At 36.2% G+C, this 57,671-nt stretch carries 49 protein-coding genes (2 of these 49 cut by a window edge); 12 read left to right on the forward strand and 37 right to left on the reverse strand.

Annotated elements, in window-relative coordinates:
• A protein-coding gene (locus tag ANA_RS16990) for a hypothetical protein (protein WP_015081249.1) crosses the window boundary here: on the reverse strand, window positions 1-373 show its beginning. 572 nt of this gene lie to the left of the window's left edge; only the first 373 of its 945 coding nucleotides appear in the window; its start codon is at window positions 371-373; its stop codon lies off the left edge, out of view.
• A 314-nt stretch (window positions 374-687) separates the two neighbouring features.
• Here ANA_RS16990 and ANA_RS16995 point away from each other — a divergent pair, with 314 nt between their 5' ends.
• Genes ANA_RS16995 through ANA_RS23700 form a run of 6 tightly spaced genes read left to right on the forward strand, consistent with a single transcriptional unit; the run spans window position 688 to window position 9,892 of the window.
• Window positions 688-1,926, forward strand: coding sequence for a WD40 repeat domain-containing protein (locus ANA_RS16995; protein WP_015081250.1), 1,239 nt, complete (start codon window positions 688-690; stop codon window positions 1,924-1,926).
• Window positions 1,927-1,979: 53 nt separating this feature from the next.
• Window positions 1,980-2,645 carry a hypothetical protein gene (locus ANA_RS17000; protein WP_015081251.1) on the forward strand — a complete coding sequence of 222 codons (666 nt, stop codon included), beginning with the start codon at window positions 1,980-1,982 and terminating at the stop codon, window positions 2,643-2,645.
• 43 nt (window positions 2,646-2,688) lie between these two features.
• Window positions 2,689-4,212: a VMAP-C domain-containing protein gene (locus ANA_RS17005; protein WP_015081252.1), complete on the forward strand. Its 1,524-nt coding sequence runs from the start codon at window positions 2,689-2,691 to the stop codon at window positions 4,210-4,212.
• A 21-nt stretch (window positions 4,213-4,233) separates the two neighbouring features.
• On the forward strand, window positions 4,234-5,280 hold the full coding sequence (locus ANA_RS17010) for an AAA family ATPase (RefSeq protein WP_015081253.1): 1,047 nt from the start codon (window positions 4,234-4,236) through the stop codon (window positions 5,278-5,280).
• The gene (locus ANA_RS17015) at window positions 5,277-7,454 is read left to right on the forward strand and encodes a DUF1822 family protein (RefSeq protein WP_015081254.1); all 2,178 of its coding nucleotides are present in this window, start codon (window positions 5,277-5,279) and stop codon (window positions 7,452-7,454) included. The genes ANA_RS17010 and ANA_RS17015 overlap by 4 nt, the downstream gene beginning before the upstream one ends.
• Before the next feature lie 59 nt (window positions 7,455-7,513).
• On the forward strand, window positions 7,514-9,892 hold the full coding sequence (locus ANA_RS23700) for a protein kinase domain-containing protein (protein ID WP_015081255.1): 2,379 nt from the start codon (window positions 7,514-7,516) through the stop codon (window positions 9,890-9,892).
• Window positions 9,893-9,964: 72 nt separating this feature from the next.
• Here ANA_RS23700 and ANA_RS17025 read toward each other — a convergent pair whose 3' ends face one another.
• The 25 genes from ANA_RS17025 to ANA_RS17135 form a co-directional block, all read right to left on the reverse strand.
• Window positions 9,965-10,201, reverse strand: coding sequence for a hypothetical protein (locus ANA_RS17025; protein ID WP_235081880.1), 237 nt, complete (start codon window positions 10,199-10,201; stop codon window positions 9,965-9,967).
• A 246-nt stretch (window positions 10,202-10,447) separates the two neighbouring features.
• Entirely contained in the window at window positions 10,448-13,432 is a 2,985-nt protein-coding gene (locus ANA_RS23705; RefSeq protein WP_015081257.1) for a CHAT domain-containing protein, read from the reverse strand.
• Window positions 13,433-13,455: 23 nt separating this feature from the next.
• Complete coding sequence (locus tag ANA_RS17035; RefSeq protein WP_015081258.1) at window positions 13,456-14,397, reverse strand: DUF1822 family protein; 942 nt, start codon at window positions 14,395-14,397, stop codon at window positions 13,456-13,458.
• Between the two features lie 22 nt (window positions 14,398-14,419).
• Window positions 14,420-15,244, reverse strand: a complete 825-nt coding sequence (locus tag ANA_RS17040; protein WP_051155212.1) for a hypothetical protein — start codon at window positions 15,242-15,244, stop codon at window positions 14,420-14,422.
• Window positions 15,181-15,450 (reverse strand): hypothetical protein, encoded by a 270-nt coding sequence (locus tag ANA_RS26120; protein WP_148279075.1) that lies wholly within the window; start codon window positions 15,448-15,450, stop codon window positions 15,181-15,183. The genes ANA_RS17040 and ANA_RS26120 overlap by 64 nt, the downstream gene beginning before the upstream one ends.
• Window positions 15,451-15,805: 355 nt before the next feature.
• Window positions 15,806-17,911: a protein kinase domain-containing protein gene (locus tag ANA_RS17045; RefSeq protein ID WP_015081259.1), complete on the reverse strand. Its 2,106-nt coding sequence runs from the start codon at window positions 17,909-17,911 to the stop codon at window positions 15,806-15,808.
• Between the two features lie 18 nt (window positions 17,912-17,929).
• Window positions 17,930-18,886 carry a hypothetical protein gene (locus ANA_RS17050; protein WP_015081260.1) on the reverse strand — a complete coding sequence of 319 codons (957 nt, stop codon included), beginning with the start codon at window positions 18,884-18,886 and terminating at the stop codon, window positions 17,930-17,932.
• A gap of 108 nt (window positions 18,887-18,994) precedes the next feature.
• Window positions 18,995-20,836, reverse strand: coding sequence for a PP2C family protein-serine/threonine phosphatase (locus ANA_RS17055; protein WP_015081261.1), 1,842 nt, complete (start codon window positions 20,834-20,836; stop codon window positions 18,995-18,997).
• Between the two features lie 127 nt (window positions 20,837-20,963).
• Window positions 20,964-21,533: an FHA domain-containing protein gene (locus tag ANA_RS17060; RefSeq protein ID WP_015081262.1), complete on the reverse strand. Its 570-nt coding sequence runs from the start codon at window positions 21,531-21,533 to the stop codon at window positions 20,964-20,966.
• A 78-nt stretch (window positions 21,534-21,611) separates the two neighbouring features.
• Entirely contained in the window at window positions 21,612-23,006 is a 1,395-nt protein-coding gene (locus tag ANA_RS17065; protein WP_015081263.1) for a vWA domain-containing protein, read from the reverse strand.
• A gap of 83 nt (window positions 23,007-23,089) precedes the next feature.
• On the reverse strand, window positions 23,090-23,473 hold the full coding sequence (locus tag ANA_RS17070) for a hypothetical protein (protein ID WP_015081264.1): 384 nt from the start codon (window positions 23,471-23,473) through the stop codon (window positions 23,090-23,092).
• Between the two features lie 98 nt (window positions 23,474-23,571).
• Complete coding sequence (locus ANA_RS17075; protein ID WP_015081265.1) at window positions 23,572-25,359, reverse strand: VWA domain-containing protein; 1,788 nt, start codon at window positions 25,357-25,359, stop codon at window positions 23,572-23,574.
• Between the two features lie 41 nt (window positions 25,360-25,400).
• A complete protein-coding gene (locus ANA_RS23710) occupies window positions 25,401-26,243 on the reverse strand; it encodes a hypothetical protein (RefSeq protein WP_015081266.1) in 843 nt (280 codons plus the stop codon).
• A complete protein-coding gene (locus ANA_RS17085; RefSeq protein ID WP_015081267.1) occupies window positions 26,244-27,035 on the reverse strand; it encodes an ARC6/PARC6 family protein in 792 nt (263 codons plus the stop codon).
• A gap of 45 nt (window positions 27,036-27,080) precedes the next feature.
• A complete protein-coding gene (locus tag ANA_RS26125; protein ID WP_051155213.1) occupies window positions 27,081-27,491 on the reverse strand; it encodes a hypothetical protein in 411 nt (136 codons plus the stop codon).
• A 257-nt stretch (window positions 27,492-27,748) separates the two neighbouring features.
• Complete coding sequence (locus ANA_RS26130) at window positions 27,749-28,069, reverse strand: hypothetical protein (RefSeq protein WP_051155214.1); 321 nt, start codon at window positions 28,067-28,069, stop codon at window positions 27,749-27,751.
• Window positions 28,070-28,077: 8 nt separating this feature from the next.
• Entirely contained in the window at window positions 28,078-29,322 is a 1,245-nt protein-coding gene (locus tag ANA_RS17095) for a vWA domain-containing protein (RefSeq protein ID WP_235081882.1), read from the reverse strand.
• A complete protein-coding gene (locus ANA_RS17100) occupies window positions 29,306-30,394 on the reverse strand; it encodes a hypothetical protein (RefSeq protein ID WP_015081269.1) in 1,089 nt (362 codons plus the stop codon). Before ANA_RS17100 ends, ANA_RS17095 begins: the two co-directional genes overlap by 17 nt.
• 80 nt (window positions 30,395-30,474) lie before the next feature.
• The gene (locus ANA_RS17105; RefSeq protein WP_015081270.1) at window positions 30,475-32,568 is read right to left on the reverse strand and encodes a hypothetical protein; all 2,094 of its coding nucleotides are present in this window, start codon (window positions 32,566-32,568) and stop codon (window positions 30,475-30,477) included.
• A gap of 11 nt (window positions 32,569-32,579) precedes the next feature.
• On the reverse strand, window positions 32,580-33,485 hold the full coding sequence (locus ANA_RS17110; protein WP_015081271.1) for a hypothetical protein: 906 nt from the start codon (window positions 33,483-33,485) through the stop codon (window positions 32,580-32,582).
• On the reverse strand, window positions 33,475-34,296 hold the full coding sequence (locus ANA_RS17115; protein ID WP_015081272.1) for a TRAFAC clade GTPase domain-containing protein: 822 nt from the start codon (window positions 34,294-34,296) through the stop codon (window positions 33,475-33,477). The genes ANA_RS17110 and ANA_RS17115 overlap by 11 nt, the downstream gene beginning before the upstream one ends.
• A 16-nt stretch (window positions 34,297-34,312) precedes the next feature.
• Complete coding sequence (locus ANA_RS17120) at window positions 34,313-35,059, reverse strand: hypothetical protein (protein ID WP_015081273.1); 747 nt, start codon at window positions 35,057-35,059, stop codon at window positions 34,313-34,315.
• Window positions 35,060-35,227: 168 nt separating this feature from the next.
• Window positions 35,228-36,622, reverse strand: coding sequence for a type IV secretory system conjugative DNA transfer family protein (locus ANA_RS17125; RefSeq protein WP_235081884.1), 1,395 nt, complete (start codon window positions 36,620-36,622; stop codon window positions 35,228-35,230).
• Window positions 36,623-36,840: 218 nt separating this feature from the next.
• Entirely contained in the window at window positions 36,841-37,101 is a 261-nt protein-coding gene (locus ANA_RS17130) for a hypothetical protein (RefSeq protein ID WP_015081275.1), read from the reverse strand.
• Between the two features lie 300 nt (window positions 37,102-37,401).
• On the reverse strand, window positions 37,402-37,704 hold the full coding sequence (locus tag ANA_RS17135) for a hypothetical protein (protein ID WP_015081276.1): 303 nt from the start codon (window positions 37,702-37,704) through the stop codon (window positions 37,402-37,404).
• A 544-nt stretch (window positions 37,705-38,248) separates the two neighbouring features.
• Here ANA_RS17135 and ANA_RS23725 point away from each other — a divergent pair.
• Window positions 38,249-40,891: an NB-ARC domain-containing protein gene (locus tag ANA_RS23725; protein ID WP_015081277.1), complete on the forward strand. Its 2,643-nt coding sequence runs from the start codon at window positions 38,249-38,251 to the stop codon at window positions 40,889-40,891.
• 107 nt (window positions 40,892-40,998) lie between these two features.
• Here the strand turns inward: ANA_RS23725 and ANA_RS17145 are convergent, their stop codons facing one another.
• Window positions 40,999-41,523, reverse strand: a complete 525-nt coding sequence (locus tag ANA_RS17145; protein ID WP_015081278.1) for a glycine-rich domain-containing protein — start codon at window positions 41,521-41,523, stop codon at window positions 40,999-41,001.
• A gap of 452 nt (window positions 41,524-41,975) precedes the next feature.
• Between ANA_RS17145 and ANA_RS17150 the strand changes: the two genes are divergently transcribed.
• Genes ANA_RS17150 through ANA_RS24860 form a run of 3 tightly spaced genes read left to right on the forward strand, consistent with a single transcriptional unit; the run spans window position 41,976 to window position 46,757 of the window.
• Complete coding sequence (locus ANA_RS17150; RefSeq protein ID WP_015081279.1) at window positions 41,976-43,601, forward strand: hypothetical protein; 1,626 nt, start codon at window positions 41,976-41,978, stop codon at window positions 43,599-43,601.
• 45 nt (window positions 43,602-43,646) lie between these two features.
• Window positions 43,647-46,259, forward strand: a complete 2,613-nt coding sequence (locus ANA_RS17155) for a hypothetical protein (RefSeq protein WP_015081280.1) — start codon at window positions 43,647-43,649, stop codon at window positions 46,257-46,259.
• Between the two features lie 48 nt (window positions 46,260-46,307).
• A complete protein-coding gene (locus ANA_RS24860; protein ID WP_015081281.1) occupies window positions 46,308-46,757 on the forward strand; it encodes an HU family DNA-binding protein in 450 nt (149 codons plus the stop codon).
• 306 nt (window positions 46,758-47,063) lie between these two features.
• On the opposite strand, the gene ANA_RS17165 is transcribed toward ANA_RS24860, so the two are convergent.
• From ANA_RS17165 to ANA_RS17210, 10 genes are all read right to left on the reverse strand, one after another.
• On the reverse strand, window positions 47,064-48,329 hold the full coding sequence (locus ANA_RS17165; protein ID WP_015081282.1) for a Calx-beta domain-containing protein: 1,266 nt from the start codon (window positions 48,327-48,329) through the stop codon (window positions 47,064-47,066).
• A gap of 71 nt (window positions 48,330-48,400) precedes the next feature.
• Window positions 48,401-48,988 (reverse strand): hypothetical protein, encoded by a 588-nt coding sequence (locus ANA_RS17170; protein ID WP_015081283.1) that lies wholly within the window; start codon window positions 48,986-48,988, stop codon window positions 48,401-48,403.
• 171 nt (window positions 48,989-49,159) lie between these two features.
• Window positions 49,160-49,669 carry a DUF1257 domain-containing protein gene (locus ANA_RS17175; RefSeq protein WP_041458123.1) on the reverse strand — a complete coding sequence of 170 codons (510 nt, stop codon included), beginning with the start codon at window positions 49,667-49,669 and terminating at the stop codon, window positions 49,160-49,162.
• Complete coding sequence (locus ANA_RS17180) at window positions 49,636-49,854, reverse strand: hypothetical protein (protein ID WP_051155215.1); 219 nt, start codon at window positions 49,852-49,854, stop codon at window positions 49,636-49,638. Before ANA_RS17180 ends, ANA_RS17175 begins: the two co-directional genes overlap by 34 nt.
• Window positions 49,855-49,904: 50 nt before the next feature.
• A complete protein-coding gene (locus ANA_RS17185) occupies window positions 49,905-50,132 on the reverse strand; it encodes a DUF2997 domain-containing protein (protein ID WP_015081286.1) in 228 nt (75 codons plus the stop codon).
• Between the two features lie 126 nt (window positions 50,133-50,258).
• A complete protein-coding gene (locus ANA_RS17190; RefSeq protein ID WP_015081287.1) occupies window positions 50,259-50,546 on the reverse strand; it encodes a hypothetical protein in 288 nt (95 codons plus the stop codon).
• 159 nt (window positions 50,547-50,705) lie between these two features.
• Window positions 50,706-51,134 carry a DUF6876 family protein gene (locus tag ANA_RS17195; RefSeq protein ID WP_015081288.1) on the reverse strand — a complete coding sequence of 143 codons (429 nt, stop codon included), beginning with the start codon at window positions 51,132-51,134 and terminating at the stop codon, window positions 50,706-50,708.
• A 3-nt stretch (window positions 51,135-51,137) separates the two neighbouring features.
• Window positions 51,138-52,736 (reverse strand): AAA family ATPase, encoded by a 1,599-nt coding sequence (locus ANA_RS17200; RefSeq protein WP_015081289.1) that lies wholly within the window; start codon window positions 52,734-52,736, stop codon window positions 51,138-51,140.
• A gap of 280 nt (window positions 52,737-53,016) precedes the next feature.
• The gene (locus ANA_RS27155; protein ID WP_015081290.1) at window positions 53,017-54,066 is read right to left on the reverse strand and encodes a hypothetical protein; all 1,050 of its coding nucleotides are present in this window, start codon (window positions 54,064-54,066) and stop codon (window positions 53,017-53,019) included.
• A 148-nt stretch (window positions 54,067-54,214) separates the two neighbouring features.
• A complete protein-coding gene (locus tag ANA_RS17210) occupies window positions 54,215-54,538 on the reverse strand; it encodes a transcriptional regulator (RefSeq protein WP_015081291.1) in 324 nt (107 codons plus the stop codon).
• Between the two features lie 121 nt (window positions 54,539-54,659).
• On the opposite strand from ANA_RS17210, the gene ANA_RS17215 reads away from it, so the two are divergent.
• Together ANA_RS17215 and ANA_RS23730 are read left to right on the forward strand one after the other, a co-directional pair.
• Window positions 54,660-55,001: a hypothetical protein gene (locus ANA_RS17215; protein WP_148279076.1), complete on the forward strand. Its 342-nt coding sequence runs from the start codon at window positions 54,660-54,662 to the stop codon at window positions 54,999-55,001.
• A gap of 46 nt (window positions 55,002-55,047) precedes the next feature.
• Window positions 55,048-57,671: the 5' portion of a DNA primase family protein gene (locus ANA_RS23730; RefSeq protein WP_015081293.1), read on the forward strand. Its footprint extends 550 nt past the window's final position; only the first 2,624 of its 3,174 coding nucleotides appear in the window; its start codon is at window positions 55,048-55,050; its stop codon lies beyond the right edge, outside the window.

Raw genomic sequence — 57,671 nt, forward strand, 5'->3', positions numbered from 1 at the left:
CGGGATATTTTTCAATGTGCAGGCGATCTAAACGAATGTTTACACGGTTATTTTTCAGAGTATTGTCAGCTTGAATTGCACTGGGATGTTGGATAGGTTGAGTCTGTATTGAACCTGATTTATGAGGTGCAATGTAACCAAACTGGTGAGTTGCATATATCCAAGGTTGGTCTTGAACTAAGTTTAAAAACTCTAAAATCCCTTTATCAAAACCTTTTGACTGAGAATCCGCCACAACATTGCTTTCAAAATCGGGGTCTTTCATCTGTTGCAGCTTTGCAGCTATCCATTCAGGATCTTCGGATTCGCCAATAACCTGAATGTCCTCGAATACACTACTCAACACCATGTTCTCCTCTTGAGAAATATACATTCTAACCAGCACAAAGCCTTGTACTGGTGTATTTACACAATAAACTAAACTTGATTAGATTAAGCTTAATAATTAATACTGATTTTGGCTGTATTTTTCCAGATTTTGGGTGCTTGGCTGTCAGGAATTGGGACTTGTTAAATTGTTTTCGGTATTTATCCCTATTTTCTGCCAATATGCCATAATAATAAGTAATTTGTGTGTTTAATGCGATCGCCGGTGGATAATCTCGTCATCTACTGAGGATATCGCCCAATAGAGGAAAATTTAAAACTCCTTTTGATTAGTTGTAGTACAAATATATTTAGAAAATTATGAGTACAGATGATCTACAAGCTATTATTGACAGAATTGCTAATAATCAACACACGGAAGAAGATATAGCATTATTACAACAACTGCTTACTGATAAACCTCAAATCGTATTGCAAATAGGTAAGAATATTGTCAATATTGGGGAAGGTAAAGAAATCCATATAGGCGATCGCATTTATCAACAGTGGGATAAAGAATCAATAAAGGCTTTAGTAAAAGCCATTCAAAAAGTAAGTTGGCGATGTGTAGCTAATTTAACTGAAAATGATTATACTCAAGTGGAAATTCAGTCTACTGGCATCGGATTCATAGACAAATTAGCTAAAAGTTTAACTGATTTTTCCCAACAATCTGTCATGCGTTATGGATTAAAGTTGGCATTTAGTCCTCATCAAGAATATTTTATTAGTGGTGGCAATCAAGTTATTAAACTTTGGCACACAAATACTACATGGGAAATACTCCAAGAAATTTCTGTTCCACATATTTTTGATTTATGGTTTACCTGTGTAACAATTAGTCCAGATGGTCAACTAATGGCTGCCTGTAAAGCCTATGAGATTAAAATTTGGCGGTTAGGTACATCAAATGCACTTCATACATTTGGTAAAACTTTTTTGAGTAACTTTTTAGATGTTTTTGGTTTTGATTCAGTTAACTTTAGTCCAGATGGCAGAATTTTAGCCGCCAATAACAACCAAGATATTAAATTATGGAATGTAGAAAGCGGAGAAGAAATTGCTAAATTATCTGGTCATTCTGACAAAGTGACTTGTGTTGCTTTTCATCCAAAAAACGGAAAAATTCTCGCCAGTTGTAGTTACGATAAAGCCATTAAACTATGGGATATAGAAAGTAAAAGATGTTTGGATACGCATTCGGCACATAGAGATGCTGTTTACACTCTGGCATTTAGCCCAGATGGAGAAATACTTGCTAGTGGCAGCAATGACAATAAGATTAAACTTTGGTACTGGAATACTGAAAGAATCCCTCAGACTCTCCAACAACATTCAGATGCTGTTACCTGTCTTGTATTTAGTCCAGATGGTAAAACTTTAGTTAGTGGAAGTAATGATGGGACAATTGTAGAGTGGAAAATTACTGAAAACGAAGCAAAAACTTTTCCTGAACGACATCCCAGAGGTGTGACATCTATCGCATTCAATCCAGATGGAGAAACATTAATTAGTGGAGGAAGAGATCAGACGATTAAAGTTTGGAGACGCTGGAATTAGGAAATAGGGAAAATCCTATTGATTAGTTATAGTATAAATTTTTTTAAAAAAATATGAACACAGATGATCTAAAGGCTATTATTAACAGAATTGCTAATAAGCAATACACGGAAGAAGATATAACATTATTACAACAACTGGTTACTAATAATCCACAAACTGCATCGCAAATAGGCAAGAATATCGTCAATATTGGAGAAGGGAAAGAAATACATATAGGCGATCACATTTATCAAGTTACAGATGCTGAAGCAATTAGAGAAATAGTTGCCACTCTTATTCAAGAAATACAAAAATCTCAAGAACCTATATGTCTAGCCTCAGAATTGGTTGCCACTTTAAATAATGCTAAGTTTCAAGGTGAAGAAGGTGAGCAACGCGGTACGGGAAGCTTTTATCAATATGAAATTTACCTAGAGAATCTGATTATTGAGGATGAGCAAAACCAAGATATTTATCAAAATTATAAACTGAGTGGTAATTGGTTTTCCCATGTTTATAAATATATTTATGCTTTCGACATATTGTTGGATAGACCTTGGGGATATAACAAAAAACCTTATGGTCGGTTTCAGGTTGTAGTTAAAACTATAAATGGCGTTTTGGATCAAATTCGAGTTCAAGCTGACCGATATAACGATGAAGCAAACAACTATGCAGCTAACAAAGTTGAACAGCTAATTGAGTCGAAAATAAAGGAAATAAAGCACAAAAATTAAATATGAAATTAAAGCATCTGATTCGCATATTTAAAGGAAAAGTATGGCTAAAACCGATAAGCTGAGTAACATTATTGATCGTATTCTTAACGGCAGTCAAACTGAGGAGGATATTGAACAACTGCGGCAATTGCTTAACGTGGCTGATAATCGCCAAATATCCACCCAACTGGGTAAGTATAACGTCAATATTGGGGAAGGTAAAGAAATCCATATAGGCGATCGCATTTATCAACAGTGGGATAAGGACGCGATGGAAGCTTTAGTGAAAGCCATTCAAGCAACAAGCGGTATTCATCAAAATACTCAGGATGGGGATGTAGCCGCAAGAGATATTGATAAACGTATTATTTACGAAAACTGTACAATTATTCAATTGTTGTCTAGCGATAGTAATTCTAGCAATCTTTCTCAAGAGTCTTTAAAAGATTTAGATTTTTCTCGTATCCCTCAAGAAAGTATTCAACAAGCCTATCAAAAAGCCTTACCACCTGATGCTGATGTGTGGGGTTTAGAGGGAAATAATATTACACAAATATTACAGCAACTTGAGCAATTTAGAAGATTGGTTGAATTTTTCAATAAATTAAGCCAAGATAAAAATGTTCCTCAAGAGATTCGTAATCAATTGAGTGGAGTTGCTGAAGAACTAGCATTAAAAAAGTATCCAGATGAGAATAAAAACAAAACTCCCGCAGATTTTGTTTCTAGCCAAGAGGGACAACTTCAATTCTATTTAATCGCTACCCTTGAGCGGTGTGATAATAACGAAGATTTTTTACTAAATGCTTGGTTAATTATTGATGATTCATTACCAGGAAACAACCTATCTAAGTTTATATCATTACTCGATCAAGATGAACAGCAACAAGGAACATTATGTAAATTTAAGGACATACCAATACAACTAAATAAATTCATAAAAACCAGCCTTAAATATCTTAGAGGTAAACAATATCAGTTAATTATTGAGGTATTTTTACCAAGTGATTTAATTGGTACAGAAGTAGATCGCTGGAAAATTTCAGACCCCATAGTAGAAGAAATAACTTTAGGGATTAAATACCCAATTCGACTGCGATCGCTAGAACGATTGAATCTTGATTATTTAGATTCTTATTTATCTGATTGGTATAAGTATTGGGACAAGGTAAAAACAGTTTTACATAATGAACCGATTCAAGAACTATTTGTACATCTTCAGGAGATGGAAACTTTTAATTGGAAGTCGTTGAAAAATAATTTACAGGGAAAAATCGGACTTAAAGTAACTTGCGCTCCCCCAAAAGCCAAAACAAAGGAGTTATTTAAAGCTATCTTAACCGCAACAACACCAATTGCTATTTGGACAAGATATGATATTCCTGATTTTGATCATGTGTCGGCAATAGATGAAATATTAACTTTTAAGCCATTATGTCATTTATGCGAATCCGTTAGACAGACTAGAGAACAAGCTGACGCTCAAACTGAAGAACATTTAGGGTTTCATTTAGCCATTTTGTGGGAAGATCCTTATCGTCTAACCCCTAATGTCATGCTTGAATTAACAACACCAGGACAATAACAAGGAGTTTAAATTAATAACATGACTGATTGGAAAATTTTTCAAGGTAATAGTGAACCACACGATAATATTAATCAACTTCCTCCTCCCCCAAGTTGGCGTAAATTTATCGGGACAGATGATAAAATAGTCGAACAAATTGAGCAAAGTTGGCAGAAATTCTGTGACGAGTCGGAACAGAATATTAGAGATGAGGAACGGGGTAAAAGTTTCCGTATCCACACCGATAAAAATAATGACAGAAATACTGTTATTAATATGGTCAATGCAGCCTTGTATTTAAGACGACCTTTGTTAGTTACAGGAAAACCGGGAACAGGTAAAACTTCTTTGGCTTATGCTGTGGCTTATGAACTAAAACTGGGTGCTGTATTACCTTGGTATATTACTGCTCGTTCGACCTTACAGGAAGGATTATATCGTTATGATGCGATCGCTCGTTTGCAAGATGTGCAGATGGGTGATAAAAGTAAAGATATTGGTCGCTATATTCAACTCGGTCCACTAGGTACAGCCCTTCTTCCTTCCCGTCGTCCTCGTGTTTTGCTAATTGATGAAATAGACAAAAGCGATATTAATTTACCCAATGATTTACTCAATTTGTTTGAAGAAGGTGAATTTGAAATCCCAGAATTAGCGCGAATTTCCAAAGAAGTGAATCAGGTAGAAGTTCGTACCTATGATGGCATAGATGTTCCTATCAAAGCAGGTCGAGTCCGCTGTCAAAATTTCCCTTTTATTCTCTTAACCAATAACGGTGAGCGAGATTTTCCCCCAGCATTTTTGAGGCGTTGTTTAAGGTTAAATATGCCCTATGAACCTGATGCAACTGCCTTGAAAGAAATTGTAAAAGCACATTTAGGCAGCGATATAATCACAAAAGATGAGGAAAAAATTAATCAATTAATTGCCAAATTTAGAACATTGCGAGAAGGTGGAGATATAGCAACAGACCAATTACTGAATGCCATTTATATAGTCACTCGTGAGTTTAAACCAGAAGCAGCAGAAGAGAAAGACTTAATTGATATTTTGCTGAAATACTTAACCAGTGCGGAGGACAGATGATTGACCAGTTAATTACTGCATTGAGTAAAGAAGTAGAAATGTCAGCCGCAGAAATTGCTGATACGATTTGGCTGGCACTGCAAATACAGGAATTTCCATCTGAGTCAGTCTCCTCTGGTTTTTCCATAAAAACGGAAGACGAGAGAGAAAATAGAAATCAGCTAAATCAGCAAATATTGCCAAAAAATTCCGAGCTAGGAAAAATACTAAATCAATCACCAAAAGAGCCAAAAGCAGGCATTTATCCCCGAAATGAGCAACAAACCTCAAAATTATCAAATTTATCCTTTAAAGTCCCTGATGCTCCTTCCTTACGTGAACCTTTAACCTTAGCGCGGGCGTTAAAACCCTTAATGCGTCGTGTTCCCTCTGGGAGAGAATTGGTTTTAGATGAAGCCGCTACCATCCAAAGAATTGCCGATGAAGGGCTTTGGATACCTGTACTCAAATCCACAGTAGAACCTTGGTTAGATTTGGAATTGGTGGTTGATGAAGCAATCTCCATGCAAATTTGGAGACATACCATTAGGGAATGGGAACGACTGCTGAAAAACTATGGAATTTTCCGAGATGTGCGGGTATGGGGACTAATTACCGATGAAAACGAACAAGTGCAAATTCGGCGGGGTATCGGTGCAACGGCTAAAAATCAAACTCCCCGTAGTCCCAAGGAATTAATTGACCCTAGTGGTCGGCGGTTGGTGTTGGTAGTCAGTGATTGTGTATCATCTCTGTGGCGCAATGGAGCGGTTACGCCTGTATTAGAACTCTGGGCAAAACAAGGGTCAATGGCAATTGTGCAGATGCTTCCTAAGTGGTTGTGGAAAAGAACTGCTTTAGGTAGAGCCTCAGAAGTGCGATTGCGGGGGTTGACTCCGGGGGTGTTTAACCAGAAATTAATCGCCAAGGAAGTATCTTTGTGGGATGAACTGGAAGAGGAAACGGGGGTTAAAGTTCCTGTATTTACCTTAGAACCGGATAAAGTTGCAACTTGGGCGCAAATGTTGTCTGGAAAAGGCAGTATTTGGACATTAGGATATGTATTTAAGTTAGATGCTCCGGTTAAAAAGGAAAGAGAGTTATTTAATCTTAATCATAGTGAATTGAGTGCAGAACAGCGTGTCCAGGCATTTCGTGTAACAGCTTCACCAATGGCACGAAAACTAGCAGGATTATTAGCTTCTGCACCTGTAATTAGTTTGCCAATTGTGCGATTGATTCGAGAATCACTGTTAAAAGATTCTCAACAAGTTCATGTGGCTGAGGTGTTTTTAGGGGGATTATTAAAGCCATTATCTAAGATTAATGCAGATACCAATCCTGATTATGTTCAATATGAGTTTATGGATGGGGTACGGGAGTTATTAGTTGATTCTGTTCCTTCTGAGTATGTGTTGAATGTGGTAGATGAGGTATCGAAATATGTAGCGAAAAAAGTAGGATTATCGCTGGAAGATTTTGCTGCTGTATTGAGAAATCCACAAGAAGTTGAAGATAGTGAGATTGTTGAAGAAATTAGATATTTCACAACGTTTACGGCTCATATTTTGGGACTTTTGGGTGGGGAATATGAAAAGATGAGCAAGCAGTTAAATTTGGATGATAAACCTAACCAGCAGCAAAAACTCGAAGCAAATTTGTTAAAAGATACAACACAACAGAAAAAACTACTAGCTAACCAAGAACATGAACAACCTAAAAATTATGATTATCAATATCCAAATTTTCCATCAAATATAAATCAATATGAAACTAATTTAAACCAATGGCTGAATAATATTATTGATTCAACTTGGCAGATGGTAGATCAGATTCTAGGAATACCAAAAACATCATTATTATTTGCTGTTAGAAGTAACAATAATCAACGAATTATAAGAGCCAAGAAAATTAATTTAGAAAAGAATAATATTGCTTTACTTATTGGTGTAATGCCTATTTCAGATCATGAGAGCAGCATTGTTTTACAAGTTCATTCTATGGAAGATAAAATATATTTACCTTTAGGTCTTGAAATAAGTATTTTGGATTCATCTGGAGAAAATTTACAAAAAATTATAGCTAATCATCAAGATGTGTGGATAAAACAAGAGATTACTGGCAAATGGGGAGAACAGTTTAGTATTAAGTTTCAATTAGATAATTCCATCATAGTGGATAAATTTGTGATATAAGTAACATAAGTTCCCAACTAGCAACTTGGGTTAAGTAATTAAATTAACAGGAGGTAACAATGGCAAAACTTGTTTTCTTTAAAATACTAGGAGGGAATTTTGATAGTGGTTTTTTCGTGAATATGCAAATTTTTAATGAAGATGATCGTCTTTTAATTGCAGATATTGAAGGAAATTTACCTCCGTCCAAAGATTTACCAGATCGTTATACTAAATGGCAATCTTATTATGGTCAAATAGTATCCCGTCGTAATCCTCGCTTAAGTCTGAAAAATAACGCTACAACAAGCAGTGAAGTTATTGCTGAAATTAAAAAAGCTAAGGAAGATTTACATTTCTATATTAATGATTGGCTAAAACCTGAAGGAAGTTTCATTCCAATTTGGACAGCAATCTTAACTCATTTAAAAGATGCGGATGAGGAAATTAGGGTCATATTTAAAACAGATAATTTTCAGCTAAGACGTTTACCTTTGTGTGTATGGGAGCAGTTTTTCGAAGCCCGTTATCATCGTTCTGAAATAGCTATATATTTACCACCAGTTCCATCTATTAGATTGAAAAATAACATCGAAAAAATTAAAGTTTTAGCTGTTTTAGGTAGTACAGAGATTAGCAGTGATACTACCCACTTAAGAATTGATAAGGACTGGGAAATGTTAAAACAGTTTTTATCTTCTGAATCTAATGCCGAGATTATTTCTTTAAACAGTCCTGACCTTGAACAATTAGCTGATGCACTTGATGAACAAAGACCACAGATACTTTTTTTTGCAGGGCATAGCTATACTGAAGATGAAGAAAATATTGGACAAATTGCTCTAAGTGAAAAAGAAAGCGTAACTATTGAAGACTTAAAATATGAACTTATCAAAGCAGCAAAAACTGGTTTAAAACTAGCAATTTTTAATTCCTGTGATGGTATAGGTATTGCAGAACAGTTATATAAATTACAAATTCCTAATATTATTGTTATGCGCGAACCTTTACCTGATAAAGTAGCACATCGGTTTTTACAACGTTTTTTAGAGGCATTTGCCGCAGGAAAACCTTTACATCATGCAGTACGCAGAGCGCGAGAAAAATTAAATCGTTTGGAAAGAGAATTTCCGGGAGTGATGTGGTTACCTATGATTTGGCAAAATCCAGCAGAACCTCCTCTTACCTGGGAAAGTCTTGGAGGTACTATAACAGGAAAAGCAGTAAAACAATCTAGAGAACAGAATCAACCAAATTCAGTCAATAATCAAGGTACAATGTTATGGTTGCCCACTCAAATATCTCAACCTCATCAGGAATCTTCATCATCAGTTAATCAGTCAAATTCATACATTATTTGTCCTAACTGTAATTATTCAAATCCTCATGGAACAATTCAATGTGAAGCTTGTTATACACCTTTATCTAGTAAATTAAGTTGTCCTAATTGTGGTGCAGGTATTCAAAGTAATAGTATTTACTGTGATCAATGTGGATTTAATTTAAATTCATCAACATTATCGAATAAAGAAAATAATCATCAACCTGTAAAAAGTGGATTTAATTTAAATTCATCAACATTATCGAACAAAGAAAATAATCATCAATTTTTAGAAAATATATCTTCATTTTTTTATCGCCTCGGTAATAGTTCACTCCTGGCAGGACGCTATCAAATAATTAAAATTTTAGGTGAAGGTGGATTTAGTCAAACTTATATGGCTCAGGATATACAACTTCCTGGACATCCTCTATGTGTAGTTAAAAAAATGAAAGTATCATCTTCCTTTCCAAAATCATTACAAGTTGTAAAACGGTTATTCAATACTGAAGCAGAAATTATTTATAAGCTAAATAAATATGATAAAATACCACAGCTTTTAGCTCATTTTGAAGAAAATAATAAATTTTATTTGGTACAAGAATTTATTGATGGCCATGAACTAACTGAGGAAATTTCACCAGGAAAAACTTTTAGTGAATCTGAAGTTATTCAACTTTTAGAAGAAGTCTTAGAAATCTTGGATGTTGTTCATAATCATAATATTATTCATCGTGATATTAAGCCTTCTAATCTGATTCGAAGAAAGAAAGATGGGAAATTAGTTCTAATTGATTTTGGTGCAGGTAAGGAAATTCAAATATTCAATAATCAACAGGTAAATAATTCCACGGTTATAATAGGTACAATTGGATATCTAGCACCAGAACAAATGAGAGGAAACCCCAAATTAAACAGTGATATATATTCTTTAGGTATAACAGCAATTCATGCAGTTACAGGAATTCTACCGCATGAATTCAATCAATTTTCTGAAGAAGAAATTGATTGGCATGATAAAGCAAACATTAGCTTTAAACTAACAAAAATTATAGATAAAATGGTATGTTATAATTTTAGAGAAAGATATCAATCAGCTACAGAGGTTTTAAAGGATTTGGATGTTTTAAACCGATAATCAAAAAACACTTCTTTAGTATAGAGCCTGTTTCGGATCTTTGGTCAAAACATTGATGCAACAAGACTTTCATTACTTCTGCAAAAGCCTTGTTTCTAAAATAGATGTAACCTCTTCATCCGTAGGGGCAGGCGCATCAGTTTTCGCAATGCCTACTAAACTTGATGCAATGCCCTTATGTTTAACTGTCAATGCAGGTTTTGATCGCAGCGATTTCATTAAAATATTGATTAATTCCCAACGATCATCTTCAGGAAGCATTAGAACTTGTTCGTGAAGTTTCTGAAAAGTCATAGCGATTTGAGCCATAGAATAAATTTACATAGAATTGTACCAAATTTTCTCATGTCACTTCAATCAATAGCGATCGCTTATCTCATCTTATCTCATCGGACGAACCACACTAACCAATTTACCTAGCAATCATTGATGAAATGATGTCACTACCAAAAGAATTGCAACTTGTCAATGTATTCAGTGTACAAGCTCCAAGAAAAGTTTTTCTAGAATAAATTGCACTTACTTTTATCTGTGATTAATACCTACCATATTTTACTAATTTGAGTTTAGATTTGCAAAATGATCCCGAAGTAAACGATGAATAAATATATATCCACCACCCACTTTTTGCAGAAATATTCTTTCAGTAGCATAATCTAAAAAAGCAGTATAATTCCAAGGACTACATCTAGTGATATAAGCAACAATTCGTAAATTAATATGTTGTAAACAAGCTACTCCTGCTTGCGTAAGACCGAAGAATAAACCAGCAATCATACCAGCGATAATGAGATTGACATTGCTGATTTGATTTTGTAGAGAGCTTGAATTAGTAATTATTGATAATAATCCTTTGGTTTGAAATGCCGCAGGTATACCTAATCCCACAGCACCAATAATTGAAAACAAGATTGTATTTTTAATTGATTGCCATATACCCTGATTAGGAAATGTAGTTTTTTCTAGATTTGGTCCTTGAATGCCAAAAATTATGCTAATTAATAATCCAACTATTAAAAAAACATTCATCCCTGTTAATTTCCAAGTTACTAATCCAGCAATCATTCCCCCAATTAATGATTTACTGAGATTCTTAATTGACCAATTCAATGTTTCCACTGGTTCTATTTCACGAGAGACTTTACCTATTGTTAAAGCTGCCCAAATTGCACTTATTGTGGCAAACAAAAGAGCCAGTATAGCTGCTAAAACCAATCCCCAATATCCTTCAAACAATACGCCAAGGGTTAACCAAACAATCATGCCAATTAATAAGCCGCCAATGCTACTAAAACTTAAACTAAAAACTAAGGAATATAATAATCTTGTCTTTTTACTGTTTAACCAATTGGGTTGCATTCTTTCAATGAGAAATATAGTTTGAGAACGCTGGTGCATTTTTTTAGCTAACCAACTTAACCATTTTTGAATGAGTATATCTGGGTAGTATTGTTTGTATTTGTGGCGATTTGTATAGCCTATATTTGGGTTACGTTGAGAGAGCATTAGCTGAATATATCGCTTGAATAAATCTCTGTATCGATCTGTTTCTGACATTCTCGAAATTTCCTGTTCAGAAAATGTCGCGTATACCAGGATCATCATATTCAATGTAAGTGGAGATTTTGCCAATTCCTGTAAAACTACATCATTTTTAAATGCTGATCTCAATCCTGCAAGAAAAGTAAAACCTGCCTCAGCTTTTGTAAAGAAATAATCAATTTGTTCAGCAGTTAAAGGTTGAACGTAGATAGCTCGTTGAAATTGGAGATGGCTTTTGAGTGCTTTGTAATATTCCACAGAACTAGATACAACTACCTCTGTTATTTGGTGTTGTTGAATGAATTGGTTAATGGTTTGAATGCAGGAATCCGCGTAATTACTTCTTACTTCATCTAGCCCATCTAAAATTAACATCAGCTTTTGAGAATTAATCCATTGCTGACCGAGAGTTTTAGATACATGATATTTTTCATTCAGTTCTTGTAGTAACCATTCATTTAAAGTTTGTTTTTCGCCTTTCCAAGTAGATAGGTTAAATATAATTGGTATAGATAATTTATTATCTTGTTCGGCATTAGTAATTAATTCTGCTGCTAATTCTATCAATGTTGTAGTTTTGCCAGATGCAGAGTTTCCTAAAATCAGCAATCTTTTAGCTGTCTCCATTTCATTCCAGACATCAATTACCCTTGTACCCGGAGGGAGTTGTTCTGGAATTTCCTGTACTATATTCTGGTGATCAGCGATCGCATCCCAGCGTTCTTCTAAACCCAATTCCACCCATAAACTACTATGTAATGATTTTTCTAACACTCCTTCTACCCAATAGGTTTTAACTTTATTTAATAAAATGGATTCATTTTCTGGTCTGCGGCGTTTTTGCTCAGATAAATCTGGCTGTAGTTCATACCATGAAATAGGTAAGTGGGCAGGATTTTGATTAATTAATGGCAACCAAGCGATTCCTGGGTATTTTTCTTGCCACTTCTTTTGTAATTCTTTTCTGGCTATACTTACAGACTTATAAAAAGATTTATGATTAGTATAGGCTTTGAGAAAGTGATCTAAAAAATCTGGTGCTACTTCATCGGGCAATGTTTCCCGCATGACAATTACTTGCGGCATTTGCAAAGTTGCCATTTCTCGTGCTAGTCCCAAACCATCGCAGGAATTAAAGATTGCTAATTTTAAACCGTGAGCGATCGCCTCTTTTAAATCATCTCTGAGATCATCCAAGGGAACATTGAGGTTTTCCGTTAATTGCAAATAGCCAACCCCAGTTTTTTCATCTGTATAACTGTGACCACTAAAAACTAAAATATCCCAAGGGTGCGATCTTAATTTTTGTTGAAGACTTTCTAAAATCAATTCTTCTTTTTTGGCATCAAAAATTTCTGGGTTTACACCAGTTATTCTCTTAATTGCTTCATAATCAGGATTAACATCTAAACCTGCACTATTGCCTCTAACTATTAAAATATTTACCGCATTTTTGGCAACCCATGATAACATCTGGCTGGCTTTAAATTCTTGTAAACCAATTGCCAATTCTGGGTTAGACACATTTTTAGTAGCAGAAATTGCCACTTCTGTTTTCGGAGCATATCTAGCAAACCAGTCCCATAAATGCCAAGGTAAACGCTGCGCTTCTAAATTATCGGTTTGAATAATCACCTGAATTTCATCACTCCAGCGCAACTGGCAATGTAACCCATCTATAATTTTCTGCCATTCTTTATCCTGTGAATTTAACCAAATATTAAAGTTCTGAATAAAGTCTAATTCAAAATTACGATCATTAGCATTTTTCTTTCTAGTTTTATATTTTGTTTTACCACCTCCTCTGGATTTCATTCTCTTTGTATTAAAACTTTCTTGCCAAATTTTGTATTGTTGATAGATGGAAGGATTTGCTGGTAATTTGCCCTTAAACTCCGCAAAGGTTACATCCTTATCTATTTGCATCTGAACCGTAACATTAAACCCTAGATGCAAATATCCTTCTAATTCAAATTTCACTACAATTACTTTGTCCATTACTTAATTCTGTCAATTTTGATTTAAACCTCAAAATATTCTGTGTAATTAACATCTCTTAAAGATATTTGCACACTCATACAATATCCTGGTTCAGCTTCTAAAAGTTCTATTTGAATATAATTACTAGATTGTCCTGCTTCTTCCTCTTCCAATAATTCTCCATCTTCATCATCAAAAATACTCAGTTTCAAACCGGAAGGTAAAGCCAATGCGTTTCCAGCCGGATAAAGTCGAAATAGGATGTTAAATTCATTATCAGTTTCGGAAGTCACAGATACCAATAAAGCAACAATATTTTCGGCAAGATTGATTAACTTAACACGACTAATTTCTCCTGCAAGACGTTCATTAATACCGCGACGGACAGCAATCAATTCTTGCTCTGTGCGCCAAGATTCACTAAATTTATTTCGCAACCAATCTTTGCTGATTCTAACTTTTGCAAACTCTTGTGATAATTCAGAAGTTGATTCAATTTCTTCTAGATGATCTATTAAACTTTCGATTGCTCTCAAATCTTTAATTTGGATTACTTCTGGTAAATTATTTGCATCTAAAGATGGTACAAAACCCAAGATTTCCACTTCATTAAGTTGTGTATCTCTAAATAAAACTACTACACAGCCAATTCTCTCGTCCCTAGCTTCTAGAGGTATGTTTATTACTCCTTGTAACTCATCAATAAAAATGGGGCGGCACTCCAATTTACCCACATTAGGAATTACCAAATCTGCCACATCATAAGCAGATTGTAATATCGGGTTCCAGCTTTCACTTTCTTCCAAATTAGTAGGAATTTGCAACCAATTTAAATAACAATGAACTGCGTAAACTGCCAAAGTATTCAAATAAACTCGTCTACCTTTCTGCACAGTCAATTGTTCAGCCGCAAAATCATCAGCTAAATCTTTAGCTTTTGCATCAATGGGGATGGTAATTATTTCAGTTTCAAGAGTAAACATGATATTTAAGGATTAGATTTATTTAATGTTTAAGTTGTTTTTGTAGCTGAAAATTAATTTTGCTGAGTAATGGCAAAGATTTCTGTTCCCAAAAATCTTTAATTTTTTCAGTTGTAATTTTTTTAATTCCTTGATTTTGCATATTTTGGGCAATTTCATCGAAAGATTTTGGGGGATTTTGAAACTCAGGTAGCAGTTGCATTGCTAAAAACTGAGCATTACAAGCATCATCATATTTACAACATTTTTTTAATAAATCATCTTGATCTTCCTCAATATAATGTTTTAATATTCCGGGAATGTATCCAATTTCTAGACTAATAGTTACTAATAAAAGTTTACATTCTCTGTTCCATCGAGAATAAACTGTCTGATAATTAATACCTACTTGTTCAGTAAGTAATTTAAAATCATCAGGAGGTTCTTTCAATAATAATCGTTCTGCCAGAAATTTACAATTGCACTTTTGGCACTCTCTAGGGTGACAGTTGCGTAATTTACCTTGCGGGTCTTGAATAATATAATCTTCTATTTTTGACCAAAATCTTTGAATTTCTTGGTCTTGAAGTTTCCGAATATAAATATCTAATCCATCTGGATCTCCTGCATCTCGACGACGTTTCAATGCAGGAGTATTAGAGTCAGTATTAGAAACTAGATCAGCGAAGGTTATTTCATCATTACCTATTTCACCATGAGAAAGTTTTTTATCTAATGGAATGTAGTTTTCATCTGGGGAATATAAATCTTTAATTCTCCAGTAGAGATAGCCATTAATCCAATTTAATAAACTTTTTTGAATTGACGGCGTTCCTGGCTCAAATTTTTGATGTTTTTTGCCAGCCATTCCCAAGTTAGGTTGAGAGCCGATGGATAATTGCTATGAGATGATTTTAGTAATCCTGGAATTTTTTGAGCTTTACTAATTAGTCTAGAAACTGCCCTTCTATATGCAGAACTTGTCTCTGATTCATTAGCGATTATTGTTAGGAGTTCACAGAGAGATTTATCTTCTGGTGTACCATCTAAAAACTGTTCTAGTAACTCTATCATAGAATGATTTGATTGAGCTTGTGGCTCATATATGTCAGCATGGTACAAAAGTTATCATATTGCTGTATACCAAAAGTTAGCCATGTTTGTAAATAGATATTTGAGAATTGTTACTTTTTGTAATCCAAAGTCAATTGGTTATAAATAAATTTCACCCGAATTTATCCTCATTCTGCAAAACTGATTATCTGAAAGTAAGGATTTTGTTTGTATAGCCATATTTTTGAAATAGAGTCTATATTTGCAAAACTTAAAATTTTACAGTCCAACCAAACTTATGATATGCTCACTTACTTCTATCTTTGATTCTATAAAAATTTTATTTTTGATTGAAAGATGTAAATTTATTCTATCGCTAAAGATTCATACCAATCAATTGAAAAGCCTGTTGAATACCTGCTGCTAAAGAATTTTTCTGCTGCATTGTGTAAAGTTCACTGGCTTTGCGATAAGCTGATAACATTTCCCGAAAATTCTCCACTTGACCATTTTGATTTTTAAGATTTAGTAAAACCCAACCTAAATTATGATATGCTTGGGCATAATTTCGGTTTAAGTGAATTGCTTTTTCTAGATGTATGCGCCCTTGCGCCCATTGCCCTAATTTACCGTACAAAGTACCCAGACGAAAGCAAACAAGGGCATAGGGTGGGAATTTTTGACTATGAATTTCATAAACTTGGATAGCACCTTGAACATTTTGCAAATGTTCTTGAGTAATGCCATGATTTATTAATATCCAACTAGGAACTTGTGTTTTATGGCTGGCTTGTTCAAAATTGTAAAGGGCATCATTCCATAAACCATACTTTGCCTTTTTCCAACCCATTAAACCCCAGGCTACAGAACTATCAGGTACTTGAGCAATAAATTCTTGAATGCGTCTTTCTACATCGTTAGCTTGTTGAGTAATTACTGCTTTTTCTAATGCTATAATTAGGTATGGATAAATCCATAATTGTGATTCTTTATAATTACTTAATGGTGTTTGCTTTAACCTAAAAACTGCTTGGGTAGCAGCGCGAACGGCAGGTCTCCATTGCTGTTGTTTGACAGATATCCATGCTTGTATACCTAAAGCAAAAGTACAATTACTATCCACTGATAGTGCCTGATTTACAACTATTTCCGCCTGTTGCCAATTACCAGATTTACCTAACGCCCAAGCCAGATTAGCTTGTATCCAAGTTTCTTGAGGAGATAAATTAGCCGCTTGTTGCAAATATTTTGCAGCTTCTGTCCAATTTGATTTACGACAATTAACCAGTCCTAATACTCCATATCCTCTACCATCTTTTTGTTGTAATTGAATTGCTTTTTGAGCAGCTAACTCTGCTTTTCTATCATCAATATACATTTGTATTAAGGCTAGTTCAACTGTGGCTTCTCCATTACTTGGTTCATTGGTAAGTATTTTTTCATAAATCTGAACAGCTTCGACTAATTTTCCTTGTTTGACTAATTCATGCGCTCTTTTCTGAATAGGTGAAATAAATTTACCATTTAAAGCATCTATTAATTCATCAGCAGTTTGAAAACGATCTTCAGCCCTAAACTGCATTCCTGTAATAATAATTTTTTCAATTAAAGGACTCAGGTTAGAATTGAATTTTCGAGGTGACTCAAATGGATCTGGATTTTTACTAGATAAAGCACCGGCTCTTTCTGCCGAGTTAACTGGTAATTGTCCAGTTAATAATTCATAAAAAGATGCACATAAAGCATAAAAATCAGTTGCAGGAAAGCGTTGAGCTTTTGATAGATACTGTTCATAAGGAGCATATTCTGCTGTTAATATACCAGTCATACGTGCGGTTTGCCCAGCAATAAATTCTCTGGCTGCACCAAAATCAATTAATACGGCTCTATCTGGATGTACAATAATAATATTGTCTGGTTTTATGTCTCTATGAAGTAAGTTATTACCATGAATAACTTTTAAAGCATCAGCAATTTGTAAAAAATAATACTTTGCCCGATTTTCTTCTAGAATCCCTTCTTCTTTTAAGATTTTGTCTAATGGTTTACCAGAAAGTAACTCCATTACTATATATGCAGTGTCATTTTCTTGAAACCAATCATAAACTTTGACAATATGAGAATGAACGCATTTCTGGACGTTACTAGCTTCCGTCTGAAATTCTGTAATTTGTTTTTGTCGGTCAACGGGGGCAATTGAACTAGGCCAAAATACTGTACTCCCTTGTCTAGCAGCACCTTCAGGCCAAAGTTCTTTAATAGCAACAGGTGCGGAATTTTGTACATAAATGCCTTTATATGTAATTCCAAATCCACCTTGTCCTAAGATTTTTTCTATTTTATATTTTCCCTGTCCTAGTAATGTACCGGATTGAAGAGCAGATGGACTTGGAGCATTGGTACTAAGAGGAGTACCACAAGAAATACAGCTAACTGCATTGTCAGCATTATCGGTAAGGCAACTTGGGCATTGAATAGACATTTTATGAAAACCAGTCTTCTAATTTTGGTTTTGATTTGAAAAAGAACGGATTATATCTATGTCATGAAGACTGCTGGTAGGATCTTTTGTTATTCTAATTAGTAATGCACCAGCCTCTTTCCATAAATACTCAAAATGGTTGTCAGTATCATCCATTAATTCTTGTCCGCCTATATGAAATGCTGGGTATTCACCACCATTAGAGTGTGAAAAATACATCCATGCAATTCTACAATCTTTTGAATCTGAGTAGTAACCAATTGGTGAAAACAAGTTTTTATGAAATTTTACCTCTATTGACCCCTTAATCGGTATCCCTTTATTGTGGTATTGCTTTTCCAAATCCTGAAAAAGATTATCTAATTTACCCAAAAACGCGTTTGAAATAAGCGGAAAATTATTTTTTCTAGCCAATCCAGATTGGTATAGACAATCTAAAAGAGATGACTCTGGGTGTAAAATTAAAATTTTCAACTTACATCCATCCACAATTTTTTCTCGGATATTTTTTAAATCCTGTGAACCTGCAAAAATTGAAATTTCGTTTTCAAATAAACATAATATTCTAATTTCTTGACCCTCTATAGCTGCATTAAAACTATTTTTAATTAAATCATCATAGTCTTTTTTGTGCCTAAAAAATTCTTTTAGGTATCTTGTGGGTTTCGCATTATTAATAATGTCCTGAATTTGTTCCAAAGTTTCTCTTTTTAAACCAATATCAAGTACAAAAATTGTGATTGCTGCTTGTAAAAAATTTGAACCTAAACCTCCAAGCAAAGGAGAACCTATAGAACATTTCCAAGATTGTTGATTTGGATTTGATTGTTGACGACATTGTGGTTGCAAATAATAACTATCAGTAACTTGTAATACAACCCCAAAAAAACCTAGCAAAAACAATAACTTAAAAACTTTGCTTCCAGTAGAGGTTATTAATTGTAAAAACCGATTTTTGTTGGTTTTAGATAGCATGATGTCTGATCCTTTTGTATGATGATGAATTTGCTCGTAATCAATTTGTTAACAATGCTGGTCAATTCATAATTTAGTCATTAGGCTAAATTTTATGTATTTATTGAGTTAAATTTTCTCCATGTGATACTGCAATGCTAAAAGCGTAGCATTATCAGATGCACCACGCTCAAGTACCTTATCAATAGTGTGGTCAACACCAGACTGTAAATCTTGATGTGTATTTTGATGTGTACCAAAAATTTCAGCTAATTCATTTGTAGGAACTAAATCCCAAACTCCATCAGAACAAAGTAGCAAGATATCTCCATTTTCTAAATTGATTGATAATTCCTCGGTTGTATTTTTTAAATTCTGCACATAGCCATCACTTAATCTCCGTTTTGAACCAATAGATTTAGTTAGTATATTTCTATCTGGATGTTCTAAACTTTCTTCTTGTGTAATTTCTCCACTAGCAACTAATAAAGCAACAAGAGAATGGTCTTCACTGATTTGGCGAATTTCTTCTTTTCGTAGTAAATAAATACGGCTATCTCCTACATGAGCTATCATTAATTGTTTGGCAATAGCTAAAATTACACTGAGTGTAGTTCCCCCATCTTTAACTGTATTTGCTACAGATTCGTTAGCTTTTTGAAATGATGTAATTAACCATTCATTCCGTTGTTCTGCGGTTTTAAAATTGGTAGGTATAGGTTCTTCTAAAATTGTTTGTACAGCTATTTTACTGGCTAATTCACCCTGCGCCATACCACCCATACCATCAGCAACTACTCCCAATATCATTGTTTCTGTATTGCTTAGTTGCTGTTGTCTCACTCCATAATTGTCTTCATTTTGTAGTCGTTTAGTTGACAATCCTACAGTCGAAGCACTAGCAACTTGCCACTGAATTTTCGGTGTACTAAGTGCTTGACGAGTTTCAACTAAGTTTGCTAACAGTTGGGAGAGAGGAAATCTTTCTTCAGGAATGGGAGATAGACTAATTTTGAGAATTTGATAAATCCGAGGAATCGGGTTAATTTTGATATCTATTGACTGTTCTAATTGTATAGGTTGTTTATGAATAGCATGATATAGCAATGCAGCAACTGTATAACTACTCATCAATTCATTGACGGGATTTTTGTTATAGGCTAATTCGGGAGCGCAATAATCTCCTAATAAGCCATTAAGAAGAGTTTCACCTATGGGGTAAGCGCTGGTGAGATCAAAAAACTGGATGGGAGTTGTCATTTCAATGAGTTGAGGCAGAACGGAAACAAGACACCAGTTTTGTTGATGCACATAGCGCAAAAATTGACATACTTGGCTTGCTAAAAATATAGATTCTTCTAAGGAATGTTCTGGTTTTAGCCAAGTTTCTAAAGTCTTTGTTTCATCAGGCAAGTAATTAAGTAAAAGCAGTTTTTGTGTAGATGAGTTAGCAGTAATTTCCTGCTCTTCATAATATTCTTCTTCTAAATAGTCTGATTCATTATCTATATCACTAGATGTAGTTAATAATTCTGGTGCAGATGAATCAGTATTTTCTTCTGGAATATTTGCCTCTATCTCATGTTCATGATTTTCTTGATCAGACTCTATTTCATGTTCTTGTTTTTCAAGATTGGGTAAATTTTCGCTGTCAGGTGAATGAAGATTAATAATTGCAGAATCAACTGTAGTTTGAGCGAGAAGGGGGGCAACTAATTTATAATCAGCGAGCGCTTCTCTTAGTTTTAGTTCTCGGCTAAGTCCACCTTCAACTGAGCCTATTCGTAGTAAGCCTAATTTACTAGATGTGATGTTAGTATCTGTTGGTAAAATGTTGACTTGAAAATAGTAGACATCCGCCGTGAATTGTCCTAGATATGCTAATATCTCTACTTGAAAATTCTCTATTGATAAACTGCTATTTTTTTGGATTACTAAACTGTTAATTGTGTCATTAGAAGGTAAGTTCATATCGGTTGGGAATTAAAAATTAACTAACAGGATTTATACGTTTTTGCTTGTAGATTTGGATAGAGTGGGGTTTTGCAGATGCGTAAACCTACTCCATCCAGTAATGTTTTCCTAAGTTTTATGAAGCTTAGGGACTTTGGAAAAGAAACCGGACTTTACCAAAGGCAATTTCATCTCCTGAATTTAATGTTTGAGGTACAGTAATTCTGGCTGCAAAGCGGGTTTGACCAGAAGGTTTGATGAAAATACCGTTTGTAGAACCAAGATCCTTAATTTTCCAAACTCCCCCTTCTTGGTAGACTTCTGCATGATTACGTGAAACTGTGTCACCACCGGAGAATGGCTCTAAATCAATATCAACAGGTCCCATATCTGGGTCAAATATGCCAACAATACTATTGCTCTCTAGAGAAAATTCTGGCACGGGAGGATTTGGTTGTTTAGCAATAAGTCTGGCTGTTGTGGCTGTACTTGGAAAGGGAGGTGGAGTGGGGATTGGAGCAGGGGGTGGAGTAGGTGTTGGAGTAGGATAGTTGGGTTGGGGTATTTGTGGTGGTGGAGTTTGTGGTTGGATAATTGTGGGATCTTGTGGAGAGGCAATCACAGTTGCTGCTAATTCCTGTAATTCTGAACCACACGCTTCACAGAATTCTGCACTATCTTGATTTTCATAGCCACAAGCTGAACAAATAATCATTGATATAGCTCCTTAGTTTGTAAGTAGGATTGTAGAAAAATTCGGGTTATCAGTTCTCAATTCAAAGGGATATAATTTTCAAGTTCCTGTTAGTTTACGCATTTCTTCCTCTGAAAACTGATCGTTAACATCGCTACCCATTTTGACGGTTTTACCTTTAGCTCCCATCTTGACAGTTTTACGAGTTCCGTCGGAAATTTTACGGGTTTTACGTAATTCGTCTTGTGCGCCATTTAAAGATGCCGTCATTTCATCATTACCAAGTCTGACTGTCATCCGGCGTGCTGTTTCTAGCAGTTCTTCGGCTTTTTGAGGGTTACGTTCAGCAATTTTTGTTGCTTGGCCAACGAGGTTGGAAATATTGCATTGTTGCAGATAATCCATTACTTCTTGATTGACTTGTGCTGCACCTCCCTGTCCTGCTATAAATTGGACGACTAAATTTTGTGGGGGAAATTCACCCCGGATTTTTTGTCCTGGGACATCATAGGTTAAGCCGAGTTGAGCTAGACGAACACGGGATGCAGGACGACTGTCCATGCTAAATTCAAGGATGAAGATGGTTTCATCATTGGCGGCTGCATTACCGATGGGATAAGGTGGTTGAGTGAAGGGGAATTCTGCTTGAGTAGGATAAGCTCGAACGATGCGGGTGAGTTCTACACCTTGAACGGCTTTAACTCTTAAAGCTAAGTTGGTGATAACTTCTTGTTGTGCTTGACTGTATTCTTCTATGATTTTTTCGGGCAGATCTAGAATGGAAACTTGAGGACCTTGAGCCTGTCCAGGAACGACATATAAAAGGCTTCCTCCCGTTGAATCACTGAGATGGGTTAGTAAGTCTTCGTTAAATTCTTCTCCAACTCCTAAAGCAGTGATGGGAATATTTTTAGCTGCGAATTCTGAGGCGATCGCTCGACATTGATCTTCGTCAATTGTTGCTCCATCCGTAAATAGTAGGGTACGCCGCACAGTCATATCTTGGTTGCCCAGCGCATTTAAAGCACAGTCCAAACCTAAACCCATACAAGTACCACCTCCAAAGCCTCGGAGTTTGGTGATCGCATTTTCTAATTGGCTGACTTGAGTTGCACTGGTCAAACCGATAATCTGAGAAGCTGTCTCACTAAACTGGATAATGGCAATGCGATCGCTTGCTCCTAGTCGGCCAGAACGTACTAGAGCTAACAAAGATTCAATCACAATGTCAATTTTTGATTTACCCCCTGTTACCTCATTATATACATTGCCATCTTGAACAAAAGTATTACCAGTAGGAGTCACATTCCCAGCAACTACTTCATACATTGAACCACTGGTATCAATGACAAAAGCGAAGGTAGTGGGAGGACGAGTAGCTGCTACCTCTTTTGTCGGTCTTAGTTTCAACATCAGAAATAGTTTCTGAGCGTTTGTATCTGCTGGCATAAATTCCCGGTGGGGAGTAATACTAACATTTAATTCCTTAGCCATTGTAATAGTCCTTAATTAAGATAGTTGACGGCGGAAACAAAGAGTAAAAGGAAAGGGCAAGGATTTGGGTTTCACCTTTACTTTTATGAAAAATTTAACGGAGGAAACATTCCTATTTGTGGTTCTATTCCCGATAAGTTGGGACTAATTATGGTGGGAATGTCTTGATTGCCTTGTTCATTTAATTGCTCAAGATTGGATTCAATTAATAAAGGTAAATTGAGTGTCAGATTACTATCTCTATAACCTTCTCGGATATCTTGTATCCAAGTCTGGATAATTTGGTTAAGATGATTATCTTTAATGGCACATGAGCTTTTATTCTGTAGTGTATTTCGGAGACTCTCGCGTATTTCTTGAGTAAAAACTTTTTCGGGAAAGTTTTCTTGTTGGGCAGTTAAATCTAAAGCATAACTATATTCATCATTAGTACCTTTTAGCTTGAGAGAAAATGAATATTTCACCATGATATTGTTTATTAGAGCATAATTAACCTAAAATCCTAAATTATTTATGATTACTATCAAAATGTACCCTAATTGTAGTTTATGTATATGATATTTTTTCAAGTTGGTTTCTGATTGGTTCTAGATTTGACTTCAATAGTAATTCTCCCTAAAGTCCGCTTATTGCCAACTTTAAGCTCTTGGATAGTTTTTTTCATATTTTTTTGTGCTGCATACTCTTGATCAAAATTCATCATAATTTTTTCCCCCTCTTTGTAAATTTTTGCAGTAATGGGAGTGAATCCTTCGGACGCGTTTAAGGGGATGTTAGCTTCACGGGAACTACCTATTAAAAAGGGTTTCGTTCCTAATAAATATTGTGTCTGTTCTGTTGGTGTCCAATGCACTAGTAAATAAGGTTCTTCATTCAACTGTTCTTGTTCTGCAAAAGCAATCATCCAGCCAATACAAAAGCCCAGGATAGCTGCACCTGATAAACGACCAGGAATATCACCAAAAACACCAGCCGTAACTAGAAAACCTATAGCCCCGATTACACCACCAACAGAGCCACCAAATAAGGCTTTAGTTAGTTGGAGATTGGGGACAAAAAAGCGTGTTCCACCTCCTACTAATATGCCTAAAATTGCCCAACCGATGATTCTGCCTATAAGTTCTAAGATGGAGAGAACAGAAATAGGCAAAAATAGCAGTTGACCAAAGACTAATACTCCTATCCCTGCGACCCAACCAAAAGTAGAACCAGCCAATACTTGAATACAAATACCAAAGACAATTGCTCCAGCTATCCGGCCGAATAAATCACCTAAAATACCAGCAGTAATTACCCAAGCACCAGCACCTAATGCACCACTAATACCACCAGCAACTATGGCTTTGGGTAGGTTGAGTTTTTTAAGTTTAGGTATAGTGAAGGAAATAATTCCTGTTAAAACGGCACTGGCGACTGACCAGTGCATGATACCTTCAACTATGATAGGTATGGGAATATTAGTAAGAGGAACAAAGAGTAATTGACCTGCACCTCCAGCAACCATACCTGCGGCGAGGCTACCAAGAGTGCTAATACTACCTTCACGGAGTGTTAAGAGGGGAAGGTGCATATAGGAGTTTTGTCCCATAATCAGGGCTAGTGATATGCCCATTGCTAGAAAGGCAGTCCAGCCACCAATTCGTAAAGAGGAATATACTACTCCGTAATCTCCTGTGGGACTAGATTCTACTAATTGTTTATAAATTGCGGCTTCAGCGTTGCGGAAGGCTTGATCGAATTGACCAGAATTAGCATAGAATACCAGGCTGGGATCGCCTGTTAGTTGTGCCAAATAATTTACGTCAGCACCATCAGTAGCAACGGCAATGAAGTTAATTCTTTGATTTCTGGCAGAGTTGGCTGATAACTGAGCAATACTGGGAGAATTTGGTACGCCATCGGTAAATAACAAGATGTTGCGACGTAAGTTGGTAGATTGTAATTCTCCAACAGCTTTGTCTATACCTTCAGCCATCGGAGTACCACCATTTTCTGATAGGGATGCGATCGCATTTGTTAATGTATTAGCATCACGAGTTAAGGGAGAAACCGTTTTAACTTCTAAACCAAAATTAACCACTGCTAATTGATCTTGATTGAGATTGCGACGTTGTACAAAGTTGGTAGCGGCGGATTTTACTTCTGTCAATTTGCCATCACTCATACTACCAGAAGTATCAATTAACAAAACAATTGCTTGGGGAGTTTTTTGTGTGGGTGGGGATGGTGTAAGTTTAGTAAGTGCTAACAATGGTTCTCCTAGTAATATTGCCGCTATCAAACAACCAATTGCACCATAAAGTCCAAAGAGTAAGGGTTTGTTTTGTCTTAAGTTTCTAAATATGTTTTGCATAATTTTCTAAGTTAATCAATTTTGAGTTCATTAATATTTATTTAGGGATTTCCAACTTCTGCCCAGACTCTGGTATATTCTTTATCAGAATTATTTTCTACAAAAGCTTCTACCCTAATAATTTCTAGTTTTTGTCCTGTTTTCAGAGGTTTACTAACTCTATCAGGTAGTTTAAATTTAGGTGGCTGTGGTATATTAGCTCGTAGATTTGTCGCAGACTTTAGTATTACAATTGCTCCAAGAGAAGGTACAACAGATGGGGTAATTGTTACTGGCTGAGTTTTGGAAGGTATTAATGGTTCTCCATAGGAAAAAGTTCCTAATTTATTATTAATAGAACCTAGCCAAATCCAGCCAATACCTTGAGATTTACTAGGAGTATAGTTACTGTTTACTGAAGATGATTTTTCGGTTTTAGTAACATTTGTATTTTTATTGTGTAAGCTCATTTCTAAGTTAAAACTAGTTGCTCCTTTAAGGGCAGCAATTTGTACAGTATACTTACCATTTTTAGGAATTATCATATTATTTAAAATTTGATTATCTGGTGAATACATCCAAATACAAATATTATCATCACCAGTTTTGTATTGAAATTCTTGTCCAGCAGTAGCTTCAAAAATATATGCAACAGATTTATTAGAACTAGCTTGACCTGATTCTTTAACTATTTGATTATTAAGTGAAATTTCTTTAACGTTATTAGCAGTCAGAACAACTGTAGACTTTTCAGGACAACCTGTTAAGGTTTTATATACTTCTTGGGATATTTGAGATTTACTGGTACAACCTAAAACAAAAACAACTAGGAATTGAAGAAGCAATAATCTTTGTACTGAATTTATCATAATTTTAATCTTTTGATTTATTATCATGTTTTTCATTTAACGGGATTTTTGATAATCACTTATTTTCCATACTCCATTATCATTTCTGAAATAGTATGTAGCATTAATTGTAAATGTTCCTGAACTTTCTTGATCAATGCCTTTAGGACTATGAAGATAAAGTTCTTCCAATACCTTTATGTTAATATATCCTTCTTTACCAGAATTAGAAAAATTCATCACATTGGTAATTTCTGATTTATTATATTTGTAATAAGAATCATACTTTTTGAGCCAAGCAACTGAACTATCAGGACTTGTTAGGCTTGAATACAATTTTCCTGTAGTTATTTGTTCAATTAAAGTTGTATCAAAAGGAGGTGCAAATATTTGGGGTTTGGCTTTATACCATCTTTTTACTATTTCTAATGCTACATCCTTAGTTAAAACAATATCTAATAATCTTATTTGTAAATCAAAATTTTTTGTACCTTTCGGTGCAGACACTTCAATAATATACTTTCCAGTTTTTGGTAATTTTCCTCCTGAAATAATTTGATTATCTGGACTATAAACCCAAGTACAAATATCAGGATTAGTTGATAAGCTAATTCTTTCCCCTGATTGGGCTGCAAATTTATAACCAATAGCTTTAGTAGAACTAGCTTGACCTGATTTAGTTAGTGTTTGATCATTTAGTGAAATTTCTTCAACATCTTTTTCACTCAGAACTACTGTAGGTTTTTCTGGACACTTTGCAGAAGCGGGAGACACTAATAAAGATGAACCTCGTAAAGCGTCACATCCAGAAATTGCTAAAAAAGTAAAACAGAGAATTAGTTTTTTCATATTGATAAATACCTGGTTGAGTTGAACATTAATTTATTGTTGCATCTAAGGTGATAATTTACGATCAAATAACCAACTATTAGAATCGTTACTCCATATCAAGTAGATACGATTTTTTGAATCTGGATAAGTTTTACCATCATTCTTTAAGTACCATAATTCTGCGTCTACTATAGCCATATCACCACGCTGTTTTACCTGTTTAATATTACCAATTTTGATTTCCCTAACACTATTCCACCATTGTTGATACTCCGAATAACTAGCAGATTCGTTTTTAAATCTAGCAGAAAGATGACTCCATGTTTCACTATATTGACGCTTGTTAAGCGAGATATAATGAGTTCTCACAAAATTTTCAGGATCTTGTCTGGTTGTCGTTGATACAGTTGATACATTGGTTTGTAGAGATGTTGAAGATGAAGCAAATAACGGTTGAGAAACATCTAAACCCATTTTCAATTCAAAGTTTCTTAACCCTTTAGGGGCTGTAACTTGAATAATATATTTACCCGTTTGAGATAAATCTTTACTGCTGATGATACTATTATCTGGTGCAAAAATCCAGACACAAATATCATCATTAGATTGGTAACTTAATTTTTGACCAGATTTCGCTGCAAATGTATACCCTAAATAGTGATCTGCTTTTGCTTGACCTGTTTCTGTGATAGTTTGAGATGAAAGCTGAATTGGTTTAACATCTTTACTCTCTAAAGAACCGCTAGGTCTATCTGGACAACCACTAGCTGGATTTTTTTGGTTATATCTTGATTAGTTGTATAGGAAAGCTTTTGACCTGACTTAGCTTCAAAGGTATATCCTAGTGATTTGTTACTGCTGACCATACCTGATTGTGTGATAGATTGAGTGCTGAAATCAATTGGTTTAACATTGTTAGATTCAAGAACTATTGTTGGTTGATTTGGACATGGAACAGGAGTTATTGCAGTGGTTGTTTTGTTTTGAGAACAAGCAGCAGTCACAAAGCAAATTAAAGTGGTAAGGGAAAGATTTTTACTTAGATGATTCATAACTTTAATTAATCCCTTAACGCTTCTTGTTTTAGATATTGTCCCCAAAAGTAAAATGGCAAAGCACCACCAAGTCCCATTGTTCCCAAAATACATCCAAGCATTATTAGTCGCGTTGGTAAAGGAAGCGATCGCCCAAAAACACCAATCCTGTAACTTTTTGGTTGTGACGTAACTGGTGTACCTCCTGGGGAACTCACTTCAACCTGGACATTGTGCTGCGAACCACGTTCTGGATTGGGTTCGGTATAGGTAATTTCGTACTCTCCTAATAAAGCATTCAGGAATAATTGCAAATTTTCTGCAATAGCTTCCGCATCTCCTGAAAATTCAGCAATCCCCCCAGTTAACTTGGCAATTTCCGCTAACCGCTTTTGATCCACAAACTCCTCTTCAGGAACTTTTTTAGCACCTTTACCAATATCAGCACGAGTAGCTGATTTTCCAAGTTTATATTTTTGACCTAATTGTTGTGGTGTTAAACCATAACCCAAGGTATGTACAGTGATATTAGTATTGCGTTTAAGTAAAGTGCTGAGAGTTTGAAAATCTTTTTCTTCATTGGCTTTATTGTGATAACCATCTGACAGCAAAATAATTGAGAGTCTAGGCTGTGGTTCTGAGGAATCTTCTGGTAGATAAAAACGAGTGTCTTTAGTATTAGCTAAAAATCTGACTGCTTTAGTCAGAGGCTCGTATAAATCCGTAGAAGCACAAGGTCTTAAACCTGCAAGATAGTCGAGATTATTTTGTAATTTGACATCTCTAGCCAGAAAAAATTTATCGAGAGTGTCTTTATTAATGGGAAAACCTCCACATTTAGCACCAGGTTCACCAAAAGGAACTATAGCTATCTGAGTTTGACCACCTCGTTCACTGGAAATTTTCGTGAATTTACGAATAGCGTTAATTGCGCCAACAATTTTTTTACCACCTCTACTATCTGGCTGATCCATACTCCCACTAAAATCTAGTAGGACTACAATCCAAGCTGGTGGAGGTACACTTTCTTCAGGGCTTTTCCAGTCTTGATTTTTAAATGTAACTTCTTTGTTATCTACTTTTAATTTAAAGTCCGTATCTTGTAGACCCATTACAGGTCTATCTTCTTTACTTTTAACCTTGATTCTCACATTTATTTGGTCATCAGTAACTTTAGGATTACCCACAATTTCTGCAACTTTTGCCTGTCCAAAACTGGGAGAAGCTAGAGTAACTAACATCAAAACTGACAAACTAAGCTTGTGGGTCAAGGAAGCGATTGTAGTAAACAAAACGATAGATTTTTGGTTCTTTAATGCCATCTTTTTTCTCCGAGTAAAATGTCAAAACGTAATTATGTTTTAAGCGACGAATATCATCGCCAGAAGTCAAACGTTCACCGTTGACTTCAATACAGTTAAAAGCTACGCGATTTGGTTTTAGTATTGCATCACGATTTTTTAACTCTAAATCGGCAACGTGCAGGGGTAATCCAGGAATATAAATATTTGCCTTTTTGACGGCAGAACCAATTCTAACTGTACCAGTTCCAGGTAATTGAATTGATAAACCTTCTTCAATTTCATAAGCATCACCATTATTGACAAATTTGAGTATGGATTTATCAATACAGGGGGAACTTTTATTAACAGGTTGTAGATTTGGATCAATATCCTCGTAGTTTTCTCCTGTGTACTCAAAGCCAGTACCAGCCCTCAAAGCACCTAAATAACTAGGTGAATTGGTGATGCTAAATGTTAAACCTAACAACAACCCTAAAATAGAAAAACCTAAAGGATCTTCAACACCTTTAAATTCTGCTGGCATTGCTCCTAATGTAGTACGAATAAGTTCAAAAATTGCCGCAGCAAATAAACTCGCTGTACTAGCACCAAGAACACTAACTTTGAACCTCTGCCAAAAGCGTTTGGGGTCGCCGGCTTCCATACTATGCCACCGCCAAGTTAACCCTTCTGCAAGACCAACTGAAGCCCCAATTAAAAGCCAACCAATGATTCTGACAATTGGGGTAGGAAAGCGAATTTGTGGCAAGAACAGAATTTGGGATATCCCACCAGAAATTAAACCTGCTAAAGTTCCTAAACCTACGGCTATTAGTAAGGGAGTTTTAGCAATACGCCAACTGAGTTTAGGTCTTGTGGGGTTACTGATAAATATTTCATTCATCACCATTCCACAAGCGAGAGAGATAGCAATACAGGGAAATAGGGTAACTTCTGGAAATTCTTTGAATAGCCCTATATCGGTAAGGAAAAATTGTCCAATGTTCCAGCCAATTAAGGCTGATGATAAGCCGGCTAATATGTAAAGGTAGATTCTCATAATCTGTTGATTTATTGAGTAAAGTTATCGGATAGGAGGTGGACTTGATAGTAAACCTAATTTATTTTTTACATCTTCCTCTAATTTTGTAGCTCTAATTTATTTTTTACATCTTCCTCTAATTTTGTAGCTGTTTTTCCTTTTGGAATTATAATTCCATCCCAGTAAGATTTATTGTTAGGGAATTGGGATTTTTGATATTCATATATTGCATATACAAAATTATCTGTGTCTTTTCCAGCAGATGGTTTTGCGTTATCATAATTAACATATTTTTCTACATTGAGAACAACTTTTATTTTTTGAATAATTTCTTTGCGATTAGTTGGTTTTTTGCTTTGTGCCTTCTCTTCCTTGTTAATATTTATAATTATTTCATCAATTGCTTTTCTAGTTCTCTCAAAGTCTTGACTTCCGTTGATTTTCCAATTATGGGAACTTGATTTTTCTATAGCTGCTGTTGTATTAACTCCTACTGACTCAGCACCACCATTATTTGAAGATTGTGATCTCCTCTCTAAAAGTACGCCACCTGTAAAAGATAAGATTGATAAGAAAATTGACAAAATAACAACAACTTGAATTGGCACAATATACCTCCAGTAAAACAAATAATAGATAATTTCTTCCAGAAAAGTAACTTCTCTATTCAACCGCAGTCCTATAAAATCAAGGACATAATTATTATCGCTATTTGGAAGTCTTTCAAATATTTTCTTAGGCACTATGTCCTGACTCACTTGGTAGAAGTAAGCAGAAAGTGGATATTCTTGCAAACTCTCAAATAATTTAGCAAAAGAAGCATATTCTTCTTGTTTATGATGACTATAACTTGAATATATGAATTTTTTGGAGTTATTTAAACTTTCCCAAGTCTGAGGATCGCATTTACAAAAATCAGATGGAATAATTGTTTTATCCTTGAGGCTATTAACAATTAACTTTAAATCGTACAAAATATCATTGATAAATTCTTGATAACAAGCTGCCCAAGCACTGTCATTACTTTTTAACAGCCATCGAATAGATTCTGGCGTAATTATTGATGATTGCTTTAACAGTTCTGGTAAGATAGATTTGATACTATTTGCTAGTTTGTCTTGAGGTAAATTCCGGCGAATACTGTTTTGAAATTCCAGAGAAACAGTTTGATTATCATCAGGTTTTTGACCAGGTTTGATATTTAACCAACCCAAAAACTCTAACATTGTCTCTGGAATTACAACTGCTCTTAAAGTTATTAATCTCACCATTTGGGGGCTATATATTTTCTGAGCAATAGCTGTTTTAGCTCCTTGTCCATCAAATAGAGTGTGCCAATATGCTGAGGTGATTTGTTTATTTGCTAAAGCATCTGCAATTATTTTTATATTTTCCGGTTTGACCTGGGAACTATTCATCAAGCCCCGAATCGCTGATTTAAGAGCCTCTTCATCTGTAAGAACTGGTGCTAATATTTTTGGAGTGCTAGTAATGGCTTTTTGCAATATTTGATAAGCCCTGTCAGAAGCAGCTTGAATTACTAAAAACCGTTCTGGTTTTTCTAAAGCTTCTACATTAAACGCCCAAGAAATAGCTTGACCATTTTTATTAGCATTGTATTTTTTGAATGCTAAAGTATTCAGGGCTTGTAAATCGTATTGCTGCTGTGGAGTTAGCAATATTGGTTCAGGTGTATTTACAGGAATTGCTATAGCTTCTGCTGATGGCTTGCGAAATTGAGTAGAAGTTTCGTCAACATTACATAAATTAGGTTTCCCCATCTCTCTAACATCAAAGGGATTAAAAGTAAGAGGTGTTTCCTGACTCTCCCACCAAGCAAGTATTAGCCGCAGATTTTGATATCCCTCAGATCCCTGAGTGAGAAAATAACGGTACATAGAAGCACTACGTCCCTTTTCATCCCGTCCACGTGTAACTATGGCAATTACAGACCAGGTATCTTCTCCTGTTCCTAACACCCGACCAATAATTGCAGGTTGATCGCTGGAAGCACCTTCAGCAACAGCAAATTCTCGATTAGCAATAGATATCTCAACAGCATCAGGAATACGAACAATTGTGGCATTCATGTATTGTCCCGTGAACCCTAACGACACCCAACCACCGTCAGCAGTTTGCTGTGACCTAATACCGGTACTAAATTCGTGAATTTCAATGATTGATGAATTCATATACTTAACCCTTAATCTAATTCTCTATGGCGATCGCCTGTACATAACCAATAAATCGGAGCTACTAAGCCAAAAGGCCGCCAGCATTTTGGATCTTTGATGACCGCTGCTACACCATTACGACCACGACCTAGTAAGTTAACATTGGGTTCAGGATATTTATGTCCTAACATCCCAAAAGCCGAAGCGGTAAAATAGTTAACCCTACCTGCATCCTGTTGCCAAGCCTGTAACTTTTTACATACTTGAGGAAAGCAAGCCTCAGCTAGAAAATCTGGCTTGTGCCGATTAACCCATAACTCTGATTGTTCACACTTAGTTAGCACTAAGGCGATTTTTCTCGCTCCAACGTTAATATCTGTGCGATCAATAGCAGTTAAGAACTTATCTAAAGCTGTTGCATATTCAAAGTCTTTGCGTCTGCTGTTGCCATCAAGTAAAAACATGATTCCTGTCGCTTGCAAACAATCTTCAATGTAATCTTGTAGCATTGGATTACCTGATCGTTGCAGAAGATCACTAAAAAACTCTCCAGCATAATCTTTGCAACTGATATTGAGATTTACTAATTGTGAACCTATCGTAACTTTAGGATTTTTCCAAGAAAACTGTCCCTTGAGGGTAATTCTGAGAGTGTAATCCTTAACATCTGCTGCATTAGCATCTAGCGGAGTTGGCTCTAGTTGTAACCCTTGCTCTAATAAATTTTGCGCTTTACTAACTAGCTCCTCTCCTGCTTCACCTACAGGGGTGACAGTCTGGACTGGACTTTTAGGATCAGCATTAGGCCAGCGTGCTAGAGAGGCCATAAATGCCGTTTTTCCCGCACTGCGATCGCCTATGACTCTAATTACCGCACTACTTTGTATGGGTTCAGAAACAGAAGCAGCATATTTCTTGAATAAATCACGCATCATAACTCATCCTTTTACCTGTACTTAACCAATAGAGAGGGGAAATCAAACCGTAAGGTTGCCAACGATTTGCCTGTCGCAAAACGGAATTTTTACCATCAGTTCCCCATTCTTCAATTCGATTAGGTCGAGGGTCATTACGTCCCAACACCCCAAAAGTTGATATGGCGTAAAAATTCAAGTTTTTACGAGAAATTGCGTCTGTTAAAACCTTTTTAGTTTCTGGAAGATGAACATCAAATAAGTCAATTTCTGGTTCTAGACGACCAGGCCAAAGTTCCCCTCTTTCACACTTACTCATTACCACTGCCAGACGCAAATCATTAGTTCTCTCATGTTTATCCATTTGGTCAATAAAGCGTTTTAAAACTCGGCTGTAAGATTTATCAGTTCCATGTTTCCATTCCGTTAATAAAATCAAACAGCCACTGACATCTTTTGTTAAACATTCATCGAGAAATTCTTGATGTAGTGGATTTGATGAACCATATTCTAATTCATCAAAAATTTCTCCTGGATAATCTCTAACAGCTAATGTAAAATTTTCTTTAGCGAATCCCTTTTTAACTTCTATATTAAATGAGTAGACAGCTAAATCATCAATTGTTCTGACTTGAGTAATACTAGGTTCTAAAGAACCACCTTCAACAATAATGTTTTCAGCTTTGTCTGCTAACTTTCTCGTATCATCGTTGAGAGCCTGAACTTTAAAGTCTTTACTTTTCCGACTGGCTCTAGCTGGCTGATAGGCTAAAGCCGCTAAATAAGTAGTTTTACCAGAACTTCGTGGACCAATAACTCGAATGTTTCCCATATTTATCTTACCCTCACTATTTAGCTAAAAAACTACCTAGATATATCCAAGGAAGCTCTAATAAAGAGCGATTATGAATAGATGTAATAAAACAACGAACTGATAAACCAGAAATACTTTTATTAATTTGTTCTAACTGTGGTTGAATAGGTCGGAAATAACGTTGGAGACTATATAAATGGCGTTGTTGCCAATTCATTGAAGCACCATTGGGGTTATAAGCAAGTTTTGAGGCTTCCTCAACTAGATTACAAAACATATCAGCTTTATTTAAACAAATCACTATATGTCTGACTTTAGGACAGTCTTGACGGAAAAAATCTACCCAGCGATCAAACCTATTCGACCATTGTTGTTGACTCATAAATTGATCCACATCTACTCCTGACTGAAAATTTAACCCCCGATGAGGTGGGAGTATGAGCAAAATTCCTTCACTTTCGCGGATAGTTTGCAAAAATGTATTCCACTCAGTTTGATTATCCTGTTGCCAGCTTTTTCTCCATACTTCTCCTGGTGTATCTATCCAATCCACAAGGACTTGTTTATTACCTGTGGGTAGTCGGACTTGAATATCTAAGAACCGATCTAAGATGACTTCTGTTTGTGCAATAGTGCCAGAAATTTCATCAAACCGGAGATTGGACTTCAGAAAATCGTAGTCCTGGTTAATCACATTGACATACTCATTTTTTGGGTTAGCTAACTCCATTGCTAAGTGTGTTTTTCCAGTAGAGCGATCGCCTATATAAACTACTCCCACAATCCTTACCTTTTGCTATGCCTATAAATAATACACGATTAACCTTGTACAAATCACATAAAGATTAGGTAAATTTTTGAGACACAAAGTTAAGTTCTATGTGTTTTTGTAACACTTTTTTCAGTAAATAGACTTAATCAGTTTATGCAAATTAATCAGTGATTAATCTTAACTTGAATAATCTGTCAAAAAAGCTTTAGTAGTTGGACTCTTTGCAGTATTGACTCGAATAATAGCACTCAAGCCACTCGGTAGAACACCTAAAGGTCGGCTAGTAACCTCCCTTACCCCTAAAACAGGTATGCGCTCATGGCTAAGATTTTTTTGATTGGTAGGACTAGGACCAAATGCTCCTTGAAAAGACATACTTATCACCTGCCTTTCATATTCACCTAACTGTTTACTTAACCAATCTGCTGTTTTGTGACTCACTCCCTGTAAAAGTATTTGTGTTCGGCAGTTGTTTAGTGCTGCCATTGTTTTTTCAGGAAACTGATCAATAGATTGACACATCAGGAAAACACTAGCTTTGGCATTACGGCCAATAGCGGTTAACTCCTCATAATCAAGGTTTTGCAAACGAGGAGCTTCATCACAAATAATGTAAGTTGGAGTCCAATTATGTTTAGGATTGTTCATTCGACGATACATGACATTCATCACATAACTAATCATCACTCCTGCTAAACAAGAACCAAACTTACCATCTGCTAATGATTGACCAATAACTAAAGTATGCCTAACAGTCCCGTTAAAAGCTGGCAGTAAAAAGATGCCACTAGATCCATCACAAATTGCCTTGACGTTGGGATCTTTGAAAGGGCTTAATTTATTTTGCAAAAAGCTGATATCCATTCCAAAACGGTCATCAGGAAGATTCATGTAAGAAAACAAATCAGATCCCCATTGACTCAAAGCATTCGGTAAGTTACTTAACAATGTCTGAACAGCATTTCTATCTGTAATCAAATCAGGTAAATCACTAGGATTTAATTGAATCAGCTTTTGTTTTCGTGCCTCTACAACTACACCAAGAATAGCTGTCAACCACATAATGTCTCGCTTCCAAAAAGCTGCGTTATGGTCTGTATCGCTATGATTACCATAAATGGCTTCTGCTATGGCTCTAATTTCTTTTTCTCTACCAAACTTTTCCAATTCCTCCAAAAAATTCCAAACAACTCTATTGCAAGTTGTACTTAAACCCCAACACACTAACTTTGACCCCGCCCCTTGTGCTAAACCCGCAAATCTATCTGGCAAAAAACCGGCAGCATCCACACAAACTAAATTGCCTTTCAACATCAAGTTCTGTGCTGACTTCAACAACAACTCTGTTTTACCAGAGCCAGTTGCACCGACAATTAAAATATGCTCATGTAAAAAATCGTTGGGAAGCCAAATATCCGCAGGAAGGGATGGATTGCCACTACGAAAATTTACATATCTTCCTAGCCAAAAATCACCATTTTTGGGGTTGCCTGTGAACAAAGTACAAACTTCCTTTTTACTGGCAGTTTGTGAATAGTCAAACAGTTCTTTATATTTTACAGATGGCTTCAATGAGTCCCCAGGTCCAAGAATCAAAAGATTTTTACTGTTGACAGAAGCACCTAGACTTTTAAATACCTGATGAAATGTCCATCTGTTTCCTTTGAACACCCACGTCAAAAGCAACTCAAAAATCCGATAAATTAAGGCAAATACCCCAAAAATAAATCTCTCCATCTTTAAAAACCCTGATACTTCTGAAATACCTTCTCGGACTCAAGGAAAAAACCTTAACTGGGAGAAGGTCCAGAAGAGGCAGATGGACTATTTGGAGTTGGTGTTTCTGGAATAGGATGTTGCTGTTGAGTTTGCGCTTTAAGACGTGCTAATCTTTGTTGATTTTCGGTTTGATTTTGAGGAGATGTGGTTTTTTGTGTTTGGCTAGTTCCAGATTGAGAAGCTTTAGTCTGCTCCGGTGCTTCTTTCGACTGCTGGATGGTGATATCCCTACTTACAAATCTGTTAAATATTTTTCCGCCTTCGGGGTTCATAAATTCATTCTCCTTACATTACTTACAAGTCTTTTGTTTATAAACTTTCAATCTGTCCATAAGTATCATCTTAGCTTTGATGACTAATTATGCAAATGAATTGAAAAGGTTCTTCCGTACCTGTTATGCCAAATATGAGTTTATTTATCCCATAACCCATATAAATAAAGGGTTTCATTGTTTTTGATGCCAAATTTACGTCAAATTCACCGATGAATTAACGTCAAATCCTTACCATATAAGGATTTTAGGGTTTGAAAAAATGATTCAGCATAGTAAGTACCGAAGAGCCATTGAAAATTACTGGAAACCCCACCTAAGAACATAAAGATAATTACACCTTCCTTGCAAAATTTTATATTTCCAAGAATAAGTTCTATGACTTTTTACATCAATTTTAAAATGAGCAAAATTTCCTCGAAGAATATTTGTATTCTGCTCTAAATGTCCGTCCAAATAAAGTGAAATCTGAACTACTTTTAGCGAAGATTTATCGGGAATGCCTAATGTTCCAGTCCAAGTGCTAATATCACTATGCGGTATTTTACCAGAAAATTCATTTAAGTGACTATACTCTTCACCATAAATAAAGGTGTGTGTCATCGCTATTCCTTTATTCCTTCCTGTCTAATGATATTCAGGTTTTAGTTTCTTGCTTGCTCCTATTAGTTAATTGAGTAAATCAAAATTACCAGTTCCCAACTTTGCTGTCCCAATGTATTAGACTGGGTATTAACTTGTTTAAAATCAACTATTTGGATGTTGTATTCGTATTTCATAAATTCAGATCCTGACGTTGCTTTCATCACCTGCTTTCAATTTTCTCATCAATATTTTTCTAGTGGTAACTTACGAAACCAACTCAAAACCAATTGCAAACCAATGTTATTCTTATTGCACCCTAACTGCTTGTTTGCATTTATACGTTTATCATATTGTGTAAATTATTTATCTATTCAACAAAACTAGCTTATACAAGTTCTTTTTATTAATTAAGTAATTTCACTTATATATCAAACTTAGATAAAAATGTTTTATTTAGATACCAATAGCTGTAAATTAGAGGAATACCTATGATGAACGCAGTAAGTAATAATTGCGTCTACTGGCTTTTGCATTTATCCAGTCTTAGCAATCGAATTAACCTATGTCTATACCACCTGAGTTTCAAAATTTTGAGAGGAGCGATCGCCCAATCCGCGTTAATCGAGGAGAAAAACAAAAGTTACAAAAGGCTTTTGAGAAACAGTTCGCAAAGGAAACTGCCAACTTCATAGTGTATTGGCGTAAATGGGAAAAACAATTAGGTGATCCTCCTACTGAACAAGAGGTTTCAGACCTATTGTACTCTAGCACGGCTACAAACTGTCAATATTGGCTGATTGATGGAATTTCTCGGATTGTATTACATCATGCCCACAAAGAGATTAATCCTAAACCTATATCCCTAGAATTAAAGCAAGCGATCGCTACTCAATTGAAAAGTCAGTTTGAATGCGGTAGAGGTATATCTTGGGGTTGTTTTGCTCAAGCTTGGGTAGAACGCAACGGTTATCATCCTCCCAGTGAAGAAACAATTCGCAAGTTACAGCGATTAGAACAAGAAAATGTTCAATACTGGGTAATTAATGGCTTGTGTCGGACTCTATTTAATTGCACTTATGAAGAATCGCTAAAACAATGGGATTCTTTAAATATTCAAGAACAACATCAGTCAGAGCAGATGTTGCGAACTCAGAAAATAGAAGTGGATGGTAGCCAAGAGAAGCGATTCCTCTTAGTAGACAATCTTCCGGTTCGAGATTATAACCAATTTGTAGGCAGAGAAGTAGAACTACATCGAATAGTAGAACTTTTATCCACTTCACAATCTTATCAGCGGATTAGTGTAGTAGGTAGTGGAGGATTAGGCAAAACTTCTTTGGTGATAGAAGCCGCTTATCAAGCTTGCCAAACAACTGATGAAACTGATCCAAACCAGCCCATATTTGATCATATTATCTTTACCTCAGCCCAACCGCAGCGATTAACAGGTAGGGGGATTTTGCCACGTTATCAGAGGATGCAAACCATTGCAGATATTATCAGAGTGATCGCTCGTTCTCTAGGTTGTCTGGATAATTTACCTGTCCATCAGAATGAGCAGATAGATTTACTGTTACATTCTCTGAGTTATCAACGCACTCTATTATTAGTAGATAATTTAGAAACTGTTGAGGATATAGAAGGAGTTCTAGCTTTTTTGTATGAATTACCTGCAACTGTTAAAGTGGTAATTACTAGTCGTGAACAGATCCAATGGGGAGTATCAATTAATCTAGAACCTTTAGCAGATAAAAAATCATTCTATCTAATTGAACAATTGGCAGAGGAAAAAGGTGTAAAACTAGATAAAGATGAAATTCTCAAACTTTGTCAGAAAACCGCTGGTGTACCCATAGCGATGGTTGCAGCTATGGGACAATTAGCAGAAGGTTATTTACTCAAGGATGTTCTAGCAACTTTGACACAACCGAATAGCGATCTAGTTCATCTGTGTTTTCAGGGATCATTTGCCCTAATAAATGAACAAAACAGCTATTATTTACTGATGGCACTGGCATTGTTTCCTAGTCCTGTTTCCCGTGAGGCGATCGCCTTTGTGGCTTTTGATCATCTGCACTATAGTAGCCTTCCCAGTGATATGGCACGTCTAGTTAGACTATCTTTAGTGAAACCATATCCTCACGGCCGCTATGGAATGTTGTCTTTAACTCGTGATTGTGCGATCGCTCAACTCAATAATCACCCCAATTTTGAGCAGTCCGTCCGGCAAAGATGGATAAGCTGGTATCTACAATTACTAACACAATATCAACATGAAGATTGGCAAGAATGGCAGATGTGCCGATTACTAGAAACAGAATGGACAAATCTGCGAGCAGTCGTTGAATACTGCATTGCGGAGGAAGAGTATGATACATTCAGGCAACTATGGCAATTATTAAAGGGCTATACTCGCTTTCAAGGGCATTGGGAAGAACGACTTTCGTGGATAGACTGGTTGATTGCTTCTGCAAAACAGCGACAAGATTACGTTATTTTAGCAGAGTCGCTGTTAGATAAAAGTCGGACATTAGCCTTAATTGATCAGCCAGCAGAACGCCAAGAAGCAAAGAGACTGTTACAACAAGCTTGGGATTTACAAAGCTATCAAGATATTAATTTTAAGTTTAATGTATTGATTAATTTTGCAGTATTGCACATTGATCAGCAGGAATTTAATGAAGCAAGTGAATGGTTAGAACAAGGGAAAAACCTGATCAAAGAAGACACAAATCAACTACTATTACATCCCCGCACACCATTATTTATAAATTATTATGAAGCGCAAATTAGTCTCCACACAGGAGTATACGCAACTGCAAAGCAACTTTATTGTACAGCATTAAATCAGGCTGAAGTTATTCACTGGGAACGGGCAATTACTTACATTCAAGATTGGTTGGCACAAGTAGCTATCCAAACAGGTGAATTAGAAGAGGCTCAAGAATGGCTAGAAAAAAGTTTACCTACAGCACAGAATCATGGTGATTGTCGCTGTATTGCCTTCTGTCAACGTTCCTATGCTTTATTAGAACAAGCCAGAGGTAATTGGAAAGAATCTACTCATTGGGCAGGATTGGCGAAAAAAAGCTTTTCTCAATTACAAATGCGTCAAAAAGCAGAAGAAATGACAGCATTATTAGTGAATTTACCAAATAAATCTGGGATATCAAACTTCGACATCCCAGACTATGAATTTAACTAAAATATGATCAAAGACATCTCCAGAAATTAAATATGCGTGACCTGAAACCCTTGTAGAGACGTTACATGGAACGTCTCTACCATCTTTTTTGGAGATGTCTAAACTACTCAAGCAATTTGTCGGCTCAATAACTCATCCAAATTAACAGGAATACTTGGACGCAATTGCTCTAAATTTTGTGTTAAATGGCATCCGCTTGGCTGCAAATTTTCTGAATTAAAAACTTGTTGTGACTGACCTATCATGGGAACGCCAAACTGTTTTTCAAATAACTGTTGCGTTTGCAAAAAAGATGTATACATTTGTTGTTGATCATCTGCTCCTCGCAAGCCATAGAACGGAAAATGATGTATATAAGAGCCAAATAATAATTGACAATCTTTCATGTATTTTTGAGTGTCTAGCAGGTGACAATGCCAGACTTGATCTATAAGTTGGCTAGGAACAAAATAATTGGTATTAGGATAGAGCCAGAACAACATCAAAAAACATATATATTGAGCGATCGCCCAATCAGCCTCTTCATCAGTCAAACCGCACCCAGATTCAGGCTTCATGAGCCGATATTTTACAGAACCAAATTCTAGCTGACTAGGACTTTGATGAATAAATTGTAATAACTTTTTGTTCACAGTGACACCTGTTATAACTACATTTCTGAATCAGAAGAGCGTATTGGCATTACTGCTCTGAGTGATTCCTAGAGTTCTATCAACAGGTTTATCGTCCGTTATGCAAATTTAGGTAGTGATCCGAAAGTAGTGAAAGAGATAAAAGCTATGCCAATCGCATATTATAGTCTTATGTAACAATACCTGACAGGATGACAAAAATAGTTAAGATACCCATAGAATAAGGCGCATAGCTCTCTCACTCTGTTGATAATACTTCCGCTTATTAGGAAATAATCTTAATAATGATCTAACTGAAAGCCAATAAAATCGTGACGATATCAATAGGGTTTCAGGACTTTGGTGAAGGCATTGTTAACTAACATTATTTAATTATCGGTAAATTCCACTGTTATAGTGTTAATAATTTTCAGCATTATGTTATAATACATAAATAGTTATTCCATAAAACTATGACACCAGAAGAATTATTAAATCAAATATCAGACGGCATTTGGATTAATAAAGGTGGGTTGAAAGTTCCCGATGATGTCGTTCAGGCTTTGCAACAAAAAGAGGATTGGTTTGATGGATTAAACCCTATTGTTTATTCAAAAGACAATCTTCCTGATATAAAAGGAATTTTAAATTTTTTCTCCGAACAGGAATTAGATCAAGAGGTTGGTTTCGCTGCAACTGAGATTTTACAATCTTGTTATGGTGTGAATAAAGTAGTTAATTCAAAAGTTCACGATAATCCACAAGCATCAGGAGAGAATAAATTAGATTTACTTGCTGGCCAAGCTACTAAACCGGACGATTACACAGCAGCAGTAGAAGTAAATAATTTATTTATGAATTGGGGAAATATTGTCAAAAGTAATTATACAAATAACAGTGATGATATTTTTCTAAGAATCAAAAGCATCGAAGAGACTAATAAAAATTGGTTTCAAGATAAAGTTGATGATTTGAAGGCACAAGTATTAGCTGCTTATGACAATTTAATGTCCCAATTTGATGAACAAGAAGATCCTGTACCCCAAGAGGTAAGGAATCACTTTATTGCAGTTAGACAAAAAACTGAACAGAACTTTTCTGAAGCCATAACTGACTTTCCACAAGACAACGACAATTTAGTAAATATATTTCTAGAATTATTTAACAAACTCAAAGAAGAATTGAATAACATACTTCAGCAAATTAAAGAAACAATATTTGGGAAGGATGAATCTAAAGCTGCCAAGGCAGAGGCCAAACAAGAAAATAAAGGCAAAGTAGATATAATCAAATTCCTAAAAAGTAAAGTCATTCGTCCTGCTATGGTAGGTATCAGAAGGCTATTTACACAGGGTAAAAAGTTGGTTGAGTTCAAAGACCAAGCTAACTATGCTCAAGATAATCTAAAATCACAGTTTGGAAGTGTTGTGAGTAATTATGGTGGAATCACACCATTACCAACGCCAACTAATTTAGATGTTGTCAATGTTCTTGGTAAAATAGCCGAAAGTTTGCTATCAACATTTATATTAAAAGGCATTTCATTACCAAGAGCATTTTTTGATGCTATTAAAAATACTGTAGTTTCAGTCATCACCAAAAGATTATCTATCCCTGCTAGTGAAGCAATTCGATATATTACCGGAGGGTTATTAAGAACAGTCAAAGACTTATTACCAGCAGTTTTCAATAATACAGGAATGTTTGCAGGTGCATGGGGACTTTTAACAGCTTGCGCTCCTTATATTTTAGCAGCAGCAATAATTATAATTATTGCTATCAATATGGCTAAAAAGAATCAGTTAGGTAATTTCATTTGGTTGTTGGGAATTAAAGAAGGTCGTCCTGAACCTGACTTGGGAATTGCTAGAGTAAGCGGTGATTCTTTGGAAAGGATGAAGGATTTTGAAGAATTTAGATTTCAGTTTCTTGAAGAAACCAACAAGCAATATCAATACTTGTATGCTCTAACTTTTAAAAGTGAAAAACTTGGCAGAAGTTTTGACATGACTGGAGAAACGCCAACGATACTATCAGAAGAAGCTGCTAAAATTATCCATCAAGGGTTTTCTTACCTAGAAGATATGCCACCTTACTAGACTAGAATTGACAATTAAAACGATAGGGTAAAATAGGGTAAAATCATGTCTACACAATTCACAAATATCAAATATGAACCCGATGGTTCGACGGGAGAAATCCAAGTAGTGACAGAATGGCCAGTGTGGAACTGCAAAAAGCAGGAATGGATTAAAGGAGAAAAAACTACACTGAGAAATATATTACTTTCAGCAATGCACCCTGGATTAATTTTCGCCATTGGGGAAATTCCCACTACAGAGAAAAATCCATCAACATTAAATCCGTTTAAGCCAAAAAATTATGAAAATGCGTTCTTTCTGGATTTAGCCAGTGGTTCTAGAAATCATGGTAGATTTACCTTTACCAATAAGTCTACAGTTGGTAAATATTACTATGGTACTGCTGATAAAGAGCAATGGAAACGCATAATTTACGGTTCAATTCTTCATACTGGCTGTAAGAAAATCATCTATTTAGAAATGAAATACATTGTTGTAGATGATGAAAATCGTGATCCTGATGGTAATTTGTTAGATGACCCAGTAAATAACATTCATTGGAAAACTGGCGATTCCCATGCTAAAGCTAGTCTGCGTCTGATGAAAATATTAGGTTTACCTGTAGAAGAAACTGAGAACGTAGATATAGACAAGCCAATTCAATTTAGAGCAGCTTTATTTAAAGAATGGATAGGAAAAGGTACACTTGCCTATAATCCACATCTGGATACTTCAGGATTTGATTTAGCAATTCCATTATCTTCACTCAAGGGTAATAAGCCAGCGTTAGGAAACCATCAAGGTAAAATATTAATGGGATTAGTATTTGATGGCGAAGTTCGTAGAGCTAAACCTGGTTGGATGCTTTTACAGTGGTTCTCGTTTGAAGTCTTAGAAAAAGATAGTATTATTGACAGATTAAAAGAAAAATGTAATCGCCTATCTCAAGCCTACAATTCCATTGTTGATTTAGCTGAAATTCTCAGAATTGACCAGTCAGAAGCTGAAGCAGAATTACAAGAAGGAAGTGAAGAATTACAGTCTGAAGCCGAATATGAAAATACTATGATTCGTGTCGTCAGGGTTGATAAAAATGGTGTTTTATTACTGCATCCCTACATCGTCAAACGGATTAAGGAACGATTACGGGCTTTATGGTTGAACTTGGCTAAAGCAGCAGGAATTAGGTTTTATTCTGTGATGGTACAACCTGATGAAAGTTTGGCACATTATCATACTGTTTTGGAAGATGGTTCGATAAAGGGTAGAAAAGTATTTTGTGCGCCTGACTTTGAAGAGGGTTTATACATAGTTTTCTGTAACCCTATGAGACATTGGGGGGACTGTCAACTCTGGGAAAATAAATATGAAGGTACTTACATCAATGCTACTGGCATTATGGCAGTTCCTACTAAGCTTGCCCTCACTCTTGGGAGAGATTTTGATGGTGATTTCGTGCAGTTGATTAAAGCTAGTGCATATCCGAATATGAGAAATGCGATCGCTAATTTCAAAAAGCCTCCAGCCACGAAGAAATTTCCGAAAATGGCATTACAGGGGAATCTTCAACAAATAGCTCTTAACTCCATGAATGATATGACTGGGATTGTGGCCAGTTTATTGGCTAGATCAAAAGCTGCCAATGCGGAGGATAAAGTTTTGTTAATTCCTGCCGGTGGTGAACAAAAAGAAAACGAGGAAATGACCGTTATTGATTTTCTATCTCAACAAGTACAAATTGCTGTTGATAGTTTAAAGTCTGCATATCCCAATAATAAAAATGGATTAGATGCGGTTAAGAAATTCTTAGACGAAATAGAAGCTGAAGCACCCTGGTTAAAGGATTTTAAAAATGATGATTGTTATGCAAAAAGACCTTGTGCAGTTAATCAAGATTCACAAGATACAATTTCTAGACTGGTAAAATTAGTCAATGGCTATTGGGGAGAACCTAAATTTTTTGATGGTGATTTGAGAGCTTACGAAAAAGTTCTTTTCAGTGATATTGAACCTTCTCAGGAACAATTGGATTATGCTCTTGCTCATCGTGCAGCTTACAGAGAAGCTATTGGTAGAGCTATCAAATGGAAAGTGCAAAACGATGGCAGTACAATAATGATTAGGCAGATTGCACAGGCAACTAAAAATAGTAAAGAGAAAATATTTGCAAAAACCAGTCCAGACGGAAAACTCTATGATCCACGTTCTTGGGCTGCGGCTTATTGGAGAATAGCACATCAAGCGGAAACTGGAGATGCCGGTTTAGCTTTTATGATATTTGGAGATGAGATTGTGACTGAACTTAAAAACATCCCAGAAAAAGAAACCCAAACATTAGTAGTTTATGGGGTAGATAAAATTGGTACTCCCCAACTTCAGAAAAAATGGACAGGGCAAGAAATTCAGGTCAGAGGGATTATTGATGAGTACAATGGCAAAACTTATTTTAAGCTACAGGCTTATAATCAAAAAACTCTTGACTGGATTAATTTAGGCAATATTTCTGATAAATATCAGCCTTATTTTTTGCCAGGACAATCAAAGAGAATGAAGATTTACTCAATTTCTATGAACGCACAAGGTAAGACAAAACGAGCCGCATTATTCAACAAAGATATGAGTCAAGAAGAAATTGATAAATGCTTAATTTTTGACCTTAGTGCCACAACTAAATAATAAGTTATAATTTTGTAAAGCTTAACAACTTACCCTAAAAATACCCCGATGAACGCTCAATTAATTGAATATATTCAAACATCAACTGGACTGCAAAAAAACACAGTTGAATCCGTTCTCAGTGCTTTCGTCAAATACATTCAAATAAGTCTAACTCAGAAATTTTCTGTCAACTTATTAAAGTTTGGGACTTTCTCAGTCCGATTTCTTGATGAAAGAGAAGGACGTAACCCTAAAACTGGTGAGAACATAACAATTTCTGCTAAGTGGAAACCTAGATTTAAGTTTTCTACTGATTTTGTTGTCAATCCAGATCCTGTTGCTGAGTTTGAAGCTAAAGAGCCTAAAATTTGGCAAATTCAAATAGATGGTATAGCTGTTGAAGTCCCAGAGTTTAAACTTCATTCTTATTCTGTTACTAAAAATACTCCAGTCTGGAGTGAAGAAACAGGTTGGGAATTAGCAAAAAATATTCCAGAACTTGAATATTTATTTTAGATTTTGGATTATCTCAATAACTATAGGAATCCAGTTTGATTCCTCAATTTACTTTTGAAGTCAGGGAACAGGGAACAGGGAATAGGGAACAGGGAATAGGGAATAGGGAATAGGGAATAGGGAATAGGGAATAGGGAATAGGGAATAGGGAACAGAAAAGACAGAATTGATACCTACTGAGTCTTGTATGGCTAACGCCACGCAAGCTATCAAAAATCAAATAGGAGTCCTATATAGTACAAAAATACCCCTGTCCAAAAAGGATAGAGGTATTTTTTTGAGAGGATTAATTAATCAATTTCAACGTTACGGAGTTAATATTTTTAATCCGTATAATTTACCGTCAAAACCATTGAAATTTCCTATAACCAGTCCGTTTGTAGTGTTGTATGTTTGTGTAACTGGTTTTGATGCTGAAACTCCATTTACATCCAGTGTTACTACATTATTGGATCTAATTATTTTGATAGTGTCTGGGGAATTAATACCAGATACAGAATTGGGGATTGTGATGACATTATTCTGCCCAACACCAACATCAAAGCACCAATTTGAGCCATCTGGGCGCAGATTTAATAATCCATCTGGCTCAACTCCCATGATATTAGAATATTGGGGATCAATTGCTAATTTAATTTCTATGGCGAAATCTGCATTAAAGTTTTCCTCTATACCCTTAATGGTTAAAGAAGATGATCTTTTGACAAAGGACAGATGCTCACCTAATGAATCTATTCCAGCAGTTATATTATTAGCCAAAATGCTCAAACCATTGGCTAACATAGTAGCCATATTTAATTGGTAGGATTTATCAAAAAGCGTAGGTGTAGGTGTAGGCGTTGGTGCAGGTGTAGATGGAATAAACACCTCACAGACCTTGACAACACCATACAAGGGGTCTGAACCAAAGAAGGCGACATCACAAGTCCCAGACCCACTCACTGTTTTTTCAATCCAGGTGTTGTTGCGTCCATAACGAACGCGCTGCGACTCGCCGACAGTAAAAGCACCCCCTTCTCCAGCCACTTGTACCCACGAACCTGCCGGAGGCGTTGGTGTTGGTGTGGGCGTTGGTGGAGGTGTTGGAATTGACTGTAAAATGAGCGATTTAATATCACCAAACTTCACTCCTTTTGGACCGCCCAGAGTGGGAACAAGAGCAATCAGGGTGTCATCATTAATAAGGTTAGGTGCGATCGCTTCACTCGCTCTATCCACAATAATTAATTGGGCTGTTTTCACCGGAGCATACTTAGCTCCTTTGATAGAACCGAGTAGAAGTTGGACTGTTTCTTCTCCTTCCTCGTAAGCATCTTGTACCACGCTCACAGGAACGTATTTATTGTCACTTTCACCATCTGCCCAGGTAAGAGTAACGCTGACTTTTTCAATATCTTTTCCTACAGTTGCACTTTCGGTTTTAGCAGTTACTTTGACAGTTGCAATTCCAGATGTACCACCAGTACGGCTAACTGCTATTCTGTCACCTACCCAAGTACCAGATTCAGTGATTTTATAGGTAGGTTTGGTAAATTGAAGGATTCCCGTTGATGGAGTTGGTGTGGTTGCCATGAGTTTAATTCCAAAAAATCAATAGTTTGTATTAATAAGGTGGGTATTACCCACCATAAAATAGTTAAAAATTAAGTTTGGACTAATAAACCACAAGCAATTACCAAACCATCTGTTGCCTTGCCAATAATATGAACAGATACATAAGGGTCATTGTCTGCATCAACATAGACAACATTAATATTATCTAATTGAGAAAAGATATTTTTAATGTCAATGGAAAAATCCAAAGATTTAACAGGCATTGCTAAATCTGCCAGAGTTGCAGCAGGGGTTAAAGGTGTGATAGTTGCACCAGTTGGTACTAAGTCTGGATATAAAGAGTAAGCTTTTTCTAACAATTCTTGAACAGCCATTTTATTGCGGTTAGCAAATGCTTGTTCTAAGGTTTCATATCGGATTGTGCGAGTTTGAGGAACTACATAACCGGGAGGAATTAACCCAGTTTCATCAAGTGCATCAGTTCTCGTTTCAGACTTGCGAAGTGAAGCATCTAAAGACAGATAGCGTTTTTCATCCAAGATTAAATTTGTTGATGTTTTGACCGAAAGAGGTGCGCCATTGCTAGATTCGGTTTTTTCAAAGTCGTTGGCATCATCACGAATAATCTTGGTGCGAAGCAAAGTAGAAGCGTCTTTCTTGGTTAATGTAGTAGCCATTTATTTTTACCTAAAATCTAAAATTCTTAGATTATTTTAACATCAGAAAGCCGAAAATAGTCAACCCTAAAAATCAGCTAAAGTATTGCTGTAAATGGTTCTTGGTTCATACCAAACTGGTTTATTTTATAATTAATGACTAATCAAATTGATTTTGTTAAACCAGTTTTATTAGCTCCACTTTCCAGCAATTATCTTAATTTCTCCATTTTCTTCAGAGATGGATTCAATATTAAAGCCATTAGCAGCTAGAGAATCTAAGGCATTTTCACGGGCATAGTTAAAGGTTAAAGTTCTCATGAGTTCTTCAGCATCATGATTAGCCCCAACGTAATTGAGAAACTTGAATTCATCTTCTAATTTCACAAATCCGAAATCACTGAAATCATTCCAGCGAGTCTTAGCTTGTGGTCTATGAATAACAAAATCAATTGTTTTGTAATTCTCGAAGCAGTGAGTAGTAACGTTTTTCTCTAGCGTTGCGCCAACAAGAATATTTTCGAGTCCATCCTCAATCATTTTTCTAAGCACAGATTCTAAAACTCCAGCGTTTTTGATTGTAGTTCTGATGTGGGTTAAGTGTGACATTGTTAGTTCCCTATTTTGAATGGTTCTGAAAATACCAGCTTTTCCTATTGCCCAATTGTCTAAACTTTCTCTAAACTTTCTTTTTTTTGGCATCGTTTGGCGTAGTTTGTGTCAATAACGTGCTGAATTGCAAGCTGTGAAACCCTCAAGTATTCTTGACTGGGTTTTTTATCTATTTCTTGTCCTTGTCGGTAGTTTTTGTAAACCAAAGCCTGTAAATATGCTGGTACTAATTTCCAATAACTACTACACATCAGGTATTGGGGTTTCACTTTCATACAACAGCTTGGAAGATGGCAGTAATGGCAATGAGAAATTAATTTCTGTTCTACTTGTTTAGCCATAAATTATCGTCTTGTTCAACATGAATTTCTGGGTTTTGATATATGGCTTCACCACGCAAGCTATCAGGTAATAATTCCTGAGATTCAATATTGCCTAGAGATTTTTCTAAACCTGCGGTTAAATTAATGCAAGTTTCACCATCACCATTAATTATTCGCTCTGTAATAATTCCGTCTTTACCAATGGTAATTTCAATTTGTTGGTATTGCATCTGAAAATCCTATCCTTTGGTTTATTAAAAGGTGGTAGCGAACCACCAATTACGCTACTTTGTTTACTGATTTAATGAGTCAATAATTTCTGAGATTCAACTGGGAAATTGTGGGATTATTTGATGTCATGTAATCCTTGGAAAATTCTGAATAATTTCTAGGGTACTGTCAAGAAACCTATTAATTAACTCAATCCTTATTTCATAAGATATATTGGAATTATCCAGATTTTTAATTTGAAATTTTGCCGCTAACATATTATTGATGGCTATTGATAATTTCCTCTTTATTTCATTAATTACCTCTTCATTAATTTTCGTATTGTTTGTTAAAGTTGTACCTTGAATTAATTCCCCAATTTCTGACATTGTAGGTTTATATTGACAACTTAAAAAATCTCTGTCTGATGCCATATCAAATACCTCAATTATCAACCTCTATAAGCGGTAGCCATTGAATAAAGCTAATTTCAGCAATTAGTCGGTTGCATTAAAATTCTAATTTCGTGCATTTTCAGTATTGCTTTAAAAAGTAGTAAGACGGGGCAGTTTAGTAAAACTACCCCCACTTATTTAATGTTCAGATGGTAATAAAAGAACGCTATTTTCAACGTATAGCTTCATTTCTGTCAAAGGAAAATCAGTAAATTCAATGTCTTGTCTAATTACTGGTTTTATTCCCTCAACCGGCGTATCTTCCCAGCAAGTTAATACTGATTTATGATTAGGGTTGGGATTTATAAAACCGTATTTTTGAGGTAATTGATTTTCGGTATTAGTGACAGTTAGTAACCATAGCTGAAAATATCTCAAGTTGTCATTAGACAATAATCTCTTGGTTTGATGGGAAGCTATCGCATCTATTAACCAATATGCTTGGGCTTTTTCTGCTAAATATTTTACTCCTGTAGTGTATTTTAACACTTTGCTCCAATGTAAGTAATACTGTTCACTGCCAGTAAAATTAGCTAAATCCTGAATCAATTTTGTGGCTGAAATCATGGATTATTCCAAATAATTATCAACCTCTAAAGGCGGTAGCACAAAATTAATTTCACTCACTTTTGAACTGGCACTTTTAGCACCGCTATATTCTGCCCATTTAGTTAAGGATTGAATTTGAGTTTGGGAGATTTGAGCTAATGGTATACAACTAGCAATAGAATCCAACAAATCACCTTGAGTAAATTCTTCATTGCGACTGAAAGCATTTTGCATCCCTTCATAAATCACTTGTTCAATTTCAGCCCCAGAAAAATCTTTTGCCCGACTGGCTAATAGTTCAAAGTCAAAATTAGTGCGATTAGGACGCAGACGGTTTAGATGGACTCGGAAGATTTGTAAACGCTCTTTTTGATTTGGTAAATTAAGCCAGAAAATCTCATCCAACCTCCCTTTCCTCAATAATTCGGCGGGGAGAATCTCAACATTATTTGCAGTTAACACTATAAAAACTGGACTAACTTTTTCTTGCATCCAGGTAATTAATGAACCAAATACCCTGCGTGATGTACCAGAATCACCATCAGTACCAGTATTTACATTTCCAAAAGCTTTATCGGCTTCATCAATGAAAAGTACACAGGGTGCGATCGCTTCAACCAGTTTAATTACTTGTCTAATTCTTGACTCTGATTCCCCAACAATGCCACCAAATAGCCTTCCTACGTCCAATCTTAGTAACGGTAATTTCCACTCAGCAGCAATGGTTTTAGCTGACAAACTTTTCCCAGTCCCTTGAATCCCCGCAAGTAAAACCCCCTTGGGACTGGGTAAACCATACTCACGCGCTGCATTGCTGAAACTATTTGCTCTGATTCTCACCCATTGTTTGAGATTTTCCAGCCCCCCAACCGACTCTAAACCAGCTTGTACAGGGATAAACTCTAGAATCCCAGTCTCTCTGATAGTTTGCCGCTTTTCCTCGATGACGGCAGCGATTCCTACGGAGCGCTTCGCTATCGCACTTTCATTAATTTTGCCTGATTTGGCTAAACATTTAGCCAAAACCCGACTAATCCGACAACGGCTTAAACCTTGACAGCCCTTCACTAATTGCTCATAACCAGGGTTGTCTAACTTAATTTTGCTCCCAACCAACTTAGAAATTAAATCATAGATTTCATCGGTATCTGGAAGCGAAAAATCAATAATTGTGGTTTCTTCTCTGAGTTCAGCAGGTAGACGTAATTGGTCGGTTAGCAGTACAAGTGTACGTCTGTCTCTAGAAATATCCCTTGCTAAATTCTTGATTTCCCTGACTAATGGCAATTGTGCGGGTGTGATACCGTTAGCGCAGGGGGCTATCAATGTGGCTATGTCTTTTAAAATAAAAATAGCTGACTGATTAGCAGATGCTTTCCCCACCCGATCTAATGCGGACATAGGATTACCTTTGGCTTGTCCATCTTCAGTCCAGCCACGCGCGTAATCCCAGAAATAGATTTGTGATTTTCGTGATTGGCATAACACAATTAATTCTTGTTCTGCTATTTCTTCCTCTGGACTGACAACATAAATCAAAGGAAACCTAGCCGATAACATTAGTTCAAGTTCTGATTTTTCGGTTTCAGTAACTTTGTATGTCCCTGATTTTTCAGACATTTCAAGAGTCTCCTAACAGCGTATAAGGAAATTGATCTAAAAAATGCCCAGACTCAATATCAAAAATCATTACTTTTATTTTGTTTTGTTTGTCCAGTAACAAAATTAGAAATTGTTAAGTAGGTTGGCATTAAAAATTGTTGTTATGACAAGGGAACAGGGAACAGGGAACAGAGAAGAGGTTTTGGGAGATTTTACTTTTCGTTACATATTTCGGTTTTTTTTCCGTTCACCTACTTATGCTCTCTCAACCAAAACGAGATAGCATTGACGAAAAACACTATGCTGCAACAGGTTTTCTAGATTTTTTGGCAACTTGACTCTCCAATTCTTCAACACGCAGTTTTAATAAGTCTCTGTCATCCATTAGTTCTCTGATTTCAGCATTCAAGCCGTCAATATCAACATCTACTTGCAGTTCAGATGTAGATTTTTCTTGTAGTTGTGCTTGAAGTTTGGTAATAGTTTCGTTGGCTTGTCTGACTTGCTCTTGAGAAGTCGTTAATTGAGACTCAATAACCAACTTTTGACCAAATTCCCCTTGCAAGGCTTGAACCTGTTCACGCATAACTATCACTTCACGTTCACGAGCCTCTAACGCACCGTTTAATTTAGCAATTTCACCTTGGCGTTCTTGTTCACGGGTTTGAACTTCTGCCAATTCAGTTAGTTGTTTAGCAAATTCGTTATTTTTGAGAACTAAATCATTGCGCTCATTCTGCACTGTTTCTAATTGCAGTCTGAATGTCTCAGAATCAGCTAATTGCTGTTTATTAATTGATAAATATGCTTCCTGCAATTCTTTACGCTGACGCTCATATTCAGCCTTATAAAAATCCAACTGCATTTGAAACTGAGGAAAATCTTTGAGTTGAGATTTTAATAAATCATTCTCTTCTGCTAAAGTTTTAATGCGATCTCCACTAATTGTAGTGTCAGCCTTTTGATGCCCAAATGTGTAAAGAATAATTCCCAGTTGTTTTGATAATTGGTGAACCTCTTCAGGAATTTCTGTTTCATCTAAAGTTTGGTCATCATTTAAAATTTCTGCAACAAGGTTTTTCTCCCCCTTGCTGGCTTTAAGTGCCTGAGTATTATCTTTCCGCCATTCTTCCAAGAATCTACAAATATTCTCAGAACTTCCACCAATCCCGTAAATTTCCTTGAGAGCCGCTTGTACAGAACGGACAACAATCCGAATCCGATTTTTTTGCAGCACAGCACAAGCTTGATCAACCATCTCCCGATTGACGCTGTTGTACCTGATAGTTTTATCGAACTCAAAACCAGATAAATCCAAGGCTGTAAATGCTGTTGGTAGCTTGGTCATAGCAGAAACCAATATGGTGCTTGTAAAAACCATGCTAACACACCTACCATTTTGGTGTATACGCTAATTATTAAATTTTATTAAGTTGAGGCATAGAAAAATAACGTATTTGACGCAGATTCTACGCCATAAGTTTCAAAAAGTGAAACTAAATATTTTCTAACCGAGTTGCAATTTGCCTCAAAAGAGATACTAGTTGTTCTTTAGAAGCCCCTGAAATCATTGCTGATAGACGGTCATAATGAGATAAGGTTTGTTTTCCCTCCAGATAATCCATAAGTTCATTTACTGTTTCACCCCTTAATTTAGCGATTTTTTCTAAATTAGGACGTTTTGGGATCGTATTACACGATTCCCAGTCAATAATTGTACTGTGCTGTACACCGAGTTCTCTGGCAAAGCTCCTGAGATCCCTGCCAGCCCTTAGATTTACAATTATTTCAGCAAATCTTTTTTTAGCCTCTAAATCCACTTGATTACACCCTTGATATCTATTGGATGTATCAGAAAATTAGATACTTTTGTGGTTGTCATAGAAACCAACTTGGATGATAATGAATACACAAAGGATAGAAACCAGGATGGTGTTTATCATGAAAACTGAGAACGTAAAAAGAAGAAATCGAACTCGCAAAAACAAAGAATTTCAGCCTAAACAGTTAAAAGTGCAAAATCGTGGTGACGGGAAGGTTCAAAAAACGCTTTCTATTAGGCAAGAAACACATCATGCACTGGCAAGAATTGCCCATGACAGGAATCTCTGGGAGTCCGATTTGGCGGAAATGGCTATTTGTACATATTTGGGGATTGAACCGCCACCACCGCCCATGGAAAAAAGTAAGCACATTAAGAATATGGGCGATCGCAGAAAATTCCCAAATCCAGCAGGACTTAACAACTTATCAAAAATAGAATCAAAAGAAATTACTCCGTAGACAGAACTTCTTATTGTCCACCCTTAAATAATTTCAAGAAGTAACAATGTTTGCTAGAGAACTCCCAACATTTTCAATATTCGACCACCTAGATAAATTGCAAATAGTCAGACAGACTCGAACTGCTATTAGGGCTATTTGTCCAATTTGTGGTGGTAACAATCTTGAGATCACAACATCTGGCAAAACTGCCGGACGTTACGCTTGTTATTCCAATATTGGATGTACATCAGAACAGATTAGAGAAGCGATCGCTCCGTTGCTCCAAGGCAACGCACCCGGATCAGAAGCCTTTGAAAAAGCTGGAAGTCATTATAGGGGTTTGGGCAGACGGATAAATCTAAGAGTTTTACCTGCACCGCTCAAACTGTACAAGCCTGTACTTTTGCCAGCAGGTGAAATAGTTCTGGCCACACTTTCCGAAGATGTAGATGTTGTACCAATAGTTCAAAAAGGACTTAACACAGAAATCATCTATCACTACAGTTGTGAACAGTGGGTATTAAGAACTGACTTTTATAACGAAGCCGGAGAACGCACCCATAAAACCACGAAGCCTTGGCATATCAACGTAGACAGTAAGAACGTCAATTCCAAGGGTGAAAAACCATGGCCAATTTACAGAATCCATGAAGCTGAACAATTTGCAGTTGATCAATGGGTGTTGGGTGTTGAGGGTGAAAAGTCTGTGGAATCAGCCCGTTTTCTTGGCATTTGCACCGTTACGTGGATGGGTTCAGCCTGGTCCGATGTTGATTTAGAAAGTGGGTTGATTTCTCTCAAAAAGGCGGGTGTGGCTGGTTTAATCTACTGGCCAGACAATGATGAGATTGGGGTGAAAAAGGCATTAGCGATCGCCAACGCAGCCGCCAAAATCCAATTTCCTTGTCTCGTCTTGAACCCCTTGGAACTTTGGGAAGAAATGCCAGAAAAAGGCGATATTGCCGACTGGATAGTAGCTAATGGGGATTGGAGTCGTGAACAGTTCATTGCAATAATGAACCGGCTGATAGGACAAACTGCTGATAAATTTACTGAAAAACTTGTCAACTGGGATGCTGAATTTATCGAATATGGGGGTGATGGTGGTAATCATAGATCAATTATTGAGTCCTGGTGTGAAGCTGAATTTTCTGATTTGGTGGCTGAAAAGTATCGTGATCAATTGGCTTGGAATGTAGAGGAAGAACAATGGTACAGATATTCTGCAAACATTGATGGTATTTGGGGATTAGAAAACTCTGATGCTGTCTCATTGATTTGTGAAATAGAAATTAAACCTTACAAGTATTATTTCTGTGACAAATATGGTAGACCGCACCCTATCTCACACGGGTTCACTTCGGGAGTCGAGCGCAAATTAAGAGCAAAATTAGCCGTTAAAGAATGGGATGAAATTACGGGTTTCATTCCTATGATTAACGGGCTGTTAAATCCTACAACTCTTGAACTCACATCGCATTGTCCAGGAAACCGATTGACTTGGTGTTTACCTTATCAGTATTCGGCGATCGCTACTTGTCAACCTATCGAAGCATGGTTTAATTCTCAAGTTCAGGACCAGGGAACTATAGATGTACTTCGAGCCTACTTTTACGCCGTCGCTACTGGTAAATCAGAGTGGCAACAATATTTAGAAATCATCGGCAAGGGTGGGACTGGTAAGGGGACTTATACCCGATTAGCACAGGCACTTGTAGGACTTAGAAACACTCACTCTACAAAACTGCAAAAACTGGAAAAATCTAACTTTGAATCTGCTTCACTTAAAGGTAAACGCCTATGTGTGATCACCGACTCAGAAAGATTTGCGGGTGAGGTTTCAATACTTAAAGCCATGACTGGTTCTGATTTAATTCCCTACGAAGTCAAGGGTAAACAATCTACATCAGGTTTTATATATCCTGGGATGATAATTATTGCTGGTAATGAGGCGATCTCATCATCAGATTATACATCTGGCACAGAACGTCGTCGGATTGGTGTCCGGTTTGATCAGCAGGTTGAGCGTAAAGACCAGCGTGTTTTACTAGATTTTCGGACTAATGGCGAAATGTTTGGGGAGTTTGCCGGATATATCCCAGGGCTTCTTAACTGGGTTTTGAGTATGGGTGAAGTTCGTGCTAAGGAACTTCTAAAAAATCACTGTGAAGCTTCCCAATTACTCTGTCAGCAAAAAGCAACCATGCTAACAGAAACCAATCCTTTAGCAGCTTGGGCAGATGAAGAACTTGTACAAGAAACTGGATATAGAAATTATGTAGGTATTGCCCAACAAATCAGATTTACAACGGGTGATATGGGTCAATCTGAATCCTGGACTGCATATCGCAACGCTAATACTTGGCTTTATCCTAACTATTGTCAATACGCGCAAAACACAGGCACAAATCCGTTATCTCAGAAACGGTTTACCAGTTTGTTACTTGATTTGTTACAGGCACAGTTAAAGTTGCCAATTTCCAAAGGAACAGATAGAAAGGGGTCTTATTTTGAAGGCATCAGAATAAGAACAGGTAGCGATGATGACATTTTTACATTAATCACAAAGTTGTCTGAATTAGAACCAAATAATAGCAATTTTAATACTGAATCAGAAAAATGTGATGGGTCGTGTGATGGGTCGGTGATGGATAATGTGATGGCTAGACCCATTGTACAGCAGGACTG

Origin of the sequence: Anabaena sp. 90, from assembly GCF_000312705.1 — a bacterium.
GTDB lineage: Bacteria > Cyanobacteriota > Cyanobacteriia > Cyanobacteriales > Nostocaceae > Dolichospermum > Dolichospermum lemmermannii.

Coding starts and splice junctions, on each gene's coding strand:
- ANA_RS23705 (WP_015081257.1), bottom strand. CDS start 13,432: ATGGACAAAGTAATTGTAGTGAAATTTGAATTAGAAGGATATTTGCAT.
- ANA_RS17130 (WP_015081275.1), bottom strand. CDS start 37,101: ATGAACCCCGAAGGCGGAAAAATATTTAACAGATTTGTAAGTAGGGAT.
- ANA_RS17190 (WP_015081287.1), bottom strand. CDS start 50,546: ATGGCATCAGACAGAGATTTTTTAAGTTGTCAATATAAACCTACAATG.
- ANA_RS17055 (WP_015081261.1), bottom strand. CDS start 20,836: ATGAACTTACCTTCTAATGACACAATTAACAGTTTAGTAATCCAAAAA.
- ANA_RS17115 (WP_015081272.1), bottom strand. CDS start 34,296: ATGGGAAACATTCGAGTTATTGGTCCACGAAGTTCTGGTAAAACTACT.
- ANA_RS17185 (WP_015081286.1), bottom strand. CDS start 50,132: ATGCAATACCAACAAATTGAAATTACCATTGGTAAAGACGGAATTATT.
- ANA_RS17165 (WP_015081282.1), bottom strand. CDS start 48,329: ATGGCAACCACACCAACTCCATCAACGGGAATCCTTCAATTTACCAAA.
- ANA_RS24860 (WP_015081281.1), top strand. CDS start 46,308: ATGAACGCTCAATTAATTGAATATATTCAAACATCAACTGGACTGCAA.
- ANA_RS17215 (WP_148279076.1), top strand. CDS start 54,660: ATGAAAACTGAGAACGTAAAAAGAAGAAATCGAACTCGCAAAAACAAA.
- ANA_RS23725 (WP_015081277.1), top strand. CDS start 38,249: ATGTCTATACCACCTGAGTTTCAAAATTTTGAGAGGAGCGATCGCCCA.
- ANA_RS17085 (WP_015081267.1), bottom strand. CDS start 27,035: ATGAAAAAACTAATTCTCTGTTTTACTTTTTTAGCAATTTCTGGATGT.
- ANA_RS17100 (WP_015081269.1), bottom strand. CDS start 30,394: ATGAGAATCTACCTTTACATATTAGCCGGCTTATCATCAGCCTTAATT.
- ANA_RS17065 (WP_015081263.1), bottom strand. CDS start 23,006: ATGGCTAAGGAATTAAATGTTAGTATTACTCCCCACCGGGAATTTATG.
- ANA_RS17000 (WP_015081251.1), top strand. CDS start 1,980: ATGAACACAGATGATCTAAAGGCTATTATTAACAGAATTGCTAATAAG.
- ANA_RS17015 (WP_015081254.1), top strand. CDS start 5,277: ATGATTGACCAGTTAATTACTGCATTGAGTAAAGAAGTAGAAATGTCA.
- ANA_RS17195 (WP_015081288.1), bottom strand. CDS start 51,134: ATGATTTCAGCCACAAAATTGATTCAGGATTTAGCTAATTTTACTGGC.
- ANA_RS17200 (WP_015081289.1), bottom strand. CDS start 52,736: ATGTCTGAAAAATCAGGGACATACAAAGTTACTGAAACCGAAAAATCA.
- ANA_RS17105 (WP_015081270.1), bottom strand. CDS start 32,568: ATGAATTCATCAATCATTGAAATTCACGAATTTAGTACCGGTATTAGG.
- ANA_RS17060 (WP_015081262.1), bottom strand. CDS start 21,533: ATGATTATTTGTTCAGCTTGTGGCTATGAAAATCAAGATAGTGCAGAA.
- ANA_RS17040 (WP_051155212.1), bottom strand. CDS start 15,244: ATGGCTGGCAAAAAACATCAAAAATTTGAGCCAGGAACGCCGTCAATT.
- ANA_RS27155 (WP_015081290.1), bottom strand. CDS start 54,066: ATGACCAAGCTACCAACAGCATTTACAGCCTTGGATTTATCTGGTTTT.
- ANA_RS17005 (WP_015081252.1), top strand. CDS start 2,689: ATGGCTAAAACCGATAAGCTGAGTAACATTATTGATCGTATTCTTAAC.
- ANA_RS23710 (WP_015081266.1), bottom strand. CDS start 26,243: ATGAAAAACATGATAATAAATCAAAAGATTAAAATTATGATAAATTCA.
- ANA_RS17075 (WP_015081265.1), bottom strand. CDS start 25,359: ATGCAAAACATATTTAGAAACTTAAGACAAAACAAACCCTTACTCTTT.
- ANA_RS26125 (WP_051155213.1), bottom strand. CDS start 27,491: ATGGGTTTAGATGTTTCTCAACCGTTATTTGCTTCATCTTCAACATCT.
- ANA_RS17035 (WP_015081258.1), bottom strand. CDS start 14,397: ATGTTTACTCTTGAAACTGAAATAATTACCATCCCCATTGATGCAAAA.
- ANA_RS17050 (WP_015081260.1), bottom strand. CDS start 18,886: ATGCTATCTAAAACCAACAAAAATCGGTTTTTACAATTAATAACCTCT.
- ANA_RS17175 (WP_041458123.1), bottom strand. CDS start 49,669: ATGCCAAAAAAAAGAAAGTTTAGAGAAAGTTTAGACAATTGGGCAATA.
- ANA_RS17180 (WP_051155215.1), bottom strand. CDS start 49,854: ATGAAAGTGAAACCCCAATACCTGATGTGTAGTAGTTATTGGAAATTA.
- ANA_RS17110 (WP_015081271.1), bottom strand. CDS start 33,485: ATGATGCGTGATTTATTCAAGAAATATGCTGCTTCTGTTTCTGAACCC.
- ANA_RS23700 (WP_015081255.1), top strand. CDS start 7,514: ATGGCAAAACTTGTTTTCTTTAAAATACTAGGAGGGAATTTTGATAGT.
- ANA_RS17045 (WP_015081259.1), bottom strand. CDS start 17,911: ATGTCTATTCAATGCCCAAGTTGCCTTACCGATAATGCTGACAATGCA.
- ANA_RS26120 (WP_148279075.1), bottom strand. CDS start 15,450: ATGATAGAGTTACTAGAACAGTTTTTAGATGGTACACCAGAAGATAAA.
- ANA_RS17135 (WP_015081276.1), bottom strand. CDS start 37,704: ATGACACACACCTTTATTTATGGTGAAGAGTATAGTCACTTAAATGAA.
- ANA_RS17025 (WP_235081880.1), bottom strand. CDS start 10,201: ATGGCTCAAATCGCTATGACTTTTCAGAAACTTCACGAACAAGTTCTA.
- ANA_RS17010 (WP_015081253.1), top strand. CDS start 4,234: ATGACTGATTGGAAAATTTTTCAAGGTAATAGTGAACCACACGATAAT.
- ANA_RS17155 (WP_015081280.1), top strand. CDS start 43,647: ATGTCTACACAATTCACAAATATCAAATATGAACCCGATGGTTCGACG.
- ANA_RS17170 (WP_015081283.1), bottom strand. CDS start 48,988: ATGGCTACTACATTAACCAAGAAAGACGCTTCTACTTTGCTTCGCACC.
- ANA_RS17150 (WP_015081279.1), top strand. CDS start 41,976: ATGACACCAGAAGAATTATTAAATCAAATATCAGACGGCATTTGGATT.
- ANA_RS16995 (WP_015081250.1), top strand. CDS start 688: ATGAGTACAGATGATCTACAAGCTATTATTGACAGAATTGCTAATAAT.
- ANA_RS26130 (WP_051155214.1), bottom strand. CDS start 28,069: ATGAATCATCTAAGTAAAAATCTTTCCCTTACCACTTTAATTTGCTTT.
- ANA_RS17070 (WP_015081264.1), bottom strand. CDS start 23,473: ATGGTGAAATATTCATTTTCTCTCAAGCTAAAAGGTACTAATGATGAA.